The organism is Streptomyces orinoci (assembly GCF_003121295.1).
Taxonomy (GTDB): domain Bacteria; phylum Actinomycetota; class Actinomycetes; order Streptomycetales; family Streptomycetaceae; genus Streptomyces; species Streptomyces orinoci.
On the sequence record NZ_PHNC01000029.1, the window covers coordinates 905,779 to 963,449 of the forward strand.

Sequence of the window (57,671 nt, forward strand, 5' to 3'; positions counted from 1 at the left end):
ACCTCCACCACCGTGCAACCGGCGCGCAGTGCACGGTATTTGGTCTCGACCTGGAAGCTGTAGCCCGCGCTGTCCACGGTGTCCAGGTCCAGTTCGCGCAGGGCGGCGGCGCTCCATAGGTTGAATCCGCCGGTGATGTCCCGCAGCCGGGTGCCCAGAATCGTTCCTGCGTAGACATTGGCGCAGCGGGAGAGCAGCCGGCGGTGCAGGCCCCAGGAGGCGGAGAGGGTGCCGCCGGGGACATAGCGGCTGCCGACCACCACATCGGCGCCGGTGGCCAGGGCGACGCCCAGCATCTCGGGCACCTTGGCGACCGGGTGGCTGCCGTCGGCGTCCATCTGCAGCACATAGGCCGCGCCCTCGGCCATGGCCCGGGTCATCCCGGCGGCGTAGGCGCGGCCCAGTCCCTCCTTGGCGGTGCGGTGCAGCACGCTCACCCGGTGGCGCCCGGATTCCTCGTATTTCTCGGCCAGTTGCTCGGCCACCTGGCCGGTGCCGTCGGGGCTGTTGTCGTCCACCACCAGCAGGCGCAGGCCCTCCAGCGGCAGGGCCAGCAGGGCCTCGGCCATCGGGGGCAGGCTGGCGGCCTCGTTGTAGGTGGGCATCACCACGGTCAGCGCGGTGCGGCTCCACTCGGCGGGCAGCTGGGTGCTGACGGCGGAGGTGTGCTGAAGGCTCATGGGCTGTCCCTCGTCATCGTTGGCTGTCGGGCGGTGGGGGGCGTACGGGCGGTGAATGCGTAACGGACGGCGGGTGTGGACGGACGGCGGGTACGTACGGGCGGCGCGGTCACACGGCGGAGAAGCGGATGGCGGCGTCGGGGATGGCGGTACCGCACCACACTCTTGCCCCCTCGCGCAGCTCGTTGTCGGCCCCGACCCGGGCATGATCGCCCACCACCGCCCCGTCGAGCACGGTGCGCGGGCCGACCTGGGCGGCGTTGCCGATCATGGAGGCGCGTACCCGGGCGCCTTCCTCGATCCGTGCGCCGTCCAGTACCACCGAGCCCTCGATATCGGCGCCCGCGGCGATATACGCGCCCCGCCCCACCACCGTGCCCCCGCTCAGCCGGGCGCCGGGCTCCACATGGGCGCCGGGCAGCACCAGGTGTTCGCCCGGCTCACCGGGTACGGCCGGGGAACGGACCACTCCGCGCACCAGATCGGCGGAGGCCTGGACAAAGGAGGCCGGGCGGCCCAGGTCCAGCCAGTAGGAGGCGTCCACCACCCCGTGCAGCCGGGCACCCGCGGCCAGCAGGCCGGGGAAGGTCTCCCGTTCCACCGAGACCGGCCGGCCCTCGGGGATGGAGTCGATGACCCGGCGGCGGAAGACATAGCAGCCGGCGTTGATCTGGTCGGTGATGATCTGGTCCGGGCGCTGGGGCTTCTCGGTGAAGGCCAGCACCCGGCCGCCGGGGTCGGTGGGCACCAGGCCGAAGGCCCGGGGGTCGGGGACCCGGGTCAGATGCAGGGTGACATCGGCCTGGGCGCGCTCATGCGCCAGCAGCAGCCGGCCGATGTCCACGCCGCTGAGGATGTCGCCGTTGAAGACCAGGACCGGGTCGCCGGGCCCGGAATCCAGCGCCGCCGCGGCGCCGCGGATGGCGCCGCCGGTGCCCAGCGGCACGTCCTCGGTCACATAGGTCAGCCGCAGTCCATGGGCCGAGCCGTCCCCGAAGCAGGGCTCGAAGACCTCGGCGAGATAGGAGGTGGCCAGCACCACATGACGCACCCCGGCCGCCGCGGCCCGGGCCAGCTGGTGGGCGAGGAAGGGCACTCCGGCGGCCGGGACCATGGGCTTGGGGGTGTTGAGGGTCAGCGGCTGGAGCCGGGTCCCCTTGCCGCCGACGAGCAGTACCGCCTCTGTCATGCCACTGTCCTTGCGCTTGGTGGTCTCGCCGTCGCACTGCGTTAGTTTTCGCGGCAAATTACACTACAATCGGCTGTCTGCGTCCAATGTCCTATATGCGTGGCGACCGTTTCGGGAGATGCCCTTGCGACCGGAGAAGAGCAAGAGGACGCTCAGCGGGAAGCGTCCGCCCGGCCCGGCGCGGCTGCTGGCGCTGGGACGGGAGTTCGCGAAGTTCGGCACGGTGGGCGTCCTGGGCATCTTCGTCAACCTGGGGATCTTCAACCTCTGCCGGGGGATCACCGGCCTGCCCGTGGTGCGCTGCAGCGTGATCGCCACCGGCTTCGCCATTGCCTTCAACTACCTGGGGCTGCGCTACTTCACCTACCCGGACCGCGACCGCAGCCACCGCAGCCGGGAGGTGCTGCTGTTCGCGGTGTTCAGCGGGGTGGGGCTGGTGATCGAGAACGGGGTGCTCTACATCGCCACCTATGGCTTCGGCTGGGACGCCCCGTTCCAGAGCAATCTCTTCAAGTTCCTGGGCATCGGCACGGCCACCCTGTTCCGCTTCTGGTCCTACCGGGCCTGGGTCTTCCGGGCCCTGCCCGGTCACTCGCCGCACGGCACACCCATGACCGAAGCCGGCACCACCACCGCGTACCAACCGGAGACCACCGCACCTCCACCGTAGGAACGCGCCCAAGCCCAGCACAGGCGGGCGGCCGGGCCGCCAACGCGGGCGGAAGCCGGGGGAACGAGGGCATGAAGAAAGGGGCGGCCCCCTGGCGGGGCCGCCCCTTCGGTCTTACCGGATCAGCCGTGGCTGCGCAGCAGGGTGCGCATGGTCCGCATGGCCACCGAGAGGTTGGCCAGGTCGAAGGAGTCCGAACCGCGGATGTCGTCCAGCGTGGTGCGGGCGCGGGTCAGGATGGCCGCGTTGTGCTCCTCCCAGGCCGTGAAGCGCTGCTCGGGGGTGGCCGAGCCATTGCCCACCGAGAGGATGTCGGCGGTCAGTGCCGCATGGCAGGCGTAGAGGTCCTCACGGATGGCGGCACGGGCCATGGACTGCCAGCGGTCCGCCCGGGGCAGCTCGATGATCTTGTCCATCAGCTGGCTGATGTGCAGCCGGTCGCCCAGGTCGTAGTAGACCTCCGCCACAAACAGCGGGTCCTTGCCGGTGCGGTCGGCAATGGCCACCACATCCAGCGCCGGGAAGACGGAGGAGAAGCCCGCCACCTTCACCGCCAGGTCGCCGGGGACCCCGGCCTCGGTCAGCTCGTCATGGATGGACTGCCACCACTCGATGTCCGCACCGCGCAGCAGCTTGGGCAGCTCGGCCCAGACCGCGGCCACCCCGTCCCGGAAGAACCCGATGGTCTCGGCCAGTTGCAGGGGCTGCGGGCGGTTGTTCAGCAGCCAGCGGGTGCCGCGCTCGACCAGGCGCCGGGAGTGCAGCCGGATACGGGTCTGGACATCGGCCGCGACCTGGTTGTCCAGCGCCTCCACCGCGTCCCAGACCTCGGCCAGGCCGAAGATCTCCCGGGAGGCGGTCTGCGCCCGGACGATCTCCGCCAGCGAGGCCCCGGTCTCCTCGCGCAGCCGGTGCAGGAAGGTCGAACCACCGGTGTTGACGGTGTCGTTGACCAGCACCGTGGTGACGATCTCGCGCCGCAGCGCATGGCCGTCGATCTGCTCGCCATGGGAACGGCGCAGCGCCTGCGGGAAGTAGGCGTACAGCAGCCGCTGCAGATACGGGTCGTCGGGCAGATCGGTGCCGAGCAGTTCCTCGCTGGTGGTGATCTTGATGTAGGCGAGCAGAACGGCCAGTTCGGGCTGGGTCAGCCCGCGCCCCGCGGCCAGCCGCTCCCGGATCTGCCGGTCGGTGGGCAGGAACTCCAGGGCCCGGTCCAGATGTCCCTCGCGGACCAGCCGGCGCATCACCCGCTGGTGGGCGTGGAGCAGACTGGGCGCCTGGGCAACGGCGTTGGCCAGTGCGACGTTCTGTGCGTAGTTGTTGCGCAGCACCAACTCGCCGACCTCGTCGGTCATTTCGGCCAGCAGCTTGTTGCGCTGCTTGACGGTCATATCGCCGTCGGTGACCAGGCCATTGAGCAGGATCTTGATGTTCACCTCGTGGTCGGAGGTGTCCACGCCCGCGCTGTTGTCGATGGCGTCGGTGTTGACCTTGCCGCCGGCCAGCGCGAACTCGATCCGGCCCAGCTGGGTCAGGCCCAGGTTGCCGCCCTCGCCGACCACCTTGACCCGCAGGTCCTGGCCGTCCACCCGGATGGCGTCATTGGCCTTGTCGCCGACGTCGGCGTGCGACTCGCCGGAGGCCTTGACATAGGTGCCGATGCCGCCGTTCCACAGCAGGTCCACCGGGGCCCGCAGGATGGCCTTCATCAGCTCGGCGGGCGTCATCTTGGTAATGCCCGGTTCGATGCCCAGCGCATTGCGGACATGGGCGTTGACCGGGATGGACTTGGCGGTACGCGGGTGCACACCGCCGCCCGCGGACAGCAGCGAGGTGTCGTAGTCGGCCCAGGACGAGCGGGGCAGCTCGAACAGGCGCCGGCGCTCGGCATAGGAGGTGGCGGCGTCCGGGGTGGGGTCCAGGAAGATATGCCGGTGGTCGAAGGCGGCCACCAGGCGGATGTGCTCGGAGAGCAGCATGCCGTTGCCGAAGACATCGCCGGACATGTCGCCGACGCCGACCACGGTGAAGTCCTCGGTCTGGGTGTTGTGGCCCAGCTCGCGGAAGTGCCGCTTGACCGACTCCCAGGCGCCGCGGGCGGTGATGCCCATGCCCTTGTGGTCGTAGCCGGCCGAGCCGCCGGAGGCGAAGGCATCGCCCAGCCAGAAGCCATAGGACTCGGCGACCTCATTGGCGATGTCGGAGAAGGTGGCCGTGCCCTTGTCCGCGGCGACCACCAGATAGGTGTCGTCCTCGTCGTGGCGGACCACGTCCTTGGGCGGGACCACCTCGCCGCCGACCATGTTGTCGGTGATGTCCAGCAGACCGGAGATAAAGGTCTTGTAGGAGGCGATGCCCTCGGCCAGCCAGGCGTCCCGGTCCACCGAGGGGTCGGGCAGCCGCTTGCCGACGAAGCCGCCCTTGGCGCCCACCGGCACAATCACGGTGTTCTTCACCATCTGCGCCTTGACCAGGCCCAGGATCTCGGTGCGGAAGTCCTCGCGCCGGTCGGACCAGCGCAGACCGCCTCGGGCGACCTTGCCGAAGCGCAGGTGCACACCCTCCACCCGCGGCGAGTAGACCCAGATCTCAAAGGCCGGGCGCGGCGCGGGCAGGTCGGGGATGGCCTGCGGGTCCAGCTTGATGGACAGATACGGGCGGGGGGCACCCGCCTCGTCCCGCTGGAAGTGGTTGGTGCGCAGGGTGGCCTTGATGACGGTGAGGAAGGCGCGCAGGATGCGGTCCTCGTCCAGGCTGGCCACCTGGTCCAGGGCGCCGTCCAGCTCCTCCAGCAGGCCCTCGATCAGCTCAAGGCCGGCCCGCTGCAGGGACGGGGACATCCGGGCCTCGAAGAGGTTCACCAGCAGCCGGGTGATGTGGACGTTGCCGGAAAGCGTGTCCTCCATATACGCCTGGCTGAAGGTGGTGCCGGCCTGGCGCAGGTACTTGGCGTAGGCCCGCAGCACCATCGCCTGGCGCCAGTCCAGGCCGGCCAGCAGCACCAGCTTGTTGAAGTTGTCGTTCTCCGCCTGGCCGGTCCATACGGCCGCGAAGGCCTCCTGGAAACGGGTCCTGGCGTCGTCGCCCTCGACATGGGCGGGCAGCCGCAGGCCGAAGTCGTAGATCCAGGCGGTGGTCCGGTCCGAGCAGCGCAGCTCGTACGGACGCTCATCGACGACCTCCACGCCCAGGCGCTGCAGCACCGGCAGCACCGTGGACAGCGAGACCGGCTCACCGGTGCGGTAGATCTTGAAGCGGCGCTCGCCGGGGGCCGCGCCGACCGGCTCATAAAGGCTGAAGTCGAAGTCGCGGTCGCCGCCGGCCGTGGTCAGCTTCTCCAGGTGGCCCAGGTCGGAGACGGCGGCACGGGGGCTGTGGTCGGCCTTGTAGCCCTCCGGGAAGGCATGGGCGTAGCGGCGCAGCAGCTCGGCGGCGCGCTCCTCGCCGACCTCGGCGGTGAGCGTCTCGGCGAAGCCGTCGGCCCAGGAGCGGGCGGCCTCCACCAGGCGGGACTCGATGTGCTCCACATCGGCGTCGGTGAGCTCGCGCAGGCTGGCGCCGGGCTCCACCCGCACCACGAAGTGCAGCCGGGAGAGCACCGACTCGGTGTTCCAGGCGGTGAAGTCCACGCTGGTGCCGCCCAGTTCCTCCTTGAGGATGTCGATCAGGCGCAGCCGGACGGCCGTGGTGTAGCGGTCCCGGGGCAGATAGACCAGGGCGGAGTAGTAGCGGCCGTACTCGTCACGGCGCAGGTACAGCCGCAGCCGGCGGCGCTCCTGGAGGTAGAGCACGCTGGTGGCGATGGACCGCAGCTGGTCGTCCGGGATCTGGAACAGCTCGTCGCGGGGGTAGGTCTCCAGGATCTGGAGCAGGTCGCGGCCGTCGTGGCTGTCGGGGGTGAACCCGGCGTCGGCCAGCACCTGGGCAACCTTGCGGCGGATCACCGGGACCCGGCGTACCGACTCGGTGTACGCGGCCGAGGAGAACAGGCCCAGGAAGCGGCGCTCGCCGGTGACATTGCCCTGGGCGTCGAACTTCTTGACCCCGACGTAGTCCAGGTAGGAGGGGCGGTGCACGGTGGCCCGGCTGTTGGCCTTGGTGAGCACCAGCAGCTTGTGCTCCCGGGCCTTGGCGCGGGCGTCGGCCGGCAGCCGGCTGAAGGACGGGGAGGTCGGGCGGGGCAGCGGGGCGTGGTGCCCGTCGTGGTGGCCGTCCGCGGTGTGGCTGGGGTCGGAGCGCAGGATGCCCAGGCCGGTGCCGGGAACCGCGGTGAGCACATCCTCCTCGCCGCCGTTGACGGGCGCCTTGGTCAGCTCGTACTCGCGGTAGCCCAGGAAGGTGAAGTGGTCGGCGGACAGCCAGCGCAGCAGCTCGCGGGCCTCCTCCACATCGGTGGCCGGGAGGTCGTCGGGGGTGGGCTCGCCGGGCAGGTCCTCGGCGATGCGCAGCGCGGCATCGCGCATCTTGCCCCAGTCCTCGACCGCCTCGCGCACATCGGACAGCACCCGGCGCAGATCGGCGGCGATCTGCTTGAGGTCCTCGCGGTCGGTCTCCCGGTCGATCTCCACATGGATCCAGGACTCGATCAGCGCGTCATGCGGCAGCTCGGCGCCCTTGCCGGTGCCATGGGCGGTGCAGGAGGAGCCCAGGACCTCCAGCAGCCGGCCGGTGACATCGCGGCGGACCACCACCTGGGGGTGGATCACCAGATGGATGCCGCGGTTCTGCCGGGAGAGCTCATTGGTGACCGAGTCCACCAGGAAGGGCATGTCGTCGGTGACCACCTCGACCACCGAGTGGCTGCAGGTCCAGCCGTTCTCCTCGACGGTGGGGGTGTGCACTCTGACGTTGGCGGTGCCCTGCGGCCGCTGCTCGCCGAGTCGGTAGTGCGAGAGCGCGGCGCCGAAGACGTCCACCGGATCACGGCCGACCAGGTCCTCGGGCGCGGTGTGCAGGTAGTAGCGCTGGAGGTAGGCGGTCAGGGTTTCCTGGTCGAGCCCGTTCTCGTTCTCAGCGACGCGGGCCGCCCGCTCGAGCAGTTCGGCCTTGGCTTCGTCCAGCTTGGTCTGCATGTCCTCTGGCTCCTGTCGCGCGCCGTTGCGTGACATAGGTGGTGAAGGCATCACGCCGCGACCCGGATCGACCGGGCGTCTTCGACGGCATGCCGGAAGGGATCTCCACCGGGCAATTCTCCGTCAGGAGCAGCGGCTGCGTCAGGAGGAACGGCCGCACCCGGTTCAGTGAAGGACCAGCGACCGCCCGTGCGCTGAAGCGCCGCGGGTGGGCGACAGAGGCGTCATCGCCCCTGCTGGGTATTGCGCTGATCACCCCGTAAGGCTATCGCCATTCGCGCCCGGCGAGGTCCCCGGGAGTGTGATGTCCGCCCCAGATCAACTGGCCTCCCGCCGCACCAGCCGGTCGGCCTCCCGGACGGCCGCGGCCAGGCTGTCCACCACCGGCACGCCCGCCGCCCGGAGACTTGCCCGGCTGTGCGAACCACCGGTGTAGAGGACGGCCCGGGCACCGGCGTGGGCCGCCGCCACCGCGTCGTCCACCGCGTCACCGATGACCACCACCTGCTCGGGACGGACCCCGGTGAGCGCGGCCAGATGGCGGGCCATCTGCCCGGCCTTGCCGGTGTCGCTGGGGCCGGTGCGTCCGTCCACCCGTATGAAATGCCGTTCGATGCCATGCGTCCGCAGCAGCGGAAGCAGCCGGTCGTGCGGGGCCAGCGAGCACAGCGACTGGGTGTGCCCGGCCTCCTGCCGCTCGGCCAGCAGCGCCCTGGCCCCCTCGGCCAGCCCGGCACCGGCGGAATGCGTCCAGTAGTGGCGGTGGAAGGCCGCGTCCATCGCCTGCCACTCGGCACCGGTGGGCAGCCGGCCCAGCAGCCGCTCATAGAACCGGGGCACGGGCACGCAGTACAGCTCCCGGTAGCGCTCCAGGGTGATCGGCGGCAGGCCGATCTCCGCGAAGGAGGCATTGGTCGCCGCCATCACCGCGTCGATGTCGTGCAGCAGCGTGCCGTTCCAGTCCCAGACGATGTGCGCCCCGTGCTGTGTCATGCCATGACCGTAGCGGCAGGCACCGACAACGCCCCGGGCTCAGATCAGATTGGGGATCTCCTGCACCGCGAACCACATCAGTTCATGATCGTCCGCGCTGTCCACGGTGAACCGGGCGTCCTCGTCGCCCTGGTCGGCGGCGTCCAGCGCGGCCGCGGCCGCCGCGACCTCGGCCGCGGCCTCCTCGGCGTCCAGATGCACCGCCGCCGCCTTGGCCAGCGGCACCGCCCGGGCGAGCCGGACCGCGCCCGGCTCCCCGGGGTCCCCGGCGGCGACCGCGCCCTCGGGCACCTCCACCGCGACCACCACCCGGCGGCGCGGCGCCGCCGGATCGGCGGCCAGCAGGCGCAGCGAGCCCTGGGCGGCCCGGCCCAGCGCCGCGTACTCCAGCTCCTCCAGGTCGTCCGAGCGGTACCACTCCCGCAGCGCCGGGGTGACGGCACAGCCGTTCAGCGGGGCCGGGCCCAGCTCACCCGCCTGGTGCGCCGCGGCGAGGCCGGGGAGGGTCAGGGGGACATAGACGCGCATGACCGCCGCTTTCCTTGAGGAGTACCTGAGGAGTACCTGATGTGCTGCCAGGATAAGGGGCGAGTCCCCCTTCGAAGTGATCGCCGGCCGGCCGGACGGTGATCCGCGAACCCGCGCCCGCAAGCCCCTGAGCAGCACCGCCTCCCCCGGATAGGTGAACTCCGGGCGCCTCGGCGGGCCCCGCGGACACCCTTGTCGCCGCCCGGCACCGCCGATAGAAGATCACCCCACTCAGAAGGGGGCGATCAGCGTTGCACAGGACCACCGGACCGACCGGCCACCGCACGGCACCACCCCGCCGCACCGACTCCCGGCGCCCCGGCCCGGACGCCGCCGCCCGGCACGGGGCCCGTGCCCGCCTCCCCCGCTACTGGTTCGCCGACCGGCTGCTGCTCGCCCTCAGCGGGCAGCGCCCGGTGCACAGCCTGCTGGGCCACACCCTGCCCGCCGCCTATGAGCACCTCAGCGCGCTGGCGCCCGGGGCACCGCTGCGCCCGGCCCGGCCGGGCGGGCCCACGCCGGTGGTCCAGCGGTGCGGGGAGTTCCAGCCCCAGCCCGGGGTGATCGAGGCCTATGCCCGGATCCTGGCCGGTGACCGGCTGCACGCCCTGGCCTTCCGCCTGGAGCGGTGCGAGGACCAGCGCTGGCGCTGCGCGGCCGTCGAACTGGGCGGCGCCCATGTCTGAGCGGCTGTCAGAGCGGCTGTCAGAGCGGTTGCCCGAACGACCGTCCGAGCGGCCGCGAACGCGGCGGTGGCGGGACACCCGGGGTGTCCCGCCACCGTCAAGGCCGCTGGCGCCGCTACTTCTTGCGGCGGCGGCCGCCGCCGTTCTTCTGCGCCTTGCGGCGCTCCGCCCGGGTCATCCCGTCCGAGGCCGCGGCCCCGGCGGCCTCCGCGTCGGCGAAGTCCCGCTCCTCCAGACCGGCCTCGCCGTCCACGGTGGGGGCGGAGAAGTGCATCCGGTCCGGCCGCTGCGGTGCGCTCAGGCCCTTGGCGCGGATCTCCGGGCGGGCGGCCGGCACGGTGTCCTGCGCCTTGGCCGGGGCCTCCTCCTCGACCGGCACCTCCTCCAGCTGCTGATCGACCTGGACCTCCAGGTTGAACAAGTAGCCGACGGACTCCTCCTTGATGCCGTCCATCATGGCCTGGAACATGTCGAAGCCCTCGCGCTGGTACTCCACCAGCGGGTCCTTCTGGGCCATCGCCCGCAGGCCGATGCCCTCCTGGAGGTAGTCCATCTCATAGAGGTGCTCACGCCACTTGCGGTCCAGCACCGAGAGCACCACCCGGCGCTCCAGCTCCCGCATGATGTCCGAGCCGAGCTGCTCCTCGCGGGCCGCGTACTGCTCGTGGATGTCGTCCTTGACGGACTCGGCGATGAACTCGGCGGTCAGGCCCGCGCGGTCACCGGCCGCCTCCTCCAGCTCCTCGATGGTGACCTTCACCGGGTAGAGCTGCCTGAACGCGCCCCACAGGCGCTCCAGGTCCCACTCCTCGGCGAAGCCCTCGACCGTCTCCGCCTGGACATAGGCGTCAATGGTGTCGTCCATGAAGTGCTGGATCTGCTCATGCAGATCCTCGCCCTCCAGGACGCGGCGCCGCTCGCCGTAGATGACCTCGCGCTGGCGGTTGAGGACCTCGTCGTACTTCAGGACGTTCTTACGGGTCTCGAAGTTCTGCTGCTCGACCTGCGACTGGGCGGAGGCGATGGCCCGGGTGACCATCTTGTTCTCGATCGGGACATCATCGGGAACGTTGGCCATGGCCATGACGCGCTCGACCATCTGCGCCTTGAACAGCCGCATCAGGTCATCGCCCAGCGAGAGGTAGAAGCGGGACTCGCCCGGGTCGCCCTGACGGCCGGAACGGCCGCGCAGCTGGTTGTCGATACGCCGCGACTCATGCCGCTCGGTGCCCAGCACATAGAGCCCGCCGAGCGCCTTGACCTCTTCGTTCTCCGCCTTGACCGAGGCCTCGGCCTTCTCCAGGGCGGCGGGCAGCGCGGCCGCCCACTCCTCGATGTGCTCCTCCGGGTCCAGACCGCGCTGGCGCAGCTCGGCCTCGGCGAGGTCCTCGGGGTTGCCGCCGAGCTTGATGTCCGTACCACGGCCGGCCATGTTGGTGGCCACCGTGACCGCGCCCTTGCGGCCGGCCTGGGCGACGATCTGCGCCTCGCGCTCATGGTGCTTGGCGTTGAGCACCTCATGCGGAATGCCGCGCTTGGCCAGCTGCTGGGAGAGGTACTCCGACTTCTCCACCGAGGTGGTGCCGACCAGGATCGGCTGGCCCTTCTCGTGCTTCTCGGCGATGTCCTCCACCACCGCGTCGAACTTGGCGACCTCGGTGCGGTAGATCAGGTCCGACTGGTCCTTGCGGATCATCGGCTTGTTGGTGGGGATGGGCACCACGCCGAGCTTGTAGATCTGGTGGAACTCGGCGGCCTCGGTCATGGCCGTACCGGTCATGCCGGAGAGCTTGTCGTAGAGGCGGAAGAAGTTCTGCAGGGTGATGGTGGCGAGGGTCTGGTTCTCGTCCTTGATCTCCACCCCTTCCTTCGCCTCGATGGCCTGGTGCATGCCCTCGTTGTAGCGACGGCCGGCCAGGATACGGCCGGTGTGCTCGTCAACGATCATGACTTCGCCGTCCATGACGACGTAGTCCTTGTCCCGCTTGAAGAGCTCCTTGGCCTTGATGGCGTTGTTGAGGTAGCCGACCAGCGGGGTGTTGACCGACTCATAGAGGTTGTCGATGCCCAGCCAGTCCTCGACCTTGGTGACGCCGGACTCGTGAATGGCGACGGTGCGCTTCTTCTCATCGACGTCGTAGTCGCCGGTCTCCTCGATGCCCTTCTGCGGCTCGGCCGGCTCACCGCGCTTGAGCCGCTGCACCAGCTTGGCGAAGTCGCCGTACCACTTGGTGGCCTGGTCGGCCGGGCCGGAGATGATCAGCGGGGTACGGGCCTCGTCCACCAGGATGGAGTCCACCTCGTCCACCACCGCGAAGTTGTGGCCGCGCTGCACCAGCTCGTCCTTCGACCACGCCATGTTGTCGCGCAGATAGTCGAAGCCGAACTCATTGTTGGTGCCATAGGTGATGTCGCAGTTGTACTGCTCGCGGCGCTGCGCCGGCGTCATATTGGCGAGGATGCAGCCGACCGACAGGCCCAGGAAGCGGTGCACCCGGCCCATCAACTCCGAGTCACGCTCGGCCAGATAGTCATTGACGGTGATCAGGTGGACGCCCTTGCCGGAGAGCGCGTTGAGATACGCGGGCAGGGTGCCGACCAGGGTCTTGCCCTCACCGGTCTTCATCTCCGCCACATATCCCAGGTGCAGCGCGGCGCCGCCCATCAGCTGGACGTCGTAGTGGCGCTGGCCCAGCACGCGCTTGGCGGCCTCCCGGACCGTGGCGAAGGCCTCGGGCAGCAGGTCGTCCAGGCTCTCGCCGTCGGCGTACCGCTGCTTGTACTCCTCGGTCAGGGCGCGCAGCTCGGCGTCGGAGAGGTTGACGAAGTCCTCTTCGATGGAATTGACCTGGTCCGCAATGCGGTGCAGCTTGCGCAGGATCTTGCCTTCTCCTGCACGCATGATCTTGCCGAAGACGGACACGTAGGCTGACTCCTTGCCGGTCGGGCCTGGCACTGGGCTCCCCCGCGCGAGCAGGGGTGAAGGTGCGCGGGCACGACGGGACAGTCCCCGCCGCAACGGCCATCGTAAGCGAGGACCCCGCCGCGCCGGGAGGTCCGTCGGACCCCGGGCCGGGTATCACCCGCCGTATCACTCGCCGGGACAACGGACCGGGCCCGGCTGAAGTGCCCGAGCGGGGTAATTCCGCGGCGCGTTGTTGTCACGGCCGTCGGTTCTCACGGCCATCGGTCGTCGCGGCCATCGCTTGGCACGGCCATCGGTTGTCACGGCCGTCACCGGCGGAGCCACGCCGCGCCGCTGTGAGATTCGCCCCGAAAGCGCCGTCCGGGCCGGAACCGGCTCGCCTCACGCCCTGGTCAGCGTTCAGACTCCGCGCATGGAGCCGATATCCCTGCACACCGAGCGCCTGCTGCTGCGCCCGCTGACCTCCGCCGACATCCCCGCCATCCACGCGGCCTGCCAGGATCCCGAGATCCCGCGCTACACCCCGGTGCCCTCGCCCTACACCCATGAGGACGCCCGGGTCTATGTCGAGGAGACCTGCCCCCGTCACTGGCACGAGGACACCGCCTACACCTTCGGCGTCTTCACCAGGGACGAGGGGCGGCTGACCGGGGTGATGTGCCTGGTACGGCTCCAGCTCCAGGCCCCGGAACGGCAGGCCGAGATCGGTTACTGGACGGCCCGCGAGGCCCGTGGCCGCGGCTACACCGTGGAGGCGGCGCGCGAGACGGCGCGCTGGGCCTTCGAGGACCTGGGCGTGGAGCGGCTGGAGTGGGTGGCCTCGGCGGGCAACGAACCCTCCCGCGGAGTCGCACTGAAGCTGGGCTTCCGGATGGAGGGCCTGGTACGGGCGTTCATCGTCCACCGCGGCGTCCGGCAGGACGCCTGGCGGGCGGCACTGCTGCCGGGAGATCTGGGCCTGCCGTCCAAGACGCCCTATGTCCCCTATTCCGGTTCCGACTGACCTGCCCCAACTGTCCTGTCGCGGAGGGGCGTTGTCAGTGGCCGGTTCTAAGGTGCCCCCATGACCACCGCGACCACCGAAGCCCCCACGCCCGTCGTCCAGCTCTCCGCCGATGAGGCCCGGCGCCTGGTGCTGCGCGCCCAGGGCCTCTTGGGCGCGCCCGACCGCGCGGCCGGGGTGCGCGGGATACTGCGGCGGCTGGGCGCGGTCCAGCTGGACACCATCTCGGTGCTGGCCCGCTCCCATGAACTGGTGCCCTACGCACGGCTGGGCGCGGTCGGCCGCGCCACGGTGGAGGCGGCGTACTGGAGCCCCTCCGGGGCGGGCGCGCCGCATACCTTCGAGTACTGGTCGCACGCCGCCTGTGTGCTGCCCATCGAGGAGTGGCCGCTGTTCGCCTTCCGCAGGCGGGCCTTCGCGGCCCGTGGCTACCGCTGGCACCGGCTGTCGGACCCGGAGCGCTGGTGCGCCGCGGTCCTTGACCGGCTCCGGGCCGAAGGCCCGCTGACCGCCACCGAGTTGGGCGGCGCCAAGAACGGCGGCCCCTGGTTCGACTGGTCCGAGACAAAGATCGCGGTGGAGTGGCTGCTGGACACCGGCCAGGTGGTCTGCACCGAACGGCGCGGCTGGAAGCGGGTGTACGACCTGGCCGAGCGCGCCGTGCCGGAGCCGCTGCGCCATGACGACCTGGCCGACACCGAGTGCATACGGCGCCTGGTGGCCCAGGCGGGCGCGGCCCTGGGCGTGGCCACCCGGGCGGACCTCGCGGACTACCACCGGCTCAAGGGCGAGCAGGTGGACGCGGTGATCCGGGACACCGGGCTGGTGCCGGTGAAGGTGGCGGGCTGGCCCAGGCCGGCCTGGGCGGACCCGGCGGCCCTGGCGGAGGAGCCGAGGGGGCGGCACCGTACGACGCTGCTCTCGCCCTTTGACTCGCTGATCTGGGACCGCCCTCGCACCGAGCGGGTCTTCGGCTTCACCCACCGGCTGGAGGCCTATGTCCCCAAGGCCAAGCGGATACACGGGTATTTCGCGATGCCGCTGCTGACCGGGGGCCGGCTGGCCGGCCGGGTCGATCCGGCCCGGGAGGGCACCACCCTGGTGGCCCGGCAGGTCTCGCTGGACGGCGCCAGGTCGGTGGCCCCCATGGCCCGGGCGCTGCGCGAGGCGGCACGATGGGTGGGCTGCGACTCGGTGCGCATCGAGCGCTGCACGGACGCCCGCCTGGCGCCCGCGCTGGTCAAGGCCGTTGACTCAGCGGGGTGACCGGGGCCGCGGGCTCAGCGGATCTCCAGGATCTTCTCCCGCATCGCATACACCACCGCCTCCATCCTGGAATGCAGCTGCAACTTCTCCAGAATGTTGCGCACATGGTTCTTCACCGTGTTCTCGCTGATACTGCTATCTCCCGGGGGATAACCCCCGGACCCCCAGCCGGAGGCGGCACCGGGCTCAGCCCAAGTCAGCGGATCTCCAGGATCTTCTCCCGCATCGCATACACCACCGCCTCCATCCTGGAGTGCAGCTGCAACTTCTCCAGAATGTTGCGCACATGGTTCTTCACCGTGTTCTCGCTGATGAACAACTCCTTGGCGATATCACGGTTGTTCATCCCGGTGGCGACCAGCTTCAGCACCTCCAGCTCGCGGTCGGTGAGCCGGGGGGCGGGCACCAGGCGGCGCTCGTCGGTGCGCTGGATCATCGACTTGAACTCGGTGAGCAGCTTGGAGGCCATGGACGGGCTGATCTGCGACTGGCCGTCGGCGACCGCCCGGATCGCGGTGGCCACCTCGTCGGTGGAGATCTCCTTCAGCAGATAGCCGGTCGCGCCCGCCTTGATCGCGTCATAGAGGTCGGCCTCCTCATCGCTGATCGTCAGCATGATGATCTTGGCGCTGGGGGCCACCTCCTTGATGGAGGTGCAGGCCTCGATGCCGCCCCGCTTGGGCATCCGCACATCCATCAGCACGATGTCGGGCAGCAGATCGGCGGCCTTGTCCACCGCCTCCGCCCCGTCCCCGGCCTCGCCGACCACCAGGATGTCCTCCTCCTGGGCCAGCACAATCTCCAGTCCGCGCCTGAAGAGCGCGTGGTCGTCCACGACCAGGACCCGGATCGGCTCTCCGGCCGTCGTACCCGTCATACCCGTCGTACCCGTCATGCCCGAAGTGCCCCGGTCCGCGCAGGCGCCGTCGCCGTCGTCCTCGACCGGACCGGTCACGGGTCCGAACCTGTTCGCCATCGTTCCTCCCCCTGAAGGCCGTGGCCCCTCGCGGTTTACGGTGCTGCTTCCGCTCCAACCGGTCACCGGCGACCGGCCGTTGGACGCCCGGCCATGATTCCATGCCGGGCGGCCGGACGGGGGCTTCCGCGGTCGCATGACGGTGCCCCGGAAGCCGTCGAAAGCTCCGGAGCACCGTCATGGGACGGGTGGCTACGACTCAGCCGCCGAGCGCTCCGCCCGCGCCGCCGGGCACCTCCTCGGCGAAGGGATCCGCGTTGAGATGGATGACGCCGTAGTCGTAACCGTGCCGCCGGTAGACGACGCTGGGCATCTTGGTGTCGGAGTCGACGAACAGATAGAAGTCGTGGCCGACCAACTCCATTTCATAGAGCGCCTGGTCGAGCGTCATCGGAGCCGCGGTATGCGTCTTCTCGCGGACCACGACCGGGCCCTCGCCCTGGATCTCCAGCGAACCCATACGGGTCGTCGGAATCTTCTCCGCCCCCTCGTCGGCGGTGAACTCCCCGCTGGCGTTCAGCTCGGCACCGCCGGCGGTGAGCGCCACCACTCCGGCCGGAACGCGTCCGTTGTTCCGGCGGGTGAGGCGCTTGTCGTGTTGCTTGCGCAGCCGCGCCTCCAGCTTGGCCGTCGCCAAGTCCAGGGCTGCGTACGGATCCTTCGCTGCGGCCTCCGCCCGGATCACCGGTCCGCGCCCGCGCACCGTGATCTCCACTCGGTCCGAGCGGTCGGCCTGCCTGGGGTTGGGCTCCTTGGACACCTCCACGTCGAGGCTGATCACCTTGCCATCGAGCTTCTGGATCTTGTCCAGCTTCAGCTTCTCGACCACGTGATTGCGGAAGCGGTCGGGCACCTCTGTCTTGCGGCCCTTGACGACGATGTCCACGCAGAACTCCGTTCCCGGATGGCTCCGCCGAAGGTGCGAAGCGCATCCCTCTTGCATCAGACCCCGGGGATACCCGAGGCCACCGACACGGCGGTTTCACCTCCTCCTCCCCCAACGGCAAGATCTACATCCCACCGTTCCCAGCTTCTTCGACGGCACCTGAAACGCGCCATTCGGAGATATGAGGCATAGGCTCTGCCATTCCTCACAACCGAACATATCTCGCCCGGAAGCCTGTCGGTACCCCTTGCCGTGGTCTACCTCCATTCAGGTGTTCCATGGCCCTCTCCATCAGCAACGATGCCTTTTACCGGCCAGTTCCGGTTGACGCCGGCGACCGGTCGCCGGACCCTCGCGCGGCGTGACCGCCACCACCGCCGCCCCCGTCACGCGCCCGCCGGACGCGCGGACCGCTCGCGCCGCCTCCAGCAGCGAGGACCCGGTGGTCATCAGATCGTCCACCAGCACCACTTCCCCGCTCTCCCGCCACAGATGCCCCGCGCCCCGGGACACCGCCAGGGCACCCGCCACATTGGCCCGCCGCTGCCGGGCGTCCAGCCCGGCCTGGTCGGCGACCGTACGCCGCTGGGCCAGCACCGGCGCCACCCGGGCCGGCACCCCGCTCCGGCACAGCGCCCCCGCCGCGGCCCGGGCCAGCCGGCGGCCGGCGTCATGCCCCCGCCGCCGCACCGCGGTCCGCGCGGAAGGCACCGGGACGAGCAGCAGGGGCGCACTACAGCCCCGTACGCCCCTTCCCGCGCCTAGGACACCGGCCCGGCGCACCGCGCCCGCCAGCGCGCCGCCCAGGGGTTCGGCCAGCGTCAGCGCTCCCCGCTCCTTGTGGGCGAGCAGCGCCGCGCGCACCGGCCCCGCATACCAGGCGGCGGTGAACACCGGCGGCAGCCCCTCCGGCACCGGGTCCGGCCAGGCTCGCCAGGCCGGGCGGCCGGACAGCTCGCCCCGGCAGCCCTCGCACAGCGTGGAGTGCGCCGCCCCGCAGCCCACGCACTCGGCCGGCAGCACCAGGCCGGTGATCTCCCGCAGCCATCCCCGCATGGAGGCAGTCTTCCGCCTGCCCTCGTCCCACGCCACCCCTGTGGATAACTCTGGGTAGTGGACGGATACTTGGCGTCAACCGGGGTAGACGGGCGCCGTTCCTTCCCCGGGCACCGGCTTCCAGTTGGTGTCCGGCAGCAGCCGCACCAGGGCGCCGTCCCGCTCGGCCAGCAGGGCCTGCGCCTTTCCGGTGGTGTCCGGGGCGGCCACCCCGCCCACCCCGGTGATCCCGGGCACCGCCGAGGAGTTGGAGGCGGAACCGTCCGTCTCCAGGAACTGCAGCTGCGGCAGACCGCCCTGCTCACTCCCGGCGACCAGCAGCCGGCTGCCGCCCGCCCAGGAGACGCCGTCCACATCCACCAGCCGGGGCGCCACCGGGCGCAGGTCCGCCACCGAGATCCGCACCTCACCGGAGGTGCTGGTCCTGCGGTCCACCCGGCCCAGCCACAACGCCGTACGGTCCCCCTTGTTGATCAGCAGGGCGATCCGCACCCCGTCCGCCGCGATCCGCACCCCGGTGATCCGGCCGCCGTCCAGCGAGGGCAGGGCGACCTCCTGGGGCGCGCCGGTGCCGTCCGGCAGCCGCAGCAGCCGGGGATGCTCCGGGTCCTGGTCGGCCACCCATAGATCGCCCATACCATCCCAACTGGGCTGGGACAGACCCGCCTTGGCGCCACCGTGCACGGTCAGCCGGGCCTCGCCCGGGGTGGCGCCCGCGGTCAGCTCGGTGACATGCAGCGTCTGCCCATTGACCGAGACACCGGCCGCCCGGCGCTCGGCACGGTCCACCGCCACCGAACGCAGCGGCGCGGCACCGTCCGTCCCGAACGGCCCCGGCACCCGGCGCGGTTCCTCCTCGCCGTCGGCCAGGCTCACCAGCCGGTGCCGGCCGTCGATGAAGTACACCCGGTCCGGCCGGCCCGCGATCCGCTCCGGCGCGTAGTACTTGGCCCCGTCCCGGTCCAGGTGGCAGAGCTCCTCGCCACCGCCGTCCTGCAGGGTCACACTGGTCACCCGGGCCGACTCCTGTGCGGTGTACAGCAGTTGGGCCGCCATCCGCAGACACTGCTCCTGGCCGGCCCGGTGGCCGCCGAAGTCCAGCCGGACCTTGAGGGTGTTGGAGTCGTCCAGCGACAGCCGGTTGTCCTTCAGCCGAGTGTGCGGCGGGAAGGCGGTGCCCACCGCGGGGTCCAGCCAGCTGGTGGGCCCGTCCAGCAGCGCGTTGACCGTGGAGGTCACCGGGTCTATCCGCTTGCGCAGATAGACCGGGTCGGCCACCAGGACGTCCCGCCCCTGACCGTCCCCGCCGGCGCCCAGCTGGGCGAAGTAGAACTTGTTGACCGAGCGGTAGATGCGCTGGAAGTCGGCGACCCCCAGCACCAGCCCGGACGGCGGGGAGTCGATGCGCCACTCGCCGTCCTCCTGCGCCAGATGGATCCCTGTCTGGAAGGGCCGCTCGTCCGGCTTGTAGGCATGCTTGCCGTCAACCCGGGCCAGCTGCTTGCCGGTCAGGCTGATCAGCAGCCCCGACTCCCGGTCGCCGCTGCGCTCCTGCCGCACCTTGGGCATCTCGGTGAGGATGGTGGTGGAGGCGGCCGGCTTCCACTGCCGGCGGGCCGCCTTGGTCAGATACATCCGGGCCGTGGCGTAGTCCGGATCGTCGCTGGTGGTCGCCTCCAGAAAGCCCTTGACCAGCTCGGCCGGCTGCTCGCCCTTGCGCGGCGGCACACCGTAGACGCGCACCTGGGAGTCGGCGTCCGCGTGCTGGGAGGAATCCACCGAGCTGACCTCCCCGCCGTCCGGCATGGAGGCACACCCGGTGAGCAGCGCTCCCACAGCCGCCAGGACAAGCACTACGGAGCTCCGTCCGCCCTTGTCGCCCCTCACCGCCGGCTCCCCTCGCCGTCCGCCGTCTCCTCGCCGCGCGCCGGGCGCGCCACCACGCGCGCCCCGCTGCCCGGCAGCGCCGCCGGGTCCACCACCGGCGGCGGTGACGGCCTGACCTGGGTGCGGCTCTGCGGCGGCACCGGTGCTCCCCGGCCGGCCGCGGACAGCGGGATCCCGGCCTCGTTCAGCCCCCGCTTGCGCCGGGAGTCCTCCGGCTCCAGCGGTATGGGCGAGCCGCGCAGCACCCCGCCCGCGGTGGCCGGCAGGGTCAGCCGGAACTGCGAGCCGCCGCCCGGTTCGCCCCAGGCCTGCAGCCAGCCGCCGTGCAGCCGGGCGTCCTCCACCGCGATGGACAGGCCCAGGCCGGTACCGCCGGTGGTCCGGGCCCGGGCCGGATCGGCCCGCCAGAAGCGGTTGAACACCCGGGTCGCCTCACCGGGCTTCAGACCCACGCCGTAGTCCCGCACCGCCACCGCCACCGCTCCGGCGGCCGCCGCCAGCCGCACCACCACATCCCGGCCCTCGCCATGCTCCACCGCGTTGACCACCAGGTTCCGCAGCACCCGCTCCACCCGCCGCGGGTCCACCTCGGCCATCACCGGCTTGTCATCGCCGCGCACCAGCAGCCGGCTGCCCTTGCGGTCGGCCAGCGGCATGGCCGCGTCCACCACCCGCTTGACCACATCGCGCAGGTCTATCGGCTCGGCCTCCAGCGCCGCCGCGCCGGCGTCGAACCGGCTGATCTCCAGCAGATCGGCCAGCAGCGACTCAAAGCGGTCCACCTGCCCGAACAGCAGCTCCGCCGAGCGGGCGGTGACCGGGTCGAAGTCCTCCCGCGCCTCGTGGATCACCTCGGCCGCCATCCGTACGGTCGTCAGCGGCGTCCGCAGCTCATGCGAGACATCCGAGACAAACCGGCGCTGCATCCGGGAGAGCTCCTCCAGCTGCTGGATCTTCACCTGGAGGTTCTGCGCCATCTTGTTGAAGGACTCTCCCAGCCGGGCGATGTCGTCCTCGCCGGTGACCTTCATCCGCTCCTGGAGCACCCCCGCCGCCAGCCGCTCGGCGATGCCGGCCGCCATCCGCACCGGGGTGACGATCTGCCGCACCACCAGCCAGGCGATGGCCCCCAGCAGCACCACCAGGAACACCCCGGCGGTGGCCAGGGTGCCCTTGATCAGGCTCAGCGACTTCTCCTCCTGGGTGAAGGGGAAGAGGTAGTACAGCTGATAGCCCTTGCCGTCCACGTCATAGAGCCACTTGCCGATCACCAGCGCGGGCTCCCCTTCGTCGGAGCCGCTGCGCTTGATCAGGGTGGGCTCCTCGAAGGCGCCGGTACGCGTCCCGTCCAGCTTTTTGCGCAGGCCGGCCGGGACGCTGCGCTCGGGGTCGATGTCCCCGGAGGCCCGCGGGCCCCGGGTGCCCACATGTGCCGAGTCACCGGCGCCGGCCAGCGCCACCACGTAGTACACGCCCTGACCGCCACTGGCCAGCTGCTGCACCAGACCGGTCAGCCAGGCCCCGGCGTCCGGATTGCCCCGGCCACCGGCCTGGGCAGCGTCCTGGCTACGGCCATCGGGCCCGGCGGCACCCGGGTCGGCGGCCGCCCGGGCCGCCTGGAAGCCGCCCTCGGCCTGGCTCTGCGCCGCGTTCCGCTTGGCCTCCAGCAGGCCGTTGCGCACCTGCCCGATGACCACCACGCCCAGCACCAGCACCACCGCGATGGACATCAGCAGCGTGGTGGCCACCACCCGCAGCTGGATATTGCGCACCCAAAGCCGCATCGCGGGCAGCAGCGGACGCCGCACCCAGCGCATATAGAGCCTCAGCAGCGGATGGACGGGCGCCGCGGCCGCACCCTCCGGCAACAGCCGCCCCGCCCGCCACAACCGGCGCAGCAGAGATATTCCGCCCGAGGTCTCCACGGGCCGCCCCGCGCCGCGCTCCGGAGCGGCACCGCCGAACCGCATCTCAGCTGGGCCCCGCCTTGTAACCCACGCCGCGCACGGTCACCACGATCTCCGGGCGCTCCGGATCCTTCTCCACCTTGGAGCGCAGCCGCTGCACATGGACGTTCACCAGCCGGGTATCCGCGGCATGCCGGTAGCCCCACACCTGCTCCAGCAGCACCTCACGGGTGAACACCTGCCAGGGCTTGCGGGCCAGCGCCACCAGCAGGTCGAACTCCAGCGGCGTCAGGGCGATGGACTGCCCGTCCCGCTTGACCGAGTGCCCCGCCACATCGATCACCAGGTCACCGATGGTCAGCTGCTCCGGGGCCGGCTCCTCCGATCTGCGCAGCCGGGCCCGGATCCGGGCCACCAGCTCCTTGGGCTTGAACGGCTTGACGATGTAGTCATCCGCACCGGACTCCAGACCGACCACCACATCCACGGTGTCGCTCTTGGCGGTGAGCATCACGATCGGCACCCCGGACTCACCCCGGATCTGCCGGCAGACCTCGATACCGTCCCGGCCGGGCAGCATCAGATCGAGCAGCACCAGGTCCGGTTTGGTCTCGCGGAAGGCGGCGAGTGCCTTGTCGCCGTCGGCTACAAACGACGGCTCGAAACCCTCACCACGCAGCACGATTCCGAGCATCTCGGCCAGTGCGGTGTCGTCGTCGACGACAAGGACGCGTCCCTTCATATCGACATCATCCCATTACCCGATCGTGACCTGGCACACAGCTGGGCCAATCCCACCTTGGTCACGGGTGAAACAACCCCGTTTTCCGTGACAATCGCGGTCACCAGCTCCGGCGGTGTGACATCGAACGCAGGGTTGTAGACCTGCGTCCCCACCGGGGCCACCGGCACCGAGGCCACCGTCCCGGCCTCGCCCGGCACGGCGAAATCCGTCACCTCCTGCCCGGGCCGCTGCTCCACTTCCACGCCCGAGCCGTCGGCCGTGCCGAAATCCAGCGTGGTGCTCGGCGCCACCACCACAAAGGGCACATGGTGATAGCGGGCCAGCACGGCCAGCGGATAGCTGCCCACCTTGTTGGCCACCGAGCCGTCCGCGGTCACCCGGTCCGCGCCGATCAGCACCGCGTCCACCTCTCCCGAGGAGAACAGCGAACCCGCGGCATTGTCCGCCAGCAGGGTGTAGGCCATCCCCGCCCGGGACGCCTCGTATGCGGTCAGCCGGGCCCCCTGCAACAGCGGCCGGGTCTCGTCCACCCACAGCCTGCGCAACTGCCCGGCCCGGTGCGCGGCCGCCGCCACGGCAAAGGCGGTGCCCTCCCCACCGGACACCAGCGCCCCGGTGTTGCAGTGGGTCAGCAGCTGATAGCCGCCCCCCGGCACCAGCTCCTCCAGCAGCGCCAGACCGTGCGCCGCCATCCGCTCACTGGCCTCGGCATCCTCCCGGTGCAGCGCCCGGGCCTCGGCCAGCGCCGCCTTGGCCGCCCGCTCGGCGGACAGGCCGCCGTCCACGGCGCGGTGGTACGCGGCCAGCGCACGCCGCACCCCATACGCCAGGTTGACCGCGGTGGGCCGGGCACCGGCCAGCATCCCGGCCGCCTCATCCGCGTCAAAACCCCGCACAGCTGCCAGCACCACCCCATAGGCTCCGGCGATCCCCAGCAGGGGCGCACCCCGCACCGCCAGTGTCCGTATCGCCTCCACCAGCGCCGGAACGTCCGTGCAGACCAGTTCCACCTCCTGGGAAGGCAGGCGTCGTTGGTCCAGCAACACGATCACTGGTCCCTCGGGCGGCTCGTCCCAGCGCAGTGCTGCGAGGGCGGGGCAATCGACGGCGTCCATGGACAGCGCGTGGTGATCGGCCATTAGTCCAGTCTGCCGCGAGGCGAACCAGGATTGAAGGGGCCCTCGCTCCTCCTCCTTACGAGCCCCGGGCGCCCAAAGGGCAGCGTGACACGATGGCGGGCAAAGGCTCGGCCGCCGCACCGGCACACGAGCCCCGAAGGAGCGACAGACCATGAACGACTTTCCGGGCCGGAACTCGCCCGGACCCTCCCCGTCCGAGGAGCGGCCGGACGCCGCCCAGCAGCGGCCCGCCGAGGCGAGCGAGGCACCCCGCACGGATGACACGGCAGGGGCGGACGAGGCCGCGCACGCTTCCCAGTGGGCTCCCCAACAGCCGCCCAGGCAACAGTGGTCGGCGCCCATGGGCGGATCGCCCTGGGGAGGACCGCCGCCGGGCGGACCGGGCCGGCCGCCGGGGCCCGGCACTCCGCCACCGCCGGGCTATGGAGCCCGGCCGGGCTGGGGCGCCTGGACACCGCCGCCGCCGGAGGCCCCCCGGCCGGGGGTGATCCCACTGCGCCCGCTGGCGGTCGGGGAGATCATGCAGGGTGCCATCGACACCACCCGCCGCTACTGGCGGACCGCACTGGCCATTTCCGCCTGCCTGGCCGTGGTCACCCAGGCGGTGACGACCATAGCCACCGGGCTCTGGTTCGGTGACGGCGTCGATGTGGAGAGCCTCAAGGACTCCGCGACGCCCCGCGAAATCCTGGATGCCATGGGCAGCAGCATCGGCACCCTGGCCGTCTCGCTGGTTCTCGGCCTGATCGGCACGATAGTCGCCACCGCCATGCTGACCGTGGTCGTCAGCCGGGCCGTCCTCGGCCGCCCGGCCTCCCTGGGCGACGCCTGGCGAAGCGCCCGCCCCCAGCTGCTGCGCATGGGCGGGCTGCTCTGCCTGGTCCCGCTGCTGATGTCGGCCGCGCTGCTGGCGGGCCTGGTGCCGGGCCTGCTGCTCTACGCGGCCGGGGCGGGTACGCTCGCCGGGCTGCTGACGGCCCTGGGGGCACTGGCCGGCACCGTGGCCATGATCTGGCTCTGGGTGCGCTATTCGCTGGCGACCCCGGCTCTGATGCTGGAAAAGCAGAGCGTTCTCTCCGCCATGCGACGGTCCGCGAAACTGGTGCGGGACTCCTGGTGGCGCGTTCTCGGCATTCAGCTGCTCACCGTTGTGGTGGCCACGGTGACGGCGGCGGTCATCAACATTCCGATCAGCCTCCTCCAGGCCATCGCCTCCGGCTCCGCCGCACCGGCCGACCAGCTGACCTGGAGTTCGCTGATCATTTCCGGCATCGGAGCGGCCATCAGCTCGACTCTTACGCTGCCGGTGACGGCCGGGATGACCGTACTGCTCTATGTTGACCAGCGCATTCGCCAGGAATCCCTGGACCTGGAACTCATCCGGGCCGGCCGCGAAAAGCAGTCCGCCTGACCTTCTCGGTCTTCCGGAATGCGAGGGGGGACGTACGGATATGACGTCCCCCCTGCACTCCCCGGAATTACTTGCAGCAAATGTGGCCCTCGACCCCCTGAACGCGAAAAAGCCTCAGGGGCGATCCATCAAATGAATCGCCCCTGAGGCTAAAAATTGTTCGGCGGCGTCCTACTCTCCCACACGGTCCCCCATGCAGTACCATCGGCGCTGAAAGGCTTAGCTTCCGGGTTCGGAATGTAACCGGGCGTTTCCCTAACGCAATGACCACCGAAACACTATGAAACAGACAACCGGCAATTTTGGTTGTTCGTGGTTTCAGAACCAACACAGTGGACGCGAGCAACTGAGGACAAGCCCTCGGCCTATTAGTACCAGTCAGCTCCAACCGTTACCGGTCTTCCACACCTGGCCTATCAACCCAGTCGTCTACTGGGAGCCTTACCCCATCAAGTGGGTGGGAGCCCTCATCTCGAAGCAGGCTTCCCGCTTAGATGCTTTCAGCGGTTATCCCTCCCGAACGTAGCCAACCAGCCATGCCCTTGGCAGGACAACTGGCACACCAGAGGTTCGTCCGTCCCGGTCCTCTCGTACTAGGGACAGCCCTTCTCAAGACTCCTACGCGCACAGCGGATAGGGACCGAACTGTCTCACGACGTTCTAAACCCAGCTCGCGTACCGCTTTAATGGGCGAACAGCCCAACCCTTGGGACCGACTCCAGCCCCAGGATGCGACGAGCCGACATCGAGGTGCCAAACCATCCCGTCGATATGGACTCTTGGGGAAGATCAGCCTGTTATCCCCGGGGTACCTTTTATCCGTTGAGCGACGGCGCTTCCACAAGCCACCGCCGGATCACTAGTCCCGACTTTCGTCCCTGCTCGACCCGTCGGTCTCACAGTCAAGCTCCCTTGTGCACTTACACTCAACACCTGATTACCAACCAGGCTGAGGGAACCTTTGGGCGCCTCCGTTACCCTTTAGGAGGCAACCGCCCCAGTTAAACTACCCACCAGACACTGTCCCTGATCCGGATCACGGACCCAGGTTAGACATCCAGCACGACCAGAGTGGTATTTCAACGACGACTCCACACACACTGGCGTGCATGCTTCACAGTCTCCCACCTATCCTACACAAGCCGAACCGAACACCAATATCAAGCTATAGTAAAGGTCCCGGGGTCTTTCCGTCCTGCTGCGCGAAACGAGCATCTTTACTCGTAGTGCAATTTCACCGGGCCTATGGTTGAGACAGTCGAGAAGTCGTTACGCCATTCGTGCAGGTCGGAACTTACCCGACAAGGAATTTCGCTACCTTAGGATGGTTATAGTTACCACCGCCGTTTACTGGCGCTTAAGTTCTCAGCTTCGCCCCACCGAAATGGAGCTAACCGGTCCCCTTAACGTTCCAGCACCGGGCAGGCGTCAGTCCGTATACATCGCCTTACGGCTTCGCACGGACCTGTGTTTTTAGTAAACAGTCGCTTCTCGCTGGTCTCTGCGGCCACACCCAGCTCAGAGAGCGTGTCTCATCACCGGACATGGCCCCCCTTCTCCCGAAGTTACGGGGGCATTTTGCCGAGTTCCTTAACCATAGTTCACCCGAACGCCTCGGTATTCTCTACCTGACCACCTGAGTCGGTTTAGGGTACGGGCCGCCATGAAACTCGCTAGAGGCTTTTCTCGACAGCATAGGATCATCCACTTCACCACAATCGGCTCGGCATCAGGTCTCAGACTATATGTCACGCGGATTTGCCTACGTGACGTCCTACACCCTTACCCCGGGACAACCACCGCCCGGGCTGGACTACCTTCCTGCGTCACCCCATCGCTCACCTACTACAGGTCTGGTCCGTCGGCTCCACCACTCCCCTCAACTCCGAAGAGATCAGGGCGGCTTCACGGACTTAGCATCGCCTGGTTCAGCGCTGGCGCTTCAAAGCGGGTACCGGAATATCAACCGGTTGTCCATCGACTACGCCTGTCGGCCTCGCCTTAGGTCCCGACTTACCCTGGGCAGATCAGCTTGACCCAGGAACCCTTAGTCAATCGGCGCAAGAGTTTCCCACTCTTGTATCGCTACTCATGCCTGCATTCTCACTCGTGAACCGTCCACAACTACCTTCCGGCGCTGCTTCACCCGGCACACGACGCTCCCCTACCCATCACAGCAGACGTTGGTCCTTATGCTGCAATGACACGACTTCGGCGGTACGCTTGAGCCCCGCTACATTGTCGGCGCGGAATCACTTGACCAGTGAGCTATTACGCACTCTTTCAAGGGTGGCTGCTTCTAAGCCAACCTCCTGGTTGTCTCTGCGACTCCACATCCTTTCCCACTTAGCGTACGCTTAGGGGCCTTAGTCGATGCTCTGGGCTGTTTCCCTCTCGACCATGGAGCTTATCCCCCACAGTCTCACTGCCGCGCTCTCACTTACCGGCATTCGGAGTTTGGCTAAGGTCAGTAACCCGGTAGGGCCCATCGCCTATCCAGTGCTCTACCTCCGGCAAGAAACACACGACGCTGCACCTAAATGCATTTCGGGGAGAACCAGCTATCACGGAGTTTGATTGGCCTTTCACCCCTAACCACAGGTCATCCCCCAGGTTTTCAACCCTGGTGGGTTCGGTCCTCCACGACCTCTTACAGCCGCTTCAACCTGCCCATGGCTAGATCACTCCGCTTCGGGTCTTGGGCGCGCTACTCAATCGCCCTATTCGGACTCGCTTTCGCTACGGCTTCCCCACACGGGTTAACCTCGCAACACACCGCAAACTCGCAGGCTCATTCTTCAAAAGGCACGCAGTCACGACCGCCAAGCAAGCTTGACGGCGACGCTCCCACGGCTTGTAGGCACACGGTTTCAGGTACTATTTCACTCCGCTCCCGCGGTACTTTTCACCATTCCCTCACGGTACTATCCGCTATCGGTCACCAGGGAATATTTAGGCTTAACGGGTGGTCCCGCCAGATTCACACGGGATTTCTCGGGCCCCGTGCTACTTGGGTGGCTTCCAAGAGAGCCGCATAGATTTCAGCTACGGGGGTCTTACCCTCTACGCCGGGCCTTTCGCATGCCCTTCGCCTATCCATACGGTTTCTGACTCTCCGACCAGCCGGCAGACTGATCAAGGAAACTCCCACAACCCCGCATACGCAACCCCTGCCGGGTATCACACGCATACGGTTTGGCCTCATCCGGTTTCGCTCGCCACTACTCCCGGAATCACGGTTGTTTTCTCTTCCTGCGGGTACTGAGATGTTTCACTTCCCCGCGTTCCCTCCATACTGCCTATGTGTTCAGCAGTAGGTGACAGCCCATGACGACTGCCGGGTTTCCCCATTCGGACACCCCCGGATCACAGCTCGGTTGACAGCTCCCCGGGGCCTATCGCGGCCTCCCACGTCCTTCATCGGTTCCTGGTGCCAAGGCATCCACCGTGCGCCCTTAAAAACTTGGCCACAGATGCTCGCGTCCACTGTGCAGTTCTCAAACAACGACCAGCCACCCATCACCCCACCCCAAAAGGGTGAGTTCACTGGGACCGGATCGAGGACCAGCCTTAACGGCCGCACCCTCAGATACCCAACAGCGTGCCCGACCAGACCAGTTCACATCCCTGCGTTCCACGCCGAAGCAGTACTAACAGGACGCTCACCAGAGCCCAGCCGAATAGTCAACGTTCCACCCATGAGCAACCGTGCGAGACATTCGCTCGCAGTCGGCTATGTGCTCCTTAGAAAGGAGGTGATCCAGCCGCACCTTCCGGTACGGCTACCTTGTTACGACTTCGTCCCAATCGCCAGTCCCACCTTCGACGGCTCCCTCCACAAGGGTTGGGCCACCGGCTTCGGGTGTTACCGACTTTCGTGACGTGACGGGCGGTGTGTACAAGGCCCGGGAACGTATTCACCGCAGCAATGCTGATCTGCGATTACTAGCAACTCCAACTTCATGGGGTCGAGTTGCAGACCCCAATCCGAACTGAGACCGGCTTTTTGAGATTCGCTCCACCTCACGGTATCGCAGCTCATTGTACCGGCCATTGTAGCACGTGTGCAGCCCAAGACATAAGGGGCATGATGACTTGACGTCGTCCCCACCTTCCTCCGAGTTGACCCCGGCAGTCTCCTGTGAGTCCCCATCACCCCGAAAGGCATGCTGGCAACACAGAACAAGGGTTGCGCTCGTTGCGGGACTTAACCCAACATCTCACGACACGAGCTGACGACAGCCATGCACCACCTGTACACCGACCACAAGGGGGGCACTATCTCTAGCACTTTCCGGTGTATGTCAAGCCTTGGTAAGGTTCTTCGCGTTGCGTCGAATTAAGCCACATGCTCCGCTGCTTGTGCGGGCCCCCGTCAATTCCTTTGAGTTTTAGCCTTGCGGCCGTACTCCCCAGGCGGGGAACTTAATGCGTTAGCTGCGGCACGGACAACGTGGAATGTCGCCCACACCTAGTTCCCAACGTTTACGGCGTGGACTACCAGGGTATCTAATCCTGTTCGCTCCCCACGCTTTCGCTCCTCAGCGTCAGTATCGGCCCAGAGATCCGCCTTCGCCACCGGTGTTCCTCCTGATATCTGCGCATTTCACCGCTACACCAGGAATTCCGATCTCCCCTACCGAACTCTAGCCTGCCCGTATCGAATGCAGACCCGGGGTTAAGCCCCGGGCTTTCACATCCGACGCGACAAGCCGCCTACGAGCTCTTTACGCCCAATAATTCCGGACAACGCTTGCGCCCTACGTATTACCGCGGCTGCTGGCACGTAGTTAGCCGGCGCTTCTTCTGCAGGTACCGTCACTTGCGCTTCTTCCCTGCTGAAAGAGGTTTACAACCCGAAGGCCGTCATCCCTCACGCGGCGTCGCTGCATCAGGCTTTCGCCCATTGTGCAATATTCCCCACTGCTGCCTCCCGTAGGAGTCTGGGCCGTGTCTCAGTCCCAGTGTGGCCGGTCGCCCTCTCAGGCCGGCTACCCGTCGTCGCCTTGGTAGGCCATCACCCCACCAACAAGCTGATAGGCCGCGGGCTCATCCTGCACCGCCGGAGCTTTCCACCACCAGGGATGCCCCCAGTAGTCGTATCCGGTATTAGACCCCGTTTCCAGGGCTTGTCCCAGAGTGCAGGGCAGATTGCCCACGTGTTACTCACCCGTTCGCCACTAATCCCCGGCCGAAACCGGTTCATCGTTCGACTTGCATGTGTTAAGCACGCCGCCAGCGTTCGTCCTGAGCCAGGATCAAACTCTCCGTGAATGTTTACCGGCCGCGTTTAATTAAAAACTGCCGGTGCACACACACGAGAGCGGAACAACCAGGCGGAATAAGCCCGGTCGTTCACAGCGTCCTCGCTGTGTATTTCAAAGGAACCTCACCCACCACAACGTGGTGGACGGGGTTGTTTTATAGTCTGGCGTTGACTTTTGGCACACTGTTGAGTTCTCAAGGAACGGACGCTTCCTTCGTACTCACCCTCTCGGGCTTTCCTCCGGGCGCTTCCCTTCGGTGTTTCCAACCTTACCAGATCCGATTTCTCGTTTCCGGCCCCCTGCTGGAGCGGGGTTTTCGTCTTTCCGCTTTCGCGTTCCGACGAATTCGACTTTATCAGATTCGAGACAGCCGATCACATCGGCCATTTCGCTTCCGATAAAGAGTCGAGAGGTGCTCCGCGTGAACCATGTTCACCGTCGGAAGCGTTTCAGATGCCAACCGTTGCCAACGGACCAGTCCAGTCCGTCTCAACCGTTCGAATCTACCTCCCCCCTCGACCCGTGTCAACGGGTTTCGTGGGGCAGATGGAGACCTTACCAGGCGCCCAGTGCGCCCCGCACATCAGTCGAAGACGGAGGGCGGGCTCTCAAGTTCCTCCAGCTCGATGCCCGGCGCCGCCAAGACGACGTCACCGGCCAGGTGGACGGTGTGCTGTTCACCGGTGTCCAGGGCGCTGACCTGGTACTCGTCCACTTCCAAGGGGGCGTTGTCAGTGGGGTGTGCTGTCCTGCTGACCAGGGCCCACGCCTGATCGACGGTGCGGGGGGCGAGCACGGGGGCGGTGAAGGTGACAAGACGTAGGCGGGTGGCCGGTGCACCGGGGGTCAGCCGGGAGAGCCGTGCAAGGGCCACCAGGAAGGCGGGGGAGGTTCCGGTGAAGCCATGGGCGCGGACATTGCCCTCGGTGGCATGTTCGCCGTCCGGGTCGGTGCGTACCCAGGTGACGCCGTTGAGGGCGGCGCCGCGCACCTGCCAGTCGGCGGTGCGCAGCTGGAGGCGCAGGGGGCGGCCCAGGGCGTCCACGGCGAGATCGACGGAGCCGGTCTCGGCGCCGGAGGGGGCGATGATCTGGGAGACATAGCGCCAGCCGGAGGGGCCGGCTGCGCACTGGAAGTGTTCATCACCGAGGGGGGTGTGATCGTGCGGATCGTAAAGCGAGTAACGGCCGCGGGGCATGGGGGGATCCTTGGCGGGAAAGGGCCAGGCCCCCGCCCGGGAGGCGGGGGCCTGGCCGGCCGGCTGGTTCACCGGCTGCTGACGTCGGTGCGCTCGGCGCCCTGGGCGCTGATGCGGTGGTCGGCGTCCTTGACGCTGTGCTCAGTAACGGTAGTGGTCCGGCTTGTACGGACCCTCGACCTTGACGCCGATGTAGGCGGCCTGCTCCGGGCGGAGCGTGGTCAGCTTGACGCCCAGGGCGTCCAGGTGGAGCCGGGCCACCTTCTCGTCCAGGTGCTTGGGCAGCACATAGACGTCGGTGGGGTACGACTCCGGCTTGGTGAACAGCTCGATCTGGGCCAGCGTCTGGTCCGCGAACGAGTTGGACATCACGAAGGAGGGGTGGCCGGTGGCGTTGCCCAGGTTCAGCAGGCGGCCCTCGGAGAGCACGATGAGCACCTTGCCGTCCGGGAAGGTCCAGGTGTGGACCTGCGGCTTGACCTCGTCCTTGACGATGCCGGGGATCTTGGCGAGCCCGGCCATGTCGATCTCGTTGTCGAAGTGACCGATGTTGCCCACGATGGCCTGGTGCTTCATCTTGGCCATGTCCGAGGCCATGATGATGTCCCGGTTGCCGGTGGTGGTGATGAAGATGTCGGCGGTCTCCACCACCTCGTCCAGGGTGGTCACCTGGTAGCCGTCCATCGCCGCCTGCAGGGCGCAGATGGGGTCGATCTCGGTGACGACCACGCGGGCGCCCTGCCCGCGGAGCGACTCCGCGCAGCCCTTGCCCACGTCGCCATAGCCGCAGACCACGGCGACCTTGCCGCCGATCAGGACGTCGGTGGCCCGGTTGATGCCGTCCACCAGGGAGTGCCGGCAGCCGTATTTGTTGTCGAACTTCGACTTGGTCACCGCGTCATTGACGTTGATCGCCGGGAAGAGCAGCGTGCCGGCCTGCTGCATCTCGTAGAGGCGGTGGACGCCCGTGGTGGTCTCCTCGGTCACGCCGCGGATCTCCGAGGCGAGCTGGGTCCACTTCTGCGGGTTCTCCGCGAGGGTGCGGTTGAGCAGCGTGAGGATCTGGGCGTACTCCTCGCTGTCCGCGGTGGACGGGTCCGGGGCCGCGCCGGCCTTCTCGAACTCCACGCCCTTGTGCACCAGGAGGGTGGCGTCACCGCCGTCGTCCAGGATCATGTTCGGCCCGCCGGTGGGGGTGTCCGGCCAGGTCAGGGCCTGCTCGGTGCACCACCAGTACTCCTCCAGGGTCTCGCCCTTCCAGGCGAAGACCGGGACGCCCTGGGGGTTCTCCGGGGTGCCGTTGGGGCCCACCGCGATGGCGGCGGCGGCGTGGTCCTGGGTGGAGAAGATGTTGCAGGACGCCCAGCGAACGCGGGCACCCAGCGCCACCAGGGTCTCGATCAGCACCGCCGTCTGCACGGTCATATGCAGCGAGCCGGTGATCCGGGCCCCCTTGAGGGGCTGAGCCTCGGCGTACTCCTTGCGGATCGCCATCAGGCCGGGCATCTCGTGCTCGGCGAGGGTGATCTCCTTGCGGCCGAAGGCGGCCAGCGACAGGTCCGCGACCTTGAAGTCCTGGCCGGTGGAGGTGGTGGTCATCAGGGCTGCTCCTCTGATGGGCGAGCGAGGGATGATTACGGCCGTGCTCACGGCCAGGCTCAACTGACAGGTGAGCCCACAGTGGCCCCCTGCTCTCCCCTGGCCGCAGCGCAGTCCGTCGGAGGCCCTCTCTCCCTCGGCCGGTCCGTCGTGCGGACCGCCCGACCGCCATCAGCAGCGACGTCTGGCTCTGGCCCCGAATCTACACCGGACCGGGAGCCCAGCCCCAGCCCCCACCGGCCGCCCATACCGCGGAAGGAAAGGTTCCGGACAGCTCCCGCCACAGCGGGACCGTCCGCACGCTTTGATCCACTGGCCCGCTGTTGCAGGATGCGGTGCGCGAAGGCATCGCGCGGCCCGGGGCATGCCCCGTCGGGAGGAGAACGATGTGACCAGTCCAGCCGGTCCCCCCGAGGGTGCCGGGAGCGGTGGCCACCGCGGGCGGCGGCTCAGGCTGATCGCGGTGACCGCCTGTCCCACCGGTATCGCGCACACCTATATGGCGGCGGAGAAGCTGGCACAGGCGGCGGAGGCGCTGGGACACCGGATCAAGGTGGAGACCCAGGGGTCCATCGGTGCCGAGAATGTGCTGACGGACAACGATGTCAGGGAGGCCGACGCGGTCATCATCGCGGCCGACACCGAGGTGGACCGCGGCCGGTTCGCGGGCAAGCCGGTGCTGGCGGTGGCGGTCGCGGAGGGGATCCACCACCCGGAGCGGCTGATCGAGCGGGCGGTCGAGGCGCCGGTGTACCGGGGCGGGGGTGGTGGCGCCGCGGGGGCCGGGGTGGGCCCGGCGGCGGGCGGCCAGGGGCGTGGGGTCACCTACAAGGCGCTGATGAACGGTGTCTCGTACATGATCCCCTTTGTGGTGGTCGGCGGGCTGCTGATCGCCGTCTCCCTGGCGCTGGGCGGTCAGGCGACCCCGCATGGACTGGTGATTCCGGAGGGCTCCTTCTGGAAGCACGTCAATGACATCGGGGTCATCGGCTTCACGCTGATGGTGCCGGTGCTGTCCGGCTATATCGCTTACGCCATCGCGGACCGTCCGGCACTGGTGCCGGGCATGATCGGTGGCTGGATCGCCAACACGGGGGCGTTGTACGGCTCCCGGTCGGGGGCGGGGTTCATCGGGGCCATCGTCACCGGATTCCTGGCCGGATACACGGTGCTGGGAATCAAGCGGGTGCGGGTGCCGCGGTTCGTCCGGCCGATCATGCCGATCATCGTCATCCCGGTGCTGGCCACCTCGGCGGTGGGGCTCTTCTTCATCTATGTGCTGGGCAGGCCCATCGCCTGGGTCTTCGAGCACCTCACGGACTGGCTGGGCGGGCTGACCGGGGCCAGCGCGGCGCTGCTGGGAGTGCTGCTGGGGCTGATGATCGCCTTCGATATGGGCGGGCCGGTCAATAAGACGGCCTTTCTCTTCGGTGCGGGGCTCGTCTCCAAGAACCCCGAGGTCATGGGCATGTGCGCGGCGGCGATTCCGGTTCCTCCACTGGGGCAGGGACTGGCGACACTGCTGCGCCGTCAGATGTTCGACGAGCAGGAGCGGGAGACGGGCCTGGCGGCGCTGTTCATGGGGTTCTTCGGCATCACCGAGGGGGCCATTCCCTTCGCCGCCGCCCGGCCGGCGCGGGTGATCCCCGCGAATATGGCGGGCGGTGCGGTGGCGGGGGCGATCGCCGGACTGGCGGCGGTCGAGGACCGGGTGCCGCACGGGGGTCCCATTGTGGCGGTGCTGGGGGCGGTGGCCGGGGTGCCGATGTTCTTGGTGGCGATGGGGCTGGGGGCGGTGGTGACCGGGGTTTTGACGGTGACGCTGATGTCTTTGGGGCGGGCAGGGGGTGCGCCTCGGGAGGGGGTTCCGGTGGGTTCTGAGGTTCCGGGGGACTCAGGGGTTCCGGGGATGGGTGCTCGTCCGTCGGGGGCTGCGCCCGGGCCGGGGGTGTTGTCGGGGTATTTGACCGAGCGGACGGTACGGCCCTTCCTCATGGCCGACGGTAAGCGGGCGGCGATCGAGGAGATGGCCGGTCTGCTGGGGGCGAGCGGATGTGTACGGGATGAGGCCGCCCTGGTGTCGGCGGTGCTCGCCCGGGAGGAGCTGGGGACCACCGGGCTTGGGGAGGCGATCGCCATTCCGCACGCCAAGACGGATGCGGTCAGCGCGCCGGTGGTCGGTTTCGCCCGCTCCGCGGAGGGGATCGAGTGGGGTTCGATGGACGGCACCAAGGCGCGGCTGATCTTTATGATCGCGGTCCCGGGAGGGGGGTCGGAGAACGAGCACCTGCGGATCCTGGCGGTGCTGTCCCGGAGGCTGATGGATCGGGGGTTCCGGGAGCGGTTGCTCGCGGCGCGGGATCCGGTGGGGATTATGCGGGTGCTGGGGGAAGTGGGGTGAGTTGGTCTTCGCTTCGGGTGCGGCACGTCTGTGGCTGGTCGCGCAGTTCCCCGCGCCCCTGAAGGGGCGCCCCCGCGCGTAGCCGGCGGGTACGGGGCGTCCGTGGCTGGTCGCGCGGTTCCCTGCGGCCCGGAGGGGGCGCCTACGGGTGTGGGCCGCCCGGGGTGGCGGTGGGGTCTTCGCCTGCTGCGGCGGCCGCTGGGTCGTAGATGTCTGGTTCGAGGTAGATGACGCGGGCGATGGGGACCGCGGTGCGGATGCGGGATTCGGCGGCGTCGATGGCGCGGGCGACCTGGGCGGCGGTGTGCTCATGCGGCACCGCGATCTTGGCGGCGACCAGGAGCTCCTCCGGGCCGAGGTGCAGGGTGCGCATATGGATGACGCCGGTGACCGTCTCACCGTCCACCGCCGCGGCGCGGATGCTCGCCACCTGTTCGGGGTCGGCCGCCTCGCCCAGCAGCAGGGACTTGGTCTCGGCGGCCAGTACCAGGGCGATCAGCACCAGCAGGGTGCCGATGCACAGGGTGCCCACCCCGTCCCAGAGGCCGTCCCCGGTGGCCAGGGCGAGGGCCACTCCGGCGAGCGCCAGTACCAGGCCGATCAGGGCGCCGAAGTCCTCCAGCAGCACCACGGGAAGTTCCGGCGCCTTGGCCGTCCGTACAAAGCGGATCCAGGACTGCCGCCCGCGCAGCAGGTTGGCCTCCTGGACGGCGGTGCGGAAGGAGAAGCCCTCGGCGATCAGGGCGAAGAGCAGTACGCCGACCGGCCAGTACCAGTTGTCCAGCCGGTGCGGGTGGCTGACCTTCGCATAGCCCTCGTAGAGGGCGAAGACCCCGCCGACGGTGAACAGCACGATGGAGACCAGGAAGCCATAGACATAGCGTTCCCGGCCGTAGCCGAAGGGGTGTTCCTCGCTCGCCCGGCGCTGGGCCCGGCGCCCGCCGAGCAGGAGCAGCGCCTGGTTGCCGGAGTCGGCGACCGAGTGCACGCCCTCGGCGAGCATGGACGAGGAGCCGCTGAGGGCGAAGGCGGTGAACTTGGCGGCGGCGATGGCCATATTGGCGCTCAGGGCGGCGACGATGGCCCTGGTGCCGCCCGAGGCACTCATCCCGGGACCACCATGCTGGCACGGAACACCGTGCACTCGCCGTCGAGTTGGACCCGCTCCCCGGCCCGTACGAAGGCGGACTGCCCGCGCTCCAGGGGCAGTTGGCCCCCTTCGGCGTCCCGCAGCAGCGCGGTGCCCGCGGTGCACAGCAGGATCTGGGCGGCGGCGCAGTCCAGTTGGCGGGGCGGGGCGCCGGCCGGGCGGACCTGGCGGGAGAGGCGGAACTCGTCCACCGGGGTCTCATAGACCTCCTCCTCCCCCGCGCCGGCCTCCGGCCGCAGCACGGCGGGGGTGCCGGCCTCGAAGCGGACCACCCGCAGCAGTTCAGGGACGTCGATGTGCTTGGGCGTCAGTCCGCAGCGCAGCACATTGTCGGAGTTGGCCATGATCTCCACGCCCAGCCCGGCCAGATAGGCGTGTGGTACCCCGGCGCCCAGGTAGAGCGCCTCGCCGGGCTGCAGCCGGATGTGGTTGAGCAGCATGGCGGCGATCACCCCGGGGTCGCCGGGGTAGTGCCGGGCCAGCCCCGCGTAGGCCGCGTACGCCGCCTGGTAAGGGCCCGGCGCGGCGGCCAGCCGTTCCGCCGCGGCGGCCGCCTGGGTCACCGTCTCGGCCATGGCGCCGCGTTCGGCGGTGAGCACGGCGGTGAGCATTTCGCGCAGGGCGTCGGCCTCCGGGTGGGCGTGCAGCAGGTCGGCGTAGGGCTTGAGCGAGTCCACGTCCAGCGCGGCCAGCAGTCCCGCGGTGTGCAGCGGGTCCCGGAAGCCGCACAGGCCGTCGAACTCGGTGAGGGCGCAGAGGAGTTCGGGCTTGTGGTTGGGGTCGCGGTAGTTGCGGTCGGGGGCGTCGCGCGGGACGCCCCGGGCCTCCTCGGCGGCGAACCCGGCCTCGGCCTGCGCCCGGTCCGGGTGCACCTGCAGGGACAGTGGTGCGGCGGCGGCCAGCAGCTTGAGCAGGAAGGGCAGTTGGGGGCCGAAGCGCCGGACGGCCGGGGCGCCCAGTTCCGCTTCGGGGTCGGCGGCGATCAGTTCGGACAGCGGGCGCGGGCCGTCGCCCCGGTCGGCCAGTGAGGGGGCGCCGGGGTGGGCCCCCAGCCACAGCTCCGCCTGTGGTTCGCCGGTGGGCGGGGTGCCGAGCAGCTCGGGAATCGCGGTGGTGGAGCCCCAGGCATAGGGGCGCACGGTGTTGACGAGGCGGTCCATGGGGCGGTTCCTGAGGGGGTTGGCGCGGTGTTACGGGGTGCCGGCGAGGGCCAGGTAGACGGCGGCGAAGTCGGTGACGGCCAGCAGCTCGGCGGCGATCTCCAGGGGGCTGCTGCCCTCGGCCGCCTCCAGTTCGCTGACCGGGGTGTCGCGGTGCAGGGCCAGATCCCGGGCGGCGGCCGCGGGCGAGGTGACGGTGGGGGCCTGCTCGCGCAGCAGGACGACCCGGGCGTGCAGCGCCTCGGGTTCCTCGACCCGGTCCCGGAAGAAATCCTCGGGGTCGGCCCCGGCGGCCAGTGCCCCGGACAGCAGGGTGCCATGCGCGGTGAGCGCCTCGGGCAGTTCGGCGGGCAGCGCCGGACGGCCGGCCAGGGCGGCCAGTACGGTGGCGAAGCGGCGGCCGACGGCGGCGGCCAGCTCGCCCTCGGTCCAGATCAGCGGCAGGGTGTCGGCCAGTTCGGCGGCCAGGGTCTTGGCCGGGTTGCCATAGGTGGCGATGGCCGGGCCGCAGCGCTCGGCGAGCCGGTCCAGCCGGTCGGCGAGGGCGTCCAGGGAGGCGCCGGGAGCGCCGAGCAGACCGAGCCGGTCGGCGAGCGCCAGCAGCGGGGTGAGCAGCGACCAGAGGGTGCCCGGCCCGGAAGGCAGCACCCGGGCGCTCTTCTCGGCCTCCTCCTGGCCGGCCGTGGCCGCCTCGTACCAGGTGGTGGTGAGCGGGATGGACAGACCGCGGGCCTGGGCGGTGGCCTCGGCGAGCGGGGTGCCGGCCGGGCTGACCGAGACCACCGAACAGCCACGGCGGTAGGCCTGTTCGATGAGCAGGCCCAGGCCCGGCTCGGTGCCGTCCGGGCTGGCCACCAGCAGCAGATCCAGCGGTCCGGTCCAGCCGGGCAGGGTCCAGCGCAGGGCGCCGGGGGCCGGGGCCACCCCGGAGGGGCGGACAAAGGCCACCGGGCAGCTGCCGTCGGCCAGGGCGCGCAGCAGGTCGGCGGTGGCTCCGGCGGCCGGTCCCGGTCCGGCGACCAGGACGGCACGCGGGCGGCCGTCGGGGGTCAGCGCACCGACGCCCGCCTCGTCCGCGTTGCGCATGGCGGTACGTACCCGGGCGCCGGACTCGGCCGCGCCCCGCAGCAGACCGTGCAGGTCGGCGCGGGCGAGGGCGTCGGGGTCATCGAGGAGGGACTCGTCGAACACGGTGGATCAACTCCGATCGCCATGGACTCGGTTCGCGGTTCGCCCGGCCGGCCGGGACGGGCGGCGCTACTGCGGGCGCCGGGCCTCATCGACCAGGAGCACCGGGATGCCGTCGCGGACCGGGTAGGCCAGGCCGCAGCTCTGGCCCTGGCAGACCAGCTCGGAGGCATCGCCCTCGGCTGCCGCCGTCTCGCTCAGCGGTGCGTGGCACTCCGGGCAGGCGAGGATCTCCAGCAGGCCGGCTTCCAGCGGCATGGGTGTTTCCCTTCGAGGGTCATGGGTCTTGCGCGGTCAGCGTACCCGGCGGCCCGGGGGCTGAGGGGCGAGCGGCCGGGCGCGTCAGGCGCGGACGAGGGCCAGGGCCTCGTCGCGCACCCGCCGCATGGTGGCCTCCTCGCGGGCCTCCACATTCAGCCGCAGCAGCGGCTCGGTGTTGGAGGGGCGCAGGTTGAACCACCAGTCGGCGGTGGAGACGGTGAGGCCGTCCAGTTCGTCCAGCCGGACTCCCTCGCGGTCCTGGTAGGCGGCCTTGACGGCGGCCAGCCGGCCGGCCTGGTCGGCGACGGTGCTGTTGATCTCGCCGGAGGCGGCATAGCGGTCGTACTGCCTGACCAGCTCGGACAGCGGCCCGGCCTGCCCGCCCAGCGCGGCCAGCACATGGAGGGCGGCCAGCATGCCGGTGTCGGCGTTCCAGAAGTCACGGAAGTAGTAGTGGGCGGAGTGCTCGCCGCCGAAGATGGCGCCGGTACGGGCCATCTCCTCCTTGATGAAGGAGTGGCCGACCCGGGTGCGCACCGGGGTGCCGCCCTGCTCCCGGACCACCTCGGGCACCGACCAGGAGGTGATCAGGTTGTGGATGACGGTGCCGCCGGGGTGCTTGGCCAGTTCGCGGGCGGCGACCAGGGCGGTGATGGCGGACGGGGAGACGGGGGCGCCGTTCTCGTCCACCACGAAGCAGCGGTCGGCGTCGCCGTCGAAGGCCAGGCCGAGGTCGGCGCGGGTCTCCCGGACCTTGGCCTGCAGATCGACCAGGTTCTTGGGGTCCAGCGGGTTGGCCTCGTGGTTGGGGAAGGTGCCGTCCAGCTCGAAGTAGAGCGGGACCAGGTCGATGGGCAGGCCCTCGAAGACGGTGGGGACGGTGTGCCCGCCCATGCCGTTGCCCGCGTCCACCGCCACCTTCAGCCGGCGGATGCCGCCGAGGTCCACCAGTTCGCGCAGATAGGCGGCGTACTCGGCGAGGACGTCCCGCTGGGTGACGGTGCCGGGGGCGGCGGCCGGCTCGGGGGCGCCGCTCTCCGACCACTGCTCGACCAGGGCGCGGATCTCGGCCAGGCCGGTGTCCTGGCCGACCGGGGCGGCGCCGGCCCGGCACATCTTGATGCCGTTGTACTGAGCCGGGTTGTGGCTGGCGGTGAACATGGCACCGGGCAGGCCCAGGTGGCCGCTGGCGAAGTACAGCTGGTCGGTGGAGCAGAGGCCGATCTCGGTGACATCCGCCCCGCGGGCCGCGGCGCCGCGGGCGAAGGCCCGGGACAGGCCGGGCGAGGAGGGGCGCATGTCATGGCCGATGACAATGGCGGCGGCGTCGGTCACCTGGACGAAGGCGGCGCCGAACAGCTCGGCCAGCGCCTCGTCCCACTGGTCGGGGACCACACCACGTACGTCGTACGCCTTCACAAGCTGCGACAGATCAGCCACGGTCAACCCCTCCTGGAGCCGGTACAGGGGGACCAACCTACCTGGCGGGGGCGACATTCCGGACGCCGGACGGGCATCCGGGATCCGAAGGGGATCGGAAGTGACGGCGGACGGCGGGCAAACCCACGGTGAGTCAGGCGGTCAGCCCACGGGGAGTCAGGAGTCCGGTGAGCGCAGCACTCTGAGGTGGCCTCGGCGGGCGACCTCCATGGGGCTCCGGGCGGCGCCGGCCGAAGGGGCGGCCGAGGGGGCGGCGGCCGGGCCGGAGCCGGTGGCGCGCTCCGGCGGACGGGCCGCCTCACGGACCGCGTTGGCCAGCGCTTCCAGGTCGTCACCGCTGGGGCGGGCGGGGCCGGACTCCATGGCCAGCCGCACCACATCCCAGCCGCGTGGGGCGGTCAGCCGCTCCGAGTGCTCGGCGCACAGGTCGTAGCAGTGGGGTTCGGCGTAGGTGGCGAGCGGGCCGAGGACGGCGGTCGAGTCGGCGTAGACGTACGTCAGTGTCGCGACGGCCGGGCGGCCGCACGCGGTGCGCGAACAGCGACGTACAGGGCTCACGAGGTGGGACGGTACCGCACTCTTGAGCGGGCCGCGACGACTCACCCCTGGCTCACCCCTCCGTGTCGTACTGGTTCGTCCGGTGGACGCCGCCCCCGGGCCGCCCGGTTGACCTGCGAGGAGGGCCGCTGGGCGGGGGTCGGCGGCGGTGCTGGACCGTCATCAGTCAGTACCCATAGTGGCATTCGGCATCCGCGCCCCGATCCGGGAGGTGGCCTTAACCGATCGCAAGGACCACCAGAACGCTCATTGGGCGACATCCGATGAGATGCGCGGCTACCGCGTGCACACCGCCGGGTGGCGGATACTCTCGGAAGTGATGGACAGCCCCGTACCTCCCCCGGCCGGTGCCGGGAAAAGCCCCGGTCCCACCGAGCCGCGACCGCGTCGCCGCGACCGCCATGGCCGCGGTATGCGCGGGCCGGTCGCGCCGCCCCAGGTGCCGCTCGCGCTCAGCAGGGCGGAGGCGTTCACCGATCTGGTGCGGGACTCCGCCGAGCGCCTGGAGCGGCGCTGGCCACAGCTGGCGGGGGTGGAGTTCCTGGTCCGCGAGGTGCCGGAGCCGGGCGAGGAGAACGGCCCCGACCTGGGCTCCTTCCTGGACGGGGACTCGGTCCCGCTGGGCCGCTACCTGGCCGCGCACGGCGACCGCCCGGACCGGATCGTGATCTACCGGCGGCCGGTGGAGATCCGTTCCAAGAACCGGGACGAGCGCGCCCTGCTGGTGCACGAGGTCGTGGTGGAGCAGGTGGCCGAACTCCTGGGCCTGGCCCCGGAATCGGTGGATCCGCGCTACGGCCAGGACTGACGCGCCGCCGGAAGTTCCACACCGCCGGAAGGGTACGGACCGGTGGCGGGCCCGGGCCGGTGGCGGGGGTCAGTGGCCCAGCACCGACAGGTCGGGGCTCGCGGCCGGGACCGCCACCGTGGAACGGTCGTCCGGCACCGGCTGGATGGTGAACATCGGGATGCCGTCCTTGGGCAGCGCCAGCATCCGCGAGGCGTACAGCGGTCCGCCGGAGACCTTCTCCACGGTCAGCGCGTAAGCCCCCTTGCCGCCGGCCGGCTGGGGCGGCTCCACCGCCAGCGTGGTACCGGCCTTGACGGTGTAGCTACGGGCCGCCGAGCCGCTCTCGCCGGTCGCGGTGACCTTCACCTGCACCGCCTCGGCGGGGGCGGTCAGCGCGAGGGTGGTGCCCTTGGGGCGGTTGTCCGCCACCGTGCCGCGGATCTCCACCGGCGCGGTGGCCGGGATATAGGCGGTCTCCTGTTTGTCCTCCTTGCCCCGGGTCACCCGCAGCGCGGCCACCACCGGCCCGCTGTCCTCGTCCGCGGTCAGCAGCAGGGAACCGGCCTCGCCCCTGGTGATGCCGCCCAGCTCGGCGATGGTCGTCATCCCGCTCTTGATGTGCAGCGACTCATGCCCGGCGGGGGTGAAGGAGCCATTGGTCCCGGCCAGCCGCAGCTTGACGTCGGAGTCCTGGGAGCCGGGCGCGAAGAGCACCAGCCGGACCGAGGTGGCGTCCGCCGGGATGCCGGGCAGCACCAGCTGCCGGCCGGGGTCGGCCACCGGCGGCAGCCAGTCGCCGCCGGTCTTCTCGTCGGCGGTCTGCAGCGCGGCGGCCACCCGCCCGGAGCGGGCCATGGCATGCACGGTCAGCCCGTCGGCGGGGCCGTCGGCGAGCGCCGAGAGCAGCACCGGCACGGTGGAGCGCGGCGGCACCGTGATGCCCTCCCCGGACGGGGCCTTGACCTGGCCGTCCTTGCCGTAGAGCGCCAGATCGACCACGGCCGGGGCGGTGTCCGGGTTGGTCAGATGGACATAGTCCTGGCGCCCCTTGGCGATGCCCGCGCCCGGGAACCAGAAGGAGGTGCCGGGTGACGAGCAGCTCAGGCCGTGCAGGCCGCGTCCGATGCCCGCGCTGATCACGGTGGTCTGCTGCACGGTCCAGCCGGGGGCCAGCCGGCCGTCGGCGGTGCCGAGCAGGGCGGGGGCGTCGGAGCTGTCGGTCTCGGTGGTGTAGACGCGGCCGGGCTGCTGTGGGGCCAGCACCGGCTTGCCGCCGGGGGCCGTCTGCTTGGCGCTTGCCGCCGGGACCAGGGCGGCGGTGCCCTTCCCGGTGCCCTGCCCGGCGGGGGTGAAGGAGGTGTAGACGGTGTCCGCCACATCGGAGGCGGCGGGGGCCGGGCACAGCAGGGCGGACTGCTGCACCGGCAGCCGCCGGGGTGCGGTATGGGGTGTGTGGCCGCCCTTGCCGGCGGGGGCGTTGAGGGTGGCCGCACCGGTGACCGCGGCCAGTGCCGCGGCGGCCGCGAACAGGGAGAGGGTGGTGCGCTTCACTGCTGCTCGCTTCCGTCGCGTCCGTCGCGGTGCGTCCGGCCGTCCCCGTAGCCGGGGTCCTGGGGCTGCTGCTGACCGTAGCCGTAGGGGTCATGGACCACCGGCTCCGGGTAGGCGGCGGTGCCGTAGGGGTCCTGGGGGTACGCGGCCTGCTGCGGATAGCCGGTGCCGTACCCGTACGGGGCCTCCTGGTACGGCTGATAGCCGGGGTACGCCTGGGCGGCCGGGTCCGTCCAGCCGCCGTCCGCGGGGTACGCCTGCTGGTGGGGCAGAGCGGCATAAGGGTCGGCCGGGGCGGCATAGGGATCGGCCGGCGCGGCATAGGGATCGGCCGGAGCCGCATAAGGGTCCGCCGAGGGCTGCTCATAGGGGTCGGCCGACGGCTGCTGCGCCTGGGGGTCCCCGTAGGGGCCGGGCTCCGGGTCCGTCGGAGATGCCGCGGACACGCCAGGTTCGGCGGGCTGCTGGGCCGCGGCGCGCAGCCGGCGGGCCCGGCGGCCCTCCCCGGTCACCGGCTGGGCGGGCACCGCGGCCGCCGGCTCGGGCTCGGGCAGGTCGTCGTCCACCTCGCGGCGCCGGCCCGGCAGCGCCAGCACCACCAGGACCAGGGCAAGCAGGCCCTGGGCCCACAGCCAGGCGGTGTGGGCCGCGGAGTCCTGGTAGCTCAGCGACAACTTGCCGCCGCCCGCGGGCAGTTGGAAGCCCTGCGCCCAGCCGTCCACGGTGGTGCGCTTGAGGGCGTGCCCATTGAGGCTGGCCTGCCAGCCGGGGGCGGCCCGGTCGGCCAGCCGCAGCACCCGCCCCTGGGGCCCGTCCGGGATGGTGGTACGGGCGTTGACGGGCCCGGCCGCCACCGGCACCGGGTCTGCCTTGTCGCTGACGATCGTCACACGGGCGGCCTTGCGGTCCACCCGCCATAGCGAGCTGTGACTCTCCTGGCTGAGCCGGGTCAGGCCCGGGGTGGCGTCCAGGGCCTGGCCGAGCGCCTTGTCCGCGCTGTCCCGGACCAGGACATAGCCGACCGCGTAGCCGCCCAGCCGGGCCGCCTGGTCGCCGCCGGAGCCCGCCACCAGACCGGCCACGGTGGAGTCCAGCCCATGGTCGCGCAGGCCGTCCGAGGTCTCGGCGTCGCCCATCCGCGCCCCGGAGCCGCGCACCAGGGCGTAGCGGACATGGGCCGCGTCCCCGTCCAGCACCAGGGTGCGTGCCTGGTTCCGGGTGTTGGCCTCCTCGGCGACAAAGGCGGGGACCTGCGCGGGGTCACGGCGCTGCAAGGGGCCGCCCGCCCCCTGCGCCGCCCAGCCCGCCGCGGCCACCAGCGGGGCGGCCACGGCGGTCACCGCGATCAGCCCGGCGACCGGCTGCCGCCAGCCGAAGCTGAGCGCGGCCACCCGCTCCCGGGACCCCTCGGCGCCCACCAGCGTGGCGGCGATCAGGGCCAGGCCGTAGACCAGGGTGGCGGCGCCCGCCCAGTGGTCATGGTTGAGCAGCACCGCACAGAGCAGTCCGGCCAGCGCCGCCGCCCAGGCGGTGCGTACCGCCAGCGGCCGGTCGGCGCGCAGCAGGGCGGCCAGCGCGGCCAGCACCAGGCCGAGCAGCAGGACAGCACCGAAGCCCTTGGGGCCGCCGGGGTCGGCGGTGAGCAGCCCGAGCGGGGCGGAGGTGCCCTGGCCATAGGCGGCCCCGGCCTCGGTGAGGAAGCGGCCGGGATGCGTCAGCAGCCCCAGCGACCAGGGCGCCAGCAGCAGCAGCGGAGTGCCGGTCACCACCAGCAGCCCCGCGCCGTGCGCGGCCAACCGGCCCGTTCCGCCGCGCACCAGCTGGAGCACCAGGGTGCCCAGCCCCAGCAGCAGGGCGAGCGGCCAGACGACCGGGGTGAAGGCGGTGGTGACGGTGAGCAGCAGGGCGTACGCCCAGCAGGCGCGCCAGGAGCGGCGGCCGTCCGGGTGGCGCAGCCCGCCGGCGGCCACCGCGGTACGGGCCATCAGCGGCAGCAGCACGGCGAGCACCGCGGTGCCCAGCCGGCCGGTGGCCAGGGCGCCGGTGACGGCGGGCAGGAAGGCGTAGGTGACGGCGCCCCAGGCGCGCAGCAGCCGGGATTCGACCAGCGGCCGGGAGGCGAAGTAGGCGCTCAGCCCGGCCAGCGGCACCGAGCAGACCAGCAGCAGGGTCAGAGTGAGGCCGGTGGAGCCCAGGAGCAGGGCGGACAGGGCGGCCAGCAGTCCCAGATAGGGCGGCGCTCCGCCGGTGGAGCCGGTGCCCACCGGGTGCCAGCCGTCGGCGTAGCGGCCCCAGAGCTCGCCCAGGTGCTCGGGCACCGGCAGCAGGGCGCCGCCGGAGAGCGCGCCGCCGCCGTACAGGCCGCGGCAGGCGATGGCGGAGACCAGCAGCAGCAGAAGGAAGAGCATGGGCGCGGGCTTGCGGGCGATGCGCCGGATTCTGGCGAACTGTTCGATCTCCAGGAAGTCGGCGTCGTCGCCGCCGGGCCCGGACTCCACCGCGCCATGCCGGCCGGCCGAGGAGGACTCGGCGTCGGGCCGGCCGCCGAATCCGGCGGCCAGTTGTTCCACGGTGACCCGTAGGGTGGCGCCCGGCGGCGGGAAGAGCGGCCGCAACTCCCCCGGGGTGACGGCGCTTTGGCCGCGCCGTTTGCGGGCGGCGCGGACCCGGCCGGGGCGCAGCAGCACCGAGACCAGACCGGTGATCTCGTCCAGCGCCTGGCCGGGTGCCTTGCCGACCAGATAGCCCAGGGTGCGCAGCAGGGTGCCCAGCACGATCCGCAGCAGCACATAAGGCAGCGCCCGGCCACGGGAGTTGGCCAGCAGGGTGTGCACCGCGCCGGCCTTGTCCACCCGGTGCGGGGAGACCTTGCGGCGCCCGGCGCAGTCCACCGGGCGGCGTTCCCGGGAGGCGGCCTCGGCGTGCCGGAGCACGGCGTCGGGCGCCACCAGCACCCGGTGGCCGGCGGAGTGCGCCCGCCAGCAGAGGTCCACATCGTCACGCATCAGCGGCAGCCGGCCGTCGAAGCCGCCCAGTTGCCGGTAGACGTCGCGGCGGATGAGCATCCCGGCGGTGGACACCGCCAGTACGGCACGTACCTGGTCGTGCTGGCCCTGGTCCTGTTCGCGGCGGTCCAGGCCGGTCCAGCGGCGGCCGCCGCGGGCGATGGAGACGCCGACCTCCAGCAGCTGTCTGCGGTCGTACCAGCTGCGCAGCTTGGGGCCGATGACGGCGGCGGGCCGGCCGGCGGCGATCTCCGCCTCGGCCACCCTCAGCAGTTCATGGAGGGCGCCGGGTTCGGGGGCGCAGTCGTCGTGCAGCAGCCAGAGCCACTGGACCGGCTCGGTGTCGCGCTGCTCATAGTCGTAGGAGTCCTCGGTCCAGGTGCGGCTGACGGGGTCCCAGCCACTGGGGGCCCGCAGATAGGGCAGTTCGTCCTCGGTGGGCTCGGGGACGGCGCGTACCGCTTCCTCCACGGCGGTGCCGAAGCCGGCCCGGCGGGCCAGGTGCAGCACCCGTTCGTCGCCCAGCGCCTCGGCGAGCAGCCGGGCGGAGTCATCGGTGCTGCCGGTGTCGGCGGCGACCACGCGCTGAACGGGCCGGTCCTGGCCGAGCAGTCCGGCGAGCGCGTCGGGCAGCCAGCGGGCGCCGTCATGGGCGACCAGTACGGCGGTGACCACATGCCGGGGAAAGGCGGGGGCGGTGGCGTCGAGGGAGTCGGTGGCCGGATAGCGGGCCGTCGTATTGCTGTGCGTCATATTGCTGTGCACGGACATCGGCGTACGGGCCCTCCGGCCGGGAGCAGCCGCCGGAGACAAACGCCCCGGCGGGCTGGCGGTGCTGGACTGCGGTACACACCCGGGGGCGTGTCTCGGACGGCACCCCAGACTAGTGGCTGCCAACACAACGGTCCGCCTCCCAGAGTGCGGGGCGCGGGAGGCGGACCGGTGGATACGGGTGCTGGTGCTGTGCCGGATGGGCTGGACGGGAGGGCCCGTCCCCTGGTCGTGCGGTCAGACCGCGGCCTTCTTCAGCCGACGGCGCTCGCGCTCGGACAAACCGCCCCAGATACCGAAGCGTTCGTCGTTGGCGAGGGCGTACTCAAGGCATTCGGAACGGACTTCACAGGCAAGGCAGACCTTCTTCGCCTCTCTGGTGGATCCGCCCTTTTCCGGGAAGAAGGACTCGGGATCGGTCTGGGCGCACAACGCGCGCTCCTGCCAGCCGAGCTCCTCGTCCGCCTCCTCGACCAGCAGTTGCTGAAACAGCTCGGTCATGTGCGCCCCTCGTCTGTCATTGCGTCCCTGTGATGCTGCCGTGAACAGGTACGGCAGAAAGACACGAGTGAAATTACAAGTGCGCCGATCCGGGCCAGTCAAGCCGAGATCTGCTATTGAGCCCCTTATTCACTCTGCGGAACCAAGGGCGAGCAGAAAGTTGCCAAATCACCACAAGAATGGACACTTCTCCCGCCCGCCACAGGCGTCCCAGTTACCCCGGGTGAAGAGCAGGACGTTGTGGACCCCCCATCCAGTTGCAGCACCCGGCGTATCGTCGGTCGGCGGCTGCCCCCTGAGTACGGAGCGAAACCCTCCGGCCGGGCCGCCCACCGGATGAGGTGAAAGATTCCAGCAAAACGGACATCCGGTTGACATGACACGCCCGGCCCGGTTCTCCTTGTCTCCATGCCAGCGACCTCGCACCTCTGCCTGACCCGTGCCTACGGGTCGCGTTGTGCTGTCCAGGCTCGCTGTCGCTGTTCCAGCTGTTGATGCCGACGAGCTCCGGCTGACGACTCCGCCTCCCGGCCCCGGGCCCGAGTGCCCCGGGTGAGGCGTAGGCGCACCTTCCTTCTCTCTTTCTCTTCGCTTTCGCTCCCCGCCGAGGAATCCGTCCATGAACAGCGACGTCCAGATCGCCGGCGACCCGCTCGCCATCCCCCACCTGATGCCGCCGCCCGCCGCCCATCCCGCCACCGTCGCCGAGTTCGCCGGGCTGGCCCGGGCCATCGCCGCCGACCGGGCGAGCTGGGCGCACCTGGTCCGCTATGACGCCGTCAGCCGCTGGTACCACCGGCTGCGCACCGGGCCCGGTTATGAGGTCTGGCTGCTCAGCTGGGTGCCCGGACAGGGCAGCGGGCCGCATGACCACGGCCCCTCCTCCGGAGTGCTCACCGTCCTCGACGGTGCGCTCACCGAACTGCACCTGGAGGGCGGGCGCGCGGTGCGGCGGCGGCTGGCGCCGGGCGCGCAGCGGGTGTTCGCGCCCGGGTACGCCCATGAGGTGCTCAATGACTCCCTGGAGCCGGCGGTCAGCCTGCACATCTACTTCCCGGGCCTGACCGAGATGCCGCTGCACCGGCCGCAGTGCGCCCACCCCGTGGCCGTCACCGGCTAGGACCGGGCTTCAGGCCCCGTACCCCTGCTGACACCCCCACCCGTCACCCGGCCACCACCCCTCAACGACAGCCCTACGGGCTGACAGTCCCACCCGTCACCCGGCCACCACCCCTCAACGACAGCCCTACGGGCTGACAGACTGCATGGCATGCGCATTGTGGTTCTGGCCGGCGGGATCGGGGGCGCCCGCTTCCTTCGTGGCCTCAAGTCAGCAGTCCCCGACGCGGACATCACCGTCATCGGCAACACCGGCGATGACATCCACCTCTTCGGGCTGAAGGTCTGTCCGGACCTGGACACGGTGATGTACACGCTCGGCGGGGGCATCCACGAGGAACAGGGATGGGGCCGGGCCGATGAGAGCTTCGCCGTCAAGGAGGAGCTGGCGGCGTACGGGGTGGGGCCGGAGTGGTTCGGGCTCGGGGACCGCGACTTCGCCACCCATATCGTCCGTACCCAGATGATCGCCGCGGGCTATCCGCTCAGCGCCGTCACCGAGGCGCTGTGCCGGCGCTGGGAGCCGGGGGTGCGGCTGCTGCCGATGTCCGACGACCGGGTCGAGACCCATGTGCTGATCGACGCCCCGGACGGCACCCGCAAGGCGGTGCACTTCCAGGAGTACTGGGTGCGGCTGCGCGCCTCGGTGCCGGCCCGGGCCATCGTGCCGGTCGGCGCCGAGCAGGCCAAGCCTGCGCCCGGGGTGCTGGAGGCCATCGCCGCCGCGGATGTGATCCTCTTCCCGCCGTCCAACCCCGTGGTCAGCGTGGGCACCATCCTGGGCGTGCCCGGCATCCGGGAGGCGGTGGCGGACGCCGCGGCGCCGGTGGTGGGGCTGTCCCCGATCGTCGGGGACGCGCCCGTACGGGGCATGGCGGACAAGGTGCTCGCGGCGGTCGGTGTCGAGTCCACCGCGGCGGCGGTGGCCCGGCACTATGGACCGGACCTGCTCGACGGCTGGCTGGTGGACACGGTGGACGCCGGGGCGGTGGCCGAGGTGGCGGCGGCGGGCATCCGCTGCCGGGCGGTGCCGCTGATGATGACCGACACCGAGGCCACCGCCGCGATGGCCGCCGAGGCGCTCACCCTGGCCGAGGAGGTACGCGCATGACCACGGTCCCCGCCTACCGGGTATGGGCGCTGCCCGGCATCCCCGAGGTGCGGCCGGGCGACGACCTCACCAAGCTCATCGCCGGTGCGGCCACCGCCGAGGGGCTGCCCGGACTGGCGGACGGCGATGTGGTGGTGGTCACCTCGAAGATCGTCAGCAAGGCGGAGGGCCGGCTGGTACGGGCCGACGACCGGGAGGCCGCCATCGACGCGGAAACGGTCCGCCTGGTGGCCCGGCGCGGCACCCTGCGCATTGTGGAGAACCGGCTGGGGCTGGTGATGGCCGCGGCCGGGGTGGACGCCTCCAACACCGCCGCCGGGACGGTGCTGTTGCTGCCCGAGGACCCGGACGCCTCGGCCCGCGCGCTGCGGGCAGGCCTCAAGGAGACGCTGGGGGTGGACGTCGGGGTCCTGATCACCGACACCTCCGGGCGCCCCTGGCGGGCCGGGCTCACCGATATGGCGATCGGCGCGGCGGGGGTGCGGGTGCTGGACGATCTGCGCGGAGAGGTGGACGCCCAGGGGAATCCGCTGGTGGCCACGGTGGTGGCCACCGCCGATGAACTGGCCGCCGCGGGCGACCTGGTGAAGGGCAAGTCGGGCGGGCTGCCGGTGGCGGTGGTGCGCGGGCTGCCGCATGTGGTGGCCCAAGAGGCGGGCGGGGCACGGGAGTTGGTACGCCCGGCCCTGGACGACATGTTCCGGCTGGGCACTTCGGAGGCGGTCCGGGAGGCCGTCGCGATCCGGCGTACGGTACGGGAGTTCACGGACGACCCGGTGGACCCGGGGGCGGTACGGCGGGCGGTGGCGGCGGCACTGACGGCGCCCGCACCGCACCACACCACGCCCTGGCGGTTTGTACTGCTGGAGTCCCAGGAGTCGCGGACGCGGCTGCTGGACGCGATGCGGGATGCGTGGATCGCGGATCTGCGCGCGGACGGCCGCTCCGAGGAGAGCGTGGCCCGGCGGGTGCGCCGCGGCGAAGTCCTGCGCAGGGCGCCGTACTTGGCGGTGCCCTGCCTGGTGATGGACGGCTCGCACGACTACCCGGACGCGCGGCGCGGCACGGCCGAACGGGAGATGTTCGTGGTCTCCGCCGGGGCCGCCGTGCAGAACTTTCTGGTCGCGCTGGCCGGGGAGCGGCTGGGGTCGGCGTGGGTGTCCTCCACGATGTTCTGCCGGGACGTGGTGCGGGATGTTCTGGGGCTGCCCGGGGAGTGGGATCCCATGGGCGCGGTGGCCATCGGCCGCCCGGCGGGCGAGGCGGCGCCTCGGGGGGCTCGCCCGGTTGACTCTTTCATCACCGTCCGGTGAGTCCGGTGCGGGCCGCACTTGGCTGCTCGCGCAGTTCCCCGCGCCCCTTAAGGGGCGCGCCCCCCGCACGGTCTGCAGACGCCGACGGTGGGCGGCCACCCACGGGAGGGCTCAACGCTGACGGTTGGCCTCCACGGGTGGTGCGTGGGTGGGGGGATCCGCCCCGCAGGGGCGGGTTGTTCGGGTGCGGGCCGCACACGGCCGATCGCGCCCCTTGCGGGGCGCGCTAGAAGGCCGCGTAGTCGCGGATGGGGAAGCGGGGGGCCCGGCGGGGCGGCCTCGTGCCGCTCAGCAGGATGTAGCGGCAAGCCCGATGCCGCTGCCCCGCATACGGCTCCAGAAGCCGGAGCATGCGCTCATCATCCGTGTTCCGGTCACCGGCCAGCGCATACCCCACAATCCGCGGCAAGTGCAGATCGCCGACCGTCACCGCGTCCGCAAAGCCATTGCTGCGCTGCAGCGTCTCGGCGGCCGTCCACGGCCCGATGCCGGGAAGAGCCTGGAGCCGCGCCGCCGCCCCGGGTGCGTCCATGGCGGCCGCCTCCTCCAGGCGCCCCGCCACCCGCACCGCCCGCAGAATCGTCGTGGAGCGCTTGGCATCGACACCGGCCCGGTGCCATTCCCAGGACGGGATCAGCGCCCAGCCGCCCGGCTCCGGCATCACCCGCATCCGGGCGGCCGGACTGCCGGCCGGGCCGGGCGCCGGCTCGCCATGCCGTTGCAGCAGCAGCCGCCAGGCGCGGTACGCCTCGTCACTGGTGACCTTCTGCTCCAGGATCGAGGGGATCAGGGACTCCAGCACCAGCCCGGTACGGGCGAGCCGCAGCCCCGGATGCCTGCGGTGCGCCTCATGCACCAGCCGGTGCCGGGGCGTGAACGCGCCCGGTTCGTCCTCGGCACCGAGGAGGGCGGGGAGCCGGTCGAGCAGCCAGTCGGCGCCCGGGCCCCACGCCTCGGCCCGTACCCGGCCATCGCTCACCGCGAGGTGGACCGTCCCCGGCCCGGCGGGCGTACGGCTGGCCCGCCAGATGCCGTCGCTCACCCGGTACGCCGGGTCGCCGGGCCCTCGGGCCAGGACCCCCAGCGTGCGGGCCAGGTCATAGGGACCGGGCGGGGTCCAGGAGCGGGTGGGCATGGTGGCCAAGGGTACGCGGCCGCTCCGACCACCGCGGGGCGAGCACCACCGCGGGGCCGGCACCGCCACGGCGTCAGCACACCTGGCCGATGCATCGCTTAATCCGACGAAAGCACCTGCCACCGGGTTACCCGCCCGCCCACCCGAGCAGGCTCAGCTGTGACTCGGTGGCGGGAGCGCGCACGGTACTGGTTCGACAGCACGATGTCCCGCGGCACACCCGCCCTGATCGGCTGGCTCGCCGCGGCCTGTCTGGCCGTCGTCCTCCCGGCCAGTGTGCTGCTGGTGTGGACGGACCATGGGGCACCCACCTCCTTACCGGGCAAGCTCCGGGCCATCTGGCATATCGCGGGCCAGACCCTCCGGCTGGGCGGCGAGGCCGGGCCGCCGCTGCGGATCGCGCTCTCCGTGGTGCTCGCCCTGGTCGCCCTGTTCTATGTCTCCGCCCTGGTGAGTCTGATCACCGCCGGGGTCAACCAGCGGCTGACCGACCTGCGCCGGGGCCGCTCCACCGTGCTGGAGGAGGGCCATGTGGTGGTCCTCGGCTGGTCCGAGCAGGTGTTCACGGTGGTGTCCGAGCTGATCGAGGCCAATGCCAACCAGCGGCGCGGCGTGGTCGCCGTCCTGGCCGACCGCGACAAGACGGATATGGAGGACGCCCTGCACACCAAGGTGGGCCCCACCCGCACCACCCGGCTGATCTGCCGCAGCGGTTCCACCAAGGACCCGGCCGTGCTGCCCCGGGTCAGCCCCCGGACGGCCGGCGCCGTCCTGGTGCTGCCGCGCGAGGAGCCGTCCGGGGACGCCGAGGTGGTCAAGACGCTGCTGGCGCTGGGCGCCGCCGGGCAGGACGGCGGGGCCCGGGTGGTGGCGGCGGTCCGGGACGCCCGGTACCGGCTGGCCGCCCGCCTGGCGGCCGGGCCCCAGGGGGTGGTGCTGGAGATCGACGACATCACCGCCCGGCTGATTGTGCAGTGCGCCCGCCGCCCCGGCCTCTCCCTGGTCTACCAGGAGCTGCTGGACTTCGCGGGCGACGAGTTCTACACCGTCCGGGAGCCCGCGCTGGCCGGCCGTACCTTCGGCGAGGCCCTGCTGGCGTACACCGCCTCCTGCCCGGTGGGCCTGGTACGGGCCGACGGCACCCTGGCCCTCAACCCGCCCTCGGACACCGTGCTGGGCCCGGACGACCGGCTGGTGGTGGTCACCGAGGACGATGACACCGCCGTGCTCGCCGCCCCGGCCAGGCCGGTGGACGAATCGCTGATCGTGCCCCGCCCGCCGGTGACCGCCCGGGCCGAACGGGCCCTGCTGCTGGGCTGGAACCGCCGCGCCCCGCTGGTGGTGGACCAGCTGAGCCACTACACCGTCGCCGGCTCGGTGCTGGATGTGGTCGCCGATGGCTCAGCCACCACGGCCGAGGCGGTACGTGCCGCCGGGGAGGCTGCCGGAGCGGCCCTCTCGGTGGTCTTCCGGGAGGGCGACCCCACCCGGCCGGAGGTGGTGGACGCCCTGGACTTCGCCTCGTACGACAGCGTGATCGTCCTGGGTCCCGACCCGGACGGCCATGACGGGTCCGACGGGCAGGATGAGCCCGACGACCGGACGCTGGTCACCTTGCTGTTGCTGCGCGCCTGGGAGCAGTCGTCCGGCCGGGAACTGCCGGTGGTCACCGAGATGACCGACGACCGCAACCGGGGGCTGGCCCCGGTCAGCCCCGGCGCCGACTTCATTGTCAGCGGCAAGCTGATCGGCCTGCTGATGGCCCAGATCTCCCAGAACCGAGGGCTGGCCGGCCTGTTCGAGGAGCTGTTCGCCGCGGGCGGCAATGAGGTCCTGCTGCGGCCCGCCGGCCACTATCTGCGGCCGGGCGCCGAGACCTCCTTCAGCACGGTGGTGGAGTCGGCCCGGCGCCGGGGCGATTGCGCCATCGGCTACCGCGACCACGCGGAGACGGGCACCGGGCCGGGCTATGGGGTCCGGGTCAACCCGCACAAGGACACGGTCCGCCGCTGGGCGGAGGGGGACGAGGTGATCGTGATCGCCACCGGGGAGTGAGGGGTTCCGGGGCGCCGGGTGCGGTTCCTGTGGTGAGCGGCTCCATGCGCTCGGTCACGTGTCGCGTGCGGGCCGCCCGTGGCTGGTCGCGCCCACGCGGCGGAGCCGCATAAAGTGCCGCCCCGCGCCCCTTACGGGGCGCCCCCGGCGGGCAGGGCGCAGGGCGACGGGGCGCCCTACTCGTCCGAGGAGAAGCGGATCGAACCGGCCGGAATCTCCGCGCCGCACCAGACTCGGGCGCCCAGGCGCAGTTCATTGCCGGCGCCGACCACCGCACCGTCGCCGATCACCGCCCCGTCCAGCACCGTACGGGCCCCGATCCGCGCACCGGCACCGATCAGCGAGTCCCGCACCTGCGCGCCCGCCTCGATCACCGCCCCGTCCAGCACCGTGCTGCCGTCCACCCGGGCACCCGGGGCGATCCGGGCCCCGGCGCCCACCACCGTGCCGCCCATCAGCTTGGCGTCCGGCGCCACCTCGGCGCCGTCCAGCACCAGCCGCTCGCCGCAGCGCCCCGGCACCGCCGGGGAGGGGGCGCGGCCCAGCACCAGGTCGGCGGAGCCACGGACGAACGCCTGGGGGGTGCCCAGGTCCAGCCAGTAGGTGGAGTCCACCATGCCGTGCAGATGCGCTCCGTCGGCCAGCAGCCCGGGGAAGGTCTCGCGCTCCACCGAGACCGGGCGGCCGGCCGGGATGGTGTCGATCACCGAGCGGTTGAAGACATAGGCGCCCGCGTTGATCTGGTCGGTGACGATCTCCTCGGGGGTCTGCGGCTTCTCCAGGAAGGCCGTCACCCGCCCGTCGGGGTCGGTGGGCACCAGCCCGTACGCCCGGGGGTCGGCCACCCGGGTCAGATGCAGTGAGACATCCGCGCCGCTGTTCCGGTGGGTGCCGATCAGCGCCCCGATGTCCAGGCCGGTGAGGATGTCGCCGTTGAAGACCAGCACCGGCTCATCGGGGCCGGAGGTCAGCCGGGAGGCCACATTGCGGATGGCGCCGCCGGTGCCCAGCGGCTCCCGCTCGGTGACGTACTCCAGGTGCAGGCCCAGCGCCGAGCCGTCACCGAAGTACGGCTCGAAGACCTCCGCCAGATAGGAGGTGGCCAGCACGATGTGCTCGATGCCGGCCGCCCGCGCCCGGGCCAGCTGGTGGGTGAGGAAGGGGACGCCCGCCGCCGGGACCATCGGCTTGGGTGTGTTGACGGTGAGCGGCCGCAGCCTGGTTCCCTTGCCACCGACCAGGAGAATCGCTTCTGTCACCTTGTGGTCTCTGCTTCCTGCTGGGGGCCGGGCCTTGAACGGCGGCCAGTGTATGCAGAACGTATGGTTCCGGACGCGCCCGGTCAGCGTCCCTGCAAACGAGCCGCCGTGGACCGTACACTGCCAAGCTTTTTGTAGAGCTGGTCCCCCGGGCATTCGGTGCTGTAGCCGTCCCGGTGGCCGGAGATGACCTTGAGCTTGGCCTTTTTGCCCTTCTTGTAGAGGTTGCCGCCTGCCGAGGTCAGCGTGGCCCGGCCGGCGGGGTTACCGCCGTACAGTCCGAGCTTCCAGGCCGTCAGCCGGGCGATGGCCTCCACCGCGGCGGCGGCCGGTTTGTTCTTGCTGAACGTCCCGAGAACGGCGATGCCCATGCTGTCGGTGTTGAAACCGAGGGTGTGCGCGCCCCGCACCGGCTTGGCCACACCCCCCGCACGGCCTTCGTAGATGGTCCCGCACTTGTCTACGAGAAAGTTGTAGCCGATGTCCCGCCAGCCGCTGCTGACCACGTGGTAGCGGTAGATACCGCGGATGACGGAGGGGGCCTGGGAGCAGCTGTAGGTGTTGCCGGAGGCGGTGTGGTGCACAAAGGCCACCTTCACCGACTTGCCGTAGACAAAGCCCTTTTCCCGGATGGACTCATCGGCGCCCCAGCCGGCCCGGGTGACGATGCGCGGGCGGGGCGCGGCATAGCCGGAGTAGTCGCTGTCGTCGGAGTCGTCGCCGGGGTCGTCCTGTCCGTCGTCGGTGGCGGCGGTCGCCGAGTCGTCCTCGTCGGCCGGGATTTGCGGCCTGGGCTCGTCCTGGGGACCGGGCCGGTCCGGCTGCCGTGGCTCGTCCTGCGGCCGGGACTGGTCCGGCTGCTGCGGTTCGTCCTGCGGCCCCGGGTTGTCCGCCGGGCCGCCGGCCTCCTGGCCGTGGGCCGGATCGCCGTCGCCCACCGCGGTCAGCGCGGCCGCCTCGTCCGCCGAGGGCGGCCGGCCGGTGGCCGCGATCTCGGTGGCGTCCGCCGGTGCCAGCGCGGCGTTGGCGGCGGAACTGGCCTCGTCCTCGGGGCCGTCCGGGCCCGGCACCGAGCGGTGGCCGCCCTTGCGGACCGGCCCGGTGCCCGGATCGACCAGCTCCAGCCGCATGCCCGGGGGCAGCGCGGTGGCCGCGCCGCGCCGGCCGGTGCCCTCCGGGATGACCCGGGCCTCCACGGCGTCCGAGGCGCCCACCCACAGCGGGGCGGTGGCCCCCTTGAGGCGGCGCGCCTCCAGGCTTCCCGGGTCGGGGCGGTCCTGGTCGTGGATCTCCACGTCCTGCCAGCCGGACCAGGTGTGGCTGCCCACCGCACGGGTGCGTACCTGGGCCCGTCCGCGCAGTTCGGCGGCGGCGTTGTCCCAGACGATGCCGACCAGCGAGAAGGGCTTGACCCGCTGCGGGGCCACCCCCTGCTCCACCGGTCCGGCCGCCGCCGCCCGGCCGCCGCCGGCGCGCAGCGGGACCAGGGGCAGCGACCAGGTGGCGCCCGGCAGCTCCACGGGCCCGGCCGCGGTGGTCGGAGCGGTCGGCAGGGCGTGGCCGGAGGCGGCGAGGAAGGGCAGGGTCAGCACGGCCGCGCAGGCCGTGACCGTCGAAGTGGCAAGCAATCCGCGCATGTCAAGCATCCTGGACATAACGTCTTAAATCTGTCCATTCGTAAGCTGATGACCAGTCGGCCACCGAGCGCGTCCGCCGCCGCCCGTCGCCCTGCCCGCGGACCGCCCCGGCGCGTACCCTGGCGCCGATGAACGCCACCGATCACACCCCCGCCGACCTGCTGCGTTCCGCGCTCGCC

At 70.6% G+C, this 57,671-nt stretch carries 39 protein-coding genes, 3 rRNA genes and 1 pseudogene (2 of these 43 only partly in view); 12 read left to right on the top strand and 31 right to left on the bottom strand.

All coding sequences use genetic code 11. From position 1 onward, the window contains the following. A protein-coding gene (locus CV755_RS18910) for a polyprenol monophosphomannose synthase (protein ID WP_109281382.1) crosses the window boundary here: on the bottom strand, window positions 1-680 show its 5' portion. 145 nt of this gene lie to the left of the window's left edge; 680 of the gene's 825 nt are visible here — the first part of the coding sequence; it begins with the start codon at window positions 678-680; the stop codon falls past the left edge of the window. 109 nt (window positions 681-789) lie between these two features. Next, window positions 790-1,869: a mannose-1-phosphate guanylyltransferase gene (gene manB, locus CV755_RS18915; protein ID WP_109281383.1), complete on the bottom strand. Its 1,080-nt coding sequence runs from the start codon at window positions 1,867-1,869 to the stop codon at window positions 790-792. A 118-nt stretch (window positions 1,870-1,987) separates the two neighbouring features. Here manB (CV755_RS18915) and CV755_RS18920 point away from each other — a divergent pair, with 118 nt between their 5' ends. Then, window positions 1,988-2,539, top strand: coding sequence for a GtrA family protein (locus CV755_RS18920; protein ID WP_109281384.1), 552 nt, complete (start codon window positions 1,988-1,990; stop codon window positions 2,537-2,539). A 122-nt stretch (window positions 2,540-2,661) separates the two neighbouring features. Here the strand turns inward: CV755_RS18920 and CV755_RS18925 are convergent, their stop codons facing one another. The 3 genes from CV755_RS18925 to CV755_RS18935 form a co-directional block, all read right to left on the bottom strand. After that, a complete protein-coding gene (locus CV755_RS18925; RefSeq protein ID WP_109281385.1) occupies window positions 2,662-7,614 on the bottom strand; it encodes an NAD-glutamate dehydrogenase in 4,953 nt (1,650 codons plus the stop codon). 318 nt (window positions 7,615-7,932) lie between these two features. Next, window positions 7,933-8,607, bottom strand: coding sequence for an HAD family hydrolase (locus CV755_RS18930; RefSeq protein WP_109281386.1), 675 nt, complete (start codon window positions 8,605-8,607; stop codon window positions 7,933-7,935). A 39-nt stretch (window positions 8,608-8,646) separates the two neighbouring features. Further along, window positions 8,647-9,135: a DUF6912 family protein gene (locus CV755_RS18935; RefSeq protein ID WP_109281387.1), complete on the bottom strand. Its 489-nt coding sequence runs from the start codon at window positions 9,133-9,135 to the stop codon at window positions 8,647-8,649. 251 nt (window positions 9,136-9,386) lie between these two features. On the opposite strand from CV755_RS18935, the gene CV755_RS18940 reads away from it, so the two are divergent. Then, window positions 9,387-9,821: an Rv3235 family protein gene (locus CV755_RS18940; protein WP_109281388.1), complete on the top strand. Its 435-nt coding sequence runs from the start codon at window positions 9,387-9,389 to the stop codon at window positions 9,819-9,821. Window positions 9,822-9,936: 115 nt separating this feature from the next. Here the strand turns inward: CV755_RS18940 and secA are convergent, their stop codons facing one another. After that, on the bottom strand, window positions 9,937-12,744 hold the full coding sequence (secA, locus tag CV755_RS18945; RefSeq protein WP_109281389.1) for a preprotein translocase subunit SecA: 2,808 nt from the start codon (window positions 12,742-12,744) through the stop codon (window positions 9,937-9,939). Window positions 12,745-13,159: 415 nt separating this feature from the next. Here secA and CV755_RS18950 point away from each other — a divergent pair, with 415 nt between their 5' ends. Together CV755_RS18950 and CV755_RS18955 are read left to right on the top strand one after the other, a co-directional pair. After that, a complete protein-coding gene (locus CV755_RS18950; RefSeq protein ID WP_109281390.1) occupies window positions 13,160-13,750 on the top strand; it encodes a GNAT family N-acetyltransferase in 591 nt (196 codons plus the stop codon). Window positions 13,751-13,810: 60 nt separating this feature from the next. After that, on the top strand, window positions 13,811-15,016 hold the full coding sequence (locus CV755_RS18955) for a winged helix-turn-helix domain-containing protein (protein ID WP_109281391.1): 1,206 nt from the start codon (window positions 13,811-13,813) through the stop codon (window positions 15,014-15,016). Between the two features lie 14 nt (window positions 15,017-15,030). Here the strand turns inward: CV755_RS18955 and CV755_RS18960 are convergent. From CV755_RS18960 to mtnA, 8 genes and pseudogenes are all read right to left on the bottom strand, one after another. Continuing rightward, window positions 15,031-15,147: pseudogene (locus CV755_RS18960) on the bottom strand (response regulator transcription factor); the annotation flags it as partial. A gap of 65 nt (window positions 15,148-15,212) precedes the next feature. Beyond that, a complete protein-coding gene (locus CV755_RS18965) occupies window positions 15,213-15,911 on the bottom strand; it encodes a response regulator (protein WP_241561341.1) in 699 nt (232 codons plus the stop codon). Between the two features lie 280 nt (window positions 15,912-16,191). After that, on the bottom strand, window positions 16,192-16,878 hold the full coding sequence (gene hpf / locus CV755_RS18970; RefSeq protein ID WP_241561287.1) for a ribosome hibernation-promoting factor, HPF/YfiA family: 687 nt from the start codon (window positions 16,876-16,878) through the stop codon (window positions 16,192-16,194). A gap of 291 nt (window positions 16,879-17,169) precedes the next feature. Further along, on the bottom strand, window positions 17,170-17,934 hold the full coding sequence (locus tag CV755_RS18975; RefSeq protein ID WP_109281394.1) for a ComF family protein: 765 nt from the start codon (window positions 17,932-17,934) through the stop codon (window positions 17,170-17,172). A gap of 75 nt (window positions 17,935-18,009) precedes the next feature. Then, window positions 18,010-19,788, bottom strand: a complete 1,779-nt coding sequence (locus CV755_RS18980; protein WP_241561288.1) for an LpqB family beta-propeller domain-containing protein — start codon at window positions 19,786-19,788, stop codon at window positions 18,010-18,012. Between the two features lie 29 nt (window positions 19,789-19,817). Then, window positions 19,818-21,791 (bottom strand): MtrAB system histidine kinase MtrB, encoded by a 1,974-nt coding sequence (gene mtrB, locus CV755_RS18985; RefSeq protein WP_109281395.1) that lies wholly within the window; start codon window positions 21,789-21,791, stop codon window positions 19,818-19,820. A gap of 1 nt (window position 21,792) precedes the next feature. After that, the gene (gene mtrA / locus CV755_RS18990) at window positions 21,793-22,470 is read right to left on the bottom strand and encodes a two-component system response regulator MtrA (RefSeq protein WP_109281396.1); all 678 of its coding nucleotides are present in this window, start codon (window positions 22,468-22,470) and stop codon (window positions 21,793-21,795) included. Continuing rightward, the gene (gene mtnA, locus CV755_RS18995; protein WP_109281397.1) at window positions 22,467-23,612 is read right to left on the bottom strand and encodes an S-methyl-5-thioribose-1-phosphate isomerase; all 1,146 of its coding nucleotides are present in this window, start codon (window positions 23,610-23,612) and stop codon (window positions 22,467-22,469) included. The genes mtrA and mtnA overlap by 4 nt, the downstream gene beginning before the upstream one ends. 151 nt (window positions 23,613-23,763) lie before the next feature. Here mtnA and CV755_RS19000 point away from each other — a divergent pair, with 151 nt between their 5' ends. After that, window positions 23,764-25,023 carry a DUF7847 domain-containing protein gene (locus tag CV755_RS19000; RefSeq protein ID WP_193553425.1) on the top strand — a complete coding sequence of 420 codons (1,260 nt, stop codon included), beginning with the start codon at window positions 23,764-23,766 and terminating at the stop codon, window positions 25,021-25,023. Between the two features lie 158 nt (window positions 25,024-25,181). Here the strand turns inward: CV755_RS19000 and rrf are convergent. The 5 genes from rrf to ahcY form a co-directional block, all read right to left on the bottom strand. Next, window positions 25,182-25,298: ribosomal RNA gene (rrf, locus tag CV755_RS19005) — 5S ribosomal RNA — on the bottom strand. Window positions 25,299-25,371: 73 nt separating this feature from the next. Beyond that, window positions 25,372-28,492, bottom strand: a 23S ribosomal RNA gene (locus CV755_RS19010). 279 nt (window positions 28,493-28,771) lie between these two features. Beyond that, a 16S ribosomal RNA gene (locus CV755_RS19015) occupies window positions 28,772-30,297 on the bottom strand. The 16S, 23S and 5S rRNA genes sit together here, the layout of an rRNA operon. 576 nt (window positions 30,298-30,873) lie before the next feature. Next, window positions 30,874-31,488: a hypothetical protein gene (locus tag CV755_RS19025; protein ID WP_109281969.1), complete on the bottom strand. Its 615-nt coding sequence runs from the start codon at window positions 31,486-31,488 to the stop codon at window positions 30,874-30,876. A gap of 141 nt (window positions 31,489-31,629) precedes the next feature. Then, complete coding sequence (gene ahcY / locus CV755_RS19030) at window positions 31,630-33,087, bottom strand: adenosylhomocysteinase (protein ID WP_109281399.1); 1,458 nt, start codon at window positions 33,085-33,087, stop codon at window positions 31,630-31,632. Window positions 33,088-33,475: 388 nt separating this feature from the next. Between ahcY and CV755_RS19035 the strand changes: the two genes are divergently transcribed. Continuing rightward, entirely contained in the window at window positions 33,476-35,488 is a 2,013-nt protein-coding gene (locus CV755_RS19035) for a fructose-specific PTS transporter subunit EIIC (RefSeq protein WP_109281970.1), read from the top strand. 142 nt (window positions 35,489-35,630) lie between these two features. Here the strand turns inward: CV755_RS19035 and CV755_RS19040 are convergent, their stop codons facing one another. From CV755_RS19040 to CV755_RS19065, 6 genes are all read right to left on the bottom strand, one after another. Then, window positions 35,631-36,596 (bottom strand): cation diffusion facilitator family transporter, encoded by a 966-nt coding sequence (locus CV755_RS19040; RefSeq protein ID WP_109281400.1) that lies wholly within the window; start codon window positions 36,594-36,596, stop codon window positions 35,631-35,633. After that, window positions 36,593-37,798, bottom strand: coding sequence for a mannose-6-phosphate isomerase, class I (gene manA / locus CV755_RS19045; RefSeq protein WP_109281401.1), 1,206 nt, complete (start codon window positions 37,796-37,798; stop codon window positions 36,593-36,595). The genes CV755_RS19040 and manA overlap by 4 nt, the downstream gene beginning before the upstream one ends. A gap of 30 nt (window positions 37,799-37,828) precedes the next feature. Beyond that, on the bottom strand, window positions 37,829-38,989 hold the full coding sequence (locus CV755_RS19050; protein WP_109281402.1) for an SIS domain-containing protein: 1,161 nt from the start codon (window positions 38,987-38,989) through the stop codon (window positions 37,829-37,831). A gap of 66 nt (window positions 38,990-39,055) precedes the next feature. Next, the gene (locus CV755_RS19055) at window positions 39,056-39,244 is read right to left on the bottom strand and encodes a Trm112 family protein (protein WP_109281403.1); all 189 of its coding nucleotides are present in this window, start codon (window positions 39,242-39,244) and stop codon (window positions 39,056-39,058) included. 84 nt (window positions 39,245-39,328) lie between these two features. Beyond that, window positions 39,329-40,687 (bottom strand): phosphomannomutase/phosphoglucomutase, encoded by a 1,359-nt coding sequence (locus CV755_RS19060; protein WP_193553427.1) that lies wholly within the window; start codon window positions 40,685-40,687, stop codon window positions 39,329-39,331. 156 nt (window positions 40,688-40,843) lie between these two features. After that, window positions 40,844-41,290 carry a DUF3499 domain-containing protein gene (locus tag CV755_RS19065; RefSeq protein ID WP_109281405.1) on the bottom strand — a complete coding sequence of 149 codons (447 nt, stop codon included), beginning with the start codon at window positions 41,288-41,290 and terminating at the stop codon, window positions 40,844-40,846. Window positions 41,291-41,564: 274 nt separating this feature from the next. On the opposite strand from CV755_RS19065, the gene CV755_RS19070 reads away from it, so the two are divergent. Beyond that, window positions 41,565-42,053: a metallopeptidase family protein gene (locus CV755_RS19070; protein WP_109281971.1), complete on the top strand. Its 489-nt coding sequence runs from the start codon at window positions 41,565-41,567 to the stop codon at window positions 42,051-42,053. A gap of 69 nt (window positions 42,054-42,122) precedes the next feature. On the opposite strand, the gene CV755_RS19075 is transcribed toward CV755_RS19070, so the two are convergent. The 3 genes from CV755_RS19075 to CV755_RS19085 form a co-directional block, all read right to left on the bottom strand. Beyond that, complete coding sequence (locus CV755_RS19075; RefSeq protein ID WP_109281406.1) at window positions 42,123-43,586, bottom strand: DUF5719 family protein; 1,464 nt, start codon at window positions 43,584-43,586, stop codon at window positions 42,123-42,125. Further along, window positions 43,583-47,362, bottom strand: coding sequence for a glycosyltransferase family 2 protein (locus CV755_RS19080; protein WP_109281407.1), 3,780 nt, complete (start codon window positions 47,360-47,362; stop codon window positions 43,583-43,585). Before CV755_RS19080 ends, CV755_RS19075 begins: the two co-directional genes overlap by 4 nt. 237 nt (window positions 47,363-47,599) lie before the next feature. Next, complete coding sequence (locus CV755_RS19085) at window positions 47,600-47,863, bottom strand: WhiB family transcriptional regulator (protein ID WP_004952403.1); 264 nt, start codon at window positions 47,861-47,863, stop codon at window positions 47,600-47,602. Window positions 47,864-48,482: 619 nt separating this feature from the next. Between CV755_RS19085 and CV755_RS19090 the strand changes: the two genes are divergently transcribed. The 3 genes from CV755_RS19090 (at window position 48,483) to CV755_RS19100 (ending at window position 51,406) form a co-directional block, all read left to right on the top strand. Next, entirely contained in the window at window positions 48,483-48,983 is a 501-nt protein-coding gene (locus CV755_RS19090; RefSeq protein ID WP_109281408.1) for a cysteine dioxygenase, read from the top strand. 150 nt (window positions 48,984-49,133) lie between these two features. Further along, window positions 49,134-50,093, top strand: a complete 960-nt coding sequence (cofD, locus tag CV755_RS19095) for a 2-phospho-L-lactate transferase (protein WP_109281409.1) — start codon at window positions 49,134-49,136, stop codon at window positions 50,091-50,093. Further along, complete coding sequence (locus tag CV755_RS19100) at window positions 50,090-51,406, top strand: coenzyme F420-0:L-glutamate ligase (RefSeq protein ID WP_109281410.1); 1,317 nt, start codon at window positions 50,090-50,092, stop codon at window positions 51,404-51,406. The genes cofD and CV755_RS19100 overlap by 4 nt, the downstream gene beginning before the upstream one ends. 226 nt (window positions 51,407-51,632) lie before the next feature. On the opposite strand, the gene CV755_RS19105 is transcribed toward CV755_RS19100, so the two are convergent. Then, window positions 51,633-52,541: a DNA-3-methyladenine glycosylase family protein gene (locus tag CV755_RS19105; protein ID WP_109281972.1), complete on the bottom strand. Its 909-nt coding sequence runs from the start codon at window positions 52,539-52,541 to the stop codon at window positions 51,633-51,635. 204 nt (window positions 52,542-52,745) lie between these two features. Here CV755_RS19105 and CV755_RS19110 point away from each other — a divergent pair, with 204 nt between their 5' ends. After that, window positions 52,746-54,596, top strand: a complete 1,851-nt coding sequence (locus CV755_RS19110) for a CASTOR/POLLUX-related putative ion channel (RefSeq protein ID WP_109281411.1) — start codon at window positions 52,746-52,748, stop codon at window positions 54,594-54,596. 176 nt (window positions 54,597-54,772) lie between these two features. Here the strand turns inward: CV755_RS19110 and manB (CV755_RS19115) are convergent, their stop codons facing one another. Together manB (CV755_RS19115) and CV755_RS19120 are read right to left on the bottom strand one after the other, a co-directional pair. After that, entirely contained in the window at window positions 54,773-55,855 is a 1,083-nt protein-coding gene (manB, locus tag CV755_RS19115; RefSeq protein WP_109281412.1) for a mannose-1-phosphate guanylyltransferase, read from the bottom strand. Window positions 55,856-55,938: 83 nt separating this feature from the next. Then, window positions 55,939-57,492 carry an N-acetylmuramoyl-L-alanine amidase gene (locus CV755_RS19120; protein WP_109281413.1) on the bottom strand — a complete coding sequence of 518 codons (1,554 nt, stop codon included), beginning with the start codon at window positions 57,490-57,492 and terminating at the stop codon, window positions 55,939-55,941. Between the two features lie 128 nt (window positions 57,493-57,620). Here CV755_RS19120 and CV755_RS19125 point away from each other — a divergent pair, with 128 nt between their 5' ends. Continuing rightward, window positions 57,621-57,671, top strand: the start of a protein-coding gene (locus CV755_RS19125; RefSeq protein WP_109281414.1) for a TIGR03089 family protein. 702 nt of this gene lie beyond the right edge of the window; only the first 51 of its 753 coding nucleotides appear in the window; it begins with the start codon at window positions 57,621-57,623; its stop codon lies off the right edge, out of view.

Bases quoted from the DNA above. Each gene is read 5' to 3' on its own strand.
- manB (WP_109281383.1), bottom strand. From the start codon at position 1,869: ATGACAGAGGCGGTACTGCTCGTCGGCGGCAAGGGGACCCGGCTCCAG.
- CV755_RS18920 (WP_109281384.1), top strand. From the start codon at position 1,988: ATGCCCTTGCGACCGGAGAAGAGCAAGAGGACGCTCAGCGGGAAGCGT.
- CV755_RS18925 (WP_109281385.1), bottom strand. From the start codon at position 7,614: ATGCAGACCAAGCTGGACGAAGCCAAGGCCGAACTGCTCGAGCGGGCG.
- CV755_RS18930 (WP_109281386.1), bottom strand. From the start codon at position 8,607: ATGACACAGCACGGGGCGCACATCGTCTGGGACTGGAACGGCACGCTG.
- CV755_RS18935 (WP_109281387.1), bottom strand. From the start codon at position 9,135: ATGCGCGTCTATGTCCCCCTGACCCTCCCCGGCCTCGCCGCGGCGCAC.
- CV755_RS18950 (WP_109281390.1), top strand. From the start codon at position 13,160: ATGGAGCCGATATCCCTGCACACCGAGCGCCTGCTGCTGCGCCCGCTG.
- CV755_RS18955 (WP_109281391.1), top strand. From the start codon at position 13,811: ATGACCACCGCGACCACCGAAGCCCCCACGCCCGTCGTCCAGCTCTCC.
- CV755_RS18965 (WP_241561341.1), bottom strand. From the start codon at position 15,911: ATGACGGGTACGACGGGTATGACGGGTACGACGGCCGGAGAGCCGATC.
- CV755_RS18975 (WP_109281394.1), bottom strand. From the start codon at position 17,934: ATGCGGGGATGGCTGCGGGAGATCACCGGCCTGGTGCTGCCGGCCGAG.
- mtrB (WP_109281395.1), bottom strand. From the start codon at position 21,791: ATGCGGTTCGGCGGTGCCGCTCCGGAGCGCGGCGCGGGGCGGCCCGTG.
- mtrA (WP_109281396.1), bottom strand. From the start codon at position 22,470: ATGAAGGGACGCGTCCTTGTCGTCGACGACGACACCGCACTGGCCGAG.
- mtnA (WP_109281397.1), bottom strand. From the start codon at position 23,612: ATGGCCGATCACCACGCGCTGTCCATGGACGCCGTCGATTGCCCCGCC.
- CV755_RS19000 (WP_193553425.1), top strand. From the start codon at position 23,764: ATGAACGACTTTCCGGGCCGGAACTCGCCCGGACCCTCCCCGTCCGAG.
- CV755_RS19025 (WP_109281969.1), bottom strand. From the start codon at position 31,488: ATGCCCCGCGGCCGTTACTCGCTTTACGATCCGCACGATCACACCCCC.
- ahcY (WP_109281399.1), bottom strand. From the start codon at position 33,087: ATGACCACCACCTCCACCGGCCAGGACTTCAAGGTCGCGGACCTGTCG.
- CV755_RS19040 (WP_109281400.1), bottom strand. From the start codon at position 36,596: ATGAGTGCCTCGGGCGGCACCAGGGCCATCGTCGCCGCCCTGAGCGCC.
- manA (WP_109281401.1), bottom strand. From the start codon at position 37,798: ATGGACCGCCTCGTCAACACCGTGCGCCCCTATGCCTGGGGCTCCACC.
- CV755_RS19055 (WP_109281403.1), bottom strand. From the start codon at position 39,244: ATGCCGCTGGAAGCCGGCCTGCTGGAGATCCTCGCCTGCCCGGAGTGC.
- CV755_RS19070 (WP_109281971.1), top strand. From the start codon at position 41,565: ATGGACAGCCCCGTACCTCCCCCGGCCGGTGCCGGGAAAAGCCCCGGT.
- CV755_RS19080 (WP_109281407.1), bottom strand. From the start codon at position 47,362: ATGTCCGTGCACAGCAATATGACGCACAGCAATACGACGGCCCGCTAT.
- CV755_RS19085 (WP_004952403.1), bottom strand. From the start codon at position 47,863: ATGACCGAGCTGTTTCAGCAACTGCTGGTCGAGGAGGCGGACGAGGAG.
- CV755_RS19090 (WP_109281408.1), top strand. From the start codon at position 48,483: ATGAACAGCGACGTCCAGATCGCCGGCGACCCGCTCGCCATCCCCCAC.
- cofD (WP_109281409.1), top strand. From the start codon at position 49,134: ATGCGCATTGTGGTTCTGGCCGGCGGGATCGGGGGCGCCCGCTTCCTT.
- CV755_RS19100 (WP_109281410.1), top strand. From the start codon at position 50,090: ATGACCACGGTCCCCGCCTACCGGGTATGGGCGCTGCCCGGCATCCCC.
- CV755_RS19105 (WP_109281972.1), bottom strand. From the start codon at position 52,541: ATGCCCACCCGCTCCTGGACCCCGCCCGGTCCCTATGACCTGGCCCGC.
- CV755_RS19110 (WP_109281411.1), top strand. From the start codon at position 52,746: ATGTCCCGCGGCACACCCGCCCTGATCGGCTGGCTCGCCGCGGCCTGT.
- CV755_RS19120 (WP_109281413.1), bottom strand. From the start codon at position 57,492: ATGCGCGGATTGCTTGCCACTTCGACGGTCACGGCCTGCGCGGCCGTG.